General features: G+C 59.9%; 49 protein-coding genes (1 of these 49 running past the window's edge). 24 read left to right on the top strand and 25 right to left on the bottom strand.

The window, feature by feature from the left end:
* The 4 genes in view from sufD to VL547_RS01240 are tightly spaced (at most 9 nt apart) and all read right to left on the bottom strand, a layout consistent with a single transcriptional unit that may run on beyond the window.
* On the bottom strand, positions 1–93 hold the 5' portion of the coding sequence (sufD, locus tag VL547_RS01255; RefSeq protein ID WP_325574318.1) for a Fe-S cluster assembly protein SufD. It extends 1,197 nt beyond the left edge of the window; 93 of the gene's 1,290 nt are visible here — the first part of the coding sequence; its start codon is at positions 91–93; the stop codon falls past the left edge of the window.
* A complete protein-coding gene (gene sufC, locus VL547_RS01250; RefSeq protein ID WP_325574317.1) occupies positions 90–842 on the bottom strand; it encodes a Fe-S cluster assembly ATPase SufC in 753 nt (250 codons plus the stop codon). The genes sufD and sufC overlap by 4 nt, the downstream gene beginning before the upstream one ends.
* A 9-nt stretch (positions 843–851) precedes the next feature.
* Positions 852–2,300: a Fe-S cluster assembly protein SufB gene (gene sufB, locus VL547_RS01245; protein ID WP_325574315.1), complete on the bottom strand. Its 1,449-nt coding sequence runs from the start codon at positions 2,298–2,300 to the stop codon at positions 852–854.
* A 2-nt stretch (positions 2,301–2,302) separates the two neighbouring features.
* The gene (locus VL547_RS01240) at positions 2,303–2,629 is read right to left on the bottom strand and encodes an iron-sulfur cluster assembly accessory protein (RefSeq protein ID WP_325574313.1); all 327 of its coding nucleotides are present in this window, start codon (positions 2,627–2,629) and stop codon (positions 2,303–2,305) included.
* A 233-nt stretch (positions 2,630–2,862) separates the two neighbouring features.
* On the opposite strand from VL547_RS01240, the gene VL547_RS01235 reads away from it, so the two are divergent.
* From VL547_RS01235 to VL547_RS01160, 16 genes are all read left to right on the top strand, one after another.
* Positions 2,863–3,252 (top strand): BlaI/MecI/CopY family transcriptional regulator, encoded by a 390-nt coding sequence (locus tag VL547_RS01235; protein WP_325574311.1) that lies wholly within the window; start codon positions 2,863–2,865, stop codon positions 3,250–3,252.
* 2 nt (positions 3,253–3,254) lie between these two features.
* On the top strand, positions 3,255–5,300 hold the full coding sequence (locus tag VL547_RS01230; protein WP_325574309.1) for a M56 family metallopeptidase: 2,046 nt from the start codon (positions 3,255–3,257) through the stop codon (positions 5,298–5,300).
* Positions 5,301–5,417: 117 nt separating this feature from the next.
* Complete coding sequence (locus VL547_RS01225; RefSeq protein WP_325574307.1) at positions 5,418–7,286, top strand: M1 family metallopeptidase; 1,869 nt, start codon at positions 5,418–5,420, stop codon at positions 7,284–7,286.
* 18 nt (positions 7,287–7,304) lie between these two features.
* Complete coding sequence (locus VL547_RS01220) at positions 7,305–8,690, top strand: Xaa-Pro aminopeptidase (protein ID WP_325574305.1); 1,386 nt, start codon at positions 7,305–7,307, stop codon at positions 8,688–8,690.
* Positions 8,691–8,734: 44 nt separating this feature from the next.
* Complete coding sequence (moaA, locus tag VL547_RS01215; RefSeq protein ID WP_325574303.1) at positions 8,735–9,715, top strand: GTP 3',8-cyclase MoaA; 981 nt, start codon at positions 8,735–8,737, stop codon at positions 9,713–9,715.
* The gene (glp, locus tag VL547_RS01210) at positions 9,705–10,895 is read left to right on the top strand and encodes a gephyrin-like molybdotransferase Glp (protein ID WP_325574301.1); all 1,191 of its coding nucleotides are present in this window, start codon (positions 9,705–9,707) and stop codon (positions 10,893–10,895) included. Before moaA ends, glp begins: the two co-directional genes overlap by 11 nt.
* A 9-nt stretch (positions 10,896–10,904) precedes the next feature.
* The gene (locus VL547_RS01205; protein WP_325574299.1) at positions 10,905–11,132 is read left to right on the top strand and encodes a MoaD/ThiS family protein; all 228 of its coding nucleotides are present in this window, start codon (positions 10,905–10,907) and stop codon (positions 11,130–11,132) included.
* Position 11,133: 1 nt separating this feature from the next.
* A complete protein-coding gene (moeB, locus tag VL547_RS01200; protein WP_325574296.1) occupies positions 11,134–12,216 on the top strand; it encodes a molybdopterin-synthase adenylyltransferase MoeB in 1,083 nt (360 codons plus the stop codon).
* On the top strand, positions 12,204–12,641 hold the full coding sequence (locus VL547_RS01195) for a molybdenum cofactor biosynthesis protein MoaE (RefSeq protein ID WP_325574294.1): 438 nt from the start codon (positions 12,204–12,206) through the stop codon (positions 12,639–12,641). The genes moeB and VL547_RS01195 overlap by 13 nt, the downstream gene beginning before the upstream one ends.
* Before the next feature lies 1 nt (position 12,642).
* Entirely contained in the window at positions 12,643–13,554 is a 912-nt protein-coding gene (gene moaCB / locus VL547_RS01190; RefSeq protein ID WP_325574292.1) for a bifunctional molybdenum cofactor biosynthesis protein MoaC/MoaB, read from the top strand.
* Positions 13,555–13,567: 13 nt separating this feature from the next.
* Positions 13,568–14,449 carry an AraC family transcriptional regulator gene (locus VL547_RS01185; RefSeq protein WP_325574290.1) on the top strand — a complete coding sequence of 294 codons (882 nt, stop codon included), beginning with the start codon at positions 13,568–13,570 and terminating at the stop codon, positions 14,447–14,449.
* Between the two features lie 123 nt (positions 14,450–14,572).
* The gene (locus VL547_RS01180; RefSeq protein WP_325574288.1) at positions 14,573–14,827 is read left to right on the top strand and encodes a hypothetical protein; all 255 of its coding nucleotides are present in this window, start codon (positions 14,573–14,575) and stop codon (positions 14,825–14,827) included.
* A 120-nt stretch (positions 14,828–14,947) separates the two neighbouring features.
* On the top strand, positions 14,948–15,853 hold the full coding sequence (locus tag VL547_RS01175) for a dihydrodipicolinate synthase family protein (RefSeq protein ID WP_325574286.1): 906 nt from the start codon (positions 14,948–14,950) through the stop codon (positions 15,851–15,853).
* 3 nt (positions 15,854–15,856) lie between these two features.
* A complete protein-coding gene (locus VL547_RS01170) occupies positions 15,857–16,858 on the top strand; it encodes a 4-hydroxyproline epimerase (protein ID WP_325574284.1) in 1,002 nt (333 codons plus the stop codon).
* Between the two features lie 3 nt (positions 16,859–16,861).
* A complete protein-coding gene (locus VL547_RS01165) occupies positions 16,862–18,094 on the top strand; it encodes an NAD(P)/FAD-dependent oxidoreductase (protein ID WP_325574282.1) in 1,233 nt (410 codons plus the stop codon).
* A 9-nt stretch (positions 18,095–18,103) separates the two neighbouring features.
* On the top strand, positions 18,104–19,807 hold the full coding sequence (locus VL547_RS01160; protein WP_325574281.1) for a DUF885 family protein: 1,704 nt from the start codon (positions 18,104–18,106) through the stop codon (positions 19,805–19,807).
* 218 nt (positions 19,808–20,025) lie between these two features.
* On the opposite strand, the gene VL547_RS01155 is transcribed toward VL547_RS01160, so the two are convergent.
* The 3 genes from VL547_RS01155 to VL547_RS01145 form a co-directional block, all read right to left on the bottom strand.
* Positions 20,026–20,496: a helix-turn-helix domain-containing protein gene (locus VL547_RS01155; protein WP_325574278.1), complete on the bottom strand. Its 471-nt coding sequence runs from the start codon at positions 20,494–20,496 to the stop codon at positions 20,026–20,028.
* Between the two features lie 59 nt (positions 20,497–20,555).
* Positions 20,556–21,128, bottom strand: coding sequence for a Crp/Fnr family transcriptional regulator (locus tag VL547_RS01150; RefSeq protein ID WP_325574276.1), 573 nt, complete (start codon positions 21,126–21,128; stop codon positions 20,556–20,558).
* A gap of 69 nt (positions 21,129–21,197) precedes the next feature.
* Complete coding sequence (locus VL547_RS01145; protein ID WP_325574274.1) at positions 21,198–21,989, bottom strand: response regulator transcription factor; 792 nt, start codon at positions 21,987–21,989, stop codon at positions 21,198–21,200.
* A 79-nt stretch (positions 21,990–22,068) separates the two neighbouring features.
* Here VL547_RS01145 and VL547_RS01140 point away from each other — a divergent pair, with 79 nt between their 5' ends.
* Entirely contained in the window at positions 22,069–22,890 is an 822-nt protein-coding gene (locus VL547_RS01140; protein WP_325574272.1) for a HAMP domain-containing sensor histidine kinase, read from the top strand.
* Between the two features lie 125 nt (positions 22,891–23,015).
* Here the strand turns inward: VL547_RS01140 and VL547_RS01135 are convergent, their stop codons facing one another.
* The 5 genes from VL547_RS01135 to VL547_RS01115 all read right to left on the bottom strand — a co-directional run bounded on the left by VL547_RS01135 (position 23,016) and on the right by VL547_RS01115 (position 27,443).
* Positions 23,016–23,300: a hypothetical protein gene (locus VL547_RS01135; RefSeq protein WP_325574270.1), complete on the bottom strand. Its 285-nt coding sequence runs from the start codon at positions 23,298–23,300 to the stop codon at positions 23,016–23,018.
* A 178-nt stretch (positions 23,301–23,478) separates the two neighbouring features.
* Positions 23,479–23,703, bottom strand: a complete 225-nt coding sequence (locus VL547_RS01130) for a hypothetical protein (RefSeq protein WP_325574268.1) — start codon at positions 23,701–23,703, stop codon at positions 23,479–23,481.
* 63 nt (positions 23,704–23,766) lie between these two features.
* Positions 23,767–24,039, bottom strand: coding sequence for a helix-turn-helix transcriptional regulator (locus VL547_RS01125; RefSeq protein ID WP_325574266.1), 273 nt, complete (start codon positions 24,037–24,039; stop codon positions 23,767–23,769).
* 82 nt (positions 24,040–24,121) lie between these two features.
* Positions 24,122–26,305, bottom strand: coding sequence for a peptidase domain-containing ABC transporter (locus tag VL547_RS01120; protein ID WP_325574264.1), 2,184 nt, complete (start codon positions 26,303–26,305; stop codon positions 24,122–24,124).
* A 4-nt stretch (positions 26,306–26,309) separates the two neighbouring features.
* Positions 26,310–27,443, bottom strand: a complete 1,134-nt coding sequence (locus VL547_RS01115; protein ID WP_325574262.1) for an HlyD family secretion protein — start codon at positions 27,441–27,443, stop codon at positions 26,310–26,312.
* Between the two features lie 99 nt (positions 27,444–27,542).
* Here VL547_RS01115 and VL547_RS01110 point away from each other — a divergent pair, with 99 nt between their 5' ends.
* Together VL547_RS01110 and VL547_RS01105 are read left to right on the top strand one after the other, a co-directional pair.
* Positions 27,543–28,319, top strand: coding sequence for a class I SAM-dependent methyltransferase (locus VL547_RS01110; RefSeq protein ID WP_325574260.1), 777 nt, complete (start codon positions 27,543–27,545; stop codon positions 28,317–28,319).
* Between the two features lie 79 nt (positions 28,320–28,398).
* Entirely contained in the window at positions 28,399–30,441 is a 2,043-nt protein-coding gene (locus VL547_RS01105; protein WP_325574258.1) for a sensor histidine kinase, read from the top strand.
* Here the strand turns inward: VL547_RS01105 and VL547_RS01100 are convergent.
* From VL547_RS01100 to VL547_RS01090, 3 genes are all read right to left on the bottom strand, one after another.
* Positions 30,416–31,099, bottom strand: a complete 684-nt coding sequence (locus VL547_RS01100) for a hypothetical protein (RefSeq protein ID WP_325574256.1) — start codon at positions 31,097–31,099, stop codon at positions 30,416–30,418. The genes VL547_RS01105 and VL547_RS01100 overlap by 26 nt on opposite strands.
* 96 nt (positions 31,100–31,195) lie before the next feature.
* Positions 31,196–33,187: a transketolase gene (tkt, locus tag VL547_RS01095; RefSeq protein ID WP_325574254.1), complete on the bottom strand. Its 1,992-nt coding sequence runs from the start codon at positions 33,185–33,187 to the stop codon at positions 31,196–31,198.
* 12 nt (positions 33,188–33,199) lie between these two features.
* Entirely contained in the window at positions 33,200–34,774 is a 1,575-nt protein-coding gene (locus tag VL547_RS01090; protein WP_325574252.1) for a chloride channel protein, read from the bottom strand.
* Between the two features lie 75 nt (positions 34,775–34,849).
* On the opposite strand from VL547_RS01090, the gene VL547_RS01085 reads away from it, so the two are divergent.
* Complete coding sequence (locus VL547_RS01085) at positions 34,850–35,518, top strand: Crp/Fnr family transcriptional regulator (RefSeq protein WP_325574249.1); 669 nt, start codon at positions 34,850–34,852, stop codon at positions 35,516–35,518.
* Here the strand turns inward: VL547_RS01085 and VL547_RS01080 are convergent.
* Positions 35,505–37,877 carry a glycoside hydrolase family 2 TIM barrel-domain containing protein gene (locus VL547_RS01080; protein WP_325574247.1) on the bottom strand — a complete coding sequence of 791 codons (2,373 nt, stop codon included), beginning with the start codon at positions 37,875–37,877 and terminating at the stop codon, positions 35,505–35,507. The genes VL547_RS01085 and VL547_RS01080 overlap by 14 nt on opposite strands.
* Positions 37,878–38,268: 391 nt before the next feature.
* Here VL547_RS01080 and VL547_RS01075 point away from each other — a divergent pair, with 391 nt between their 5' ends.
* From VL547_RS01075 to VL547_RS01065, 3 genes are all read left to right on the top strand, one after another.
* Positions 38,269–41,361: a SusC/RagA family TonB-linked outer membrane protein gene (locus VL547_RS01075; RefSeq protein WP_325574245.1), complete on the top strand. Its 3,093-nt coding sequence runs from the start codon at positions 38,269–38,271 to the stop codon at positions 41,359–41,361.
* A gap of 16 nt (positions 41,362–41,377) precedes the next feature.
* Entirely contained in the window at positions 41,378–42,988 is a 1,611-nt protein-coding gene (locus tag VL547_RS01070; RefSeq protein ID WP_325574243.1) for a RagB/SusD family nutrient uptake outer membrane protein, read from the top strand.
* Positions 42,989–43,335: 347 nt separating this feature from the next.
* Positions 43,336–43,962, top strand: a complete 627-nt coding sequence (locus VL547_RS01065) for an NUDIX hydrolase (RefSeq protein WP_325574241.1) — start codon at positions 43,336–43,338, stop codon at positions 43,960–43,962.
* Here the strand turns inward: VL547_RS01065 and mgrA are convergent.
* From mgrA to VL547_RS01025, 8 genes are all read right to left on the bottom strand, one after another.
* Positions 43,959–44,954, bottom strand: a complete 996-nt coding sequence (gene mgrA, locus VL547_RS01060) for an L-glyceraldehyde 3-phosphate reductase (RefSeq protein ID WP_325574239.1) — start codon at positions 44,952–44,954, stop codon at positions 43,959–43,961. The genes VL547_RS01065 and mgrA overlap by 4 nt on opposite strands.
* Positions 44,955–44,956: 2 nt before the next feature.
* On the bottom strand, positions 44,957–46,042 hold the full coding sequence (locus VL547_RS01055) for a glycoside hydrolase family 18 protein (protein WP_325574237.1): 1,086 nt from the start codon (positions 46,040–46,042) through the stop codon (positions 44,957–44,959).
* A 109-nt stretch (positions 46,043–46,151) separates the two neighbouring features.
* Complete coding sequence (locus VL547_RS01050) at positions 46,152–48,605, bottom strand: ATP-binding protein (protein WP_325574235.1); 2,454 nt, start codon at positions 48,603–48,605, stop codon at positions 46,152–46,154.
* A gap of 90 nt (positions 48,606–48,695) precedes the next feature.
* Positions 48,696–50,048 carry a TolC family protein gene (locus VL547_RS01045; protein WP_325574234.1) on the bottom strand — a complete coding sequence of 451 codons (1,353 nt, stop codon included), beginning with the start codon at positions 50,046–50,048 and terminating at the stop codon, positions 48,696–48,698.
* Entirely contained in the window at positions 50,045–51,160 is a 1,116-nt protein-coding gene (locus VL547_RS01040; protein WP_325574231.1) for an efflux RND transporter periplasmic adaptor subunit, read from the bottom strand. The genes VL547_RS01045 and VL547_RS01040 overlap by 4 nt, the downstream gene beginning before the upstream one ends.
* 3 nt (positions 51,161–51,163) lie before the next feature.
* Positions 51,164–54,436 (bottom strand): efflux RND transporter permease subunit, encoded by a 3,273-nt coding sequence (locus VL547_RS01035; protein ID WP_325574229.1) that lies wholly within the window; start codon positions 54,434–54,436, stop codon positions 51,164–51,166.
* Positions 54,437–54,529: 93 nt separating this feature from the next.
* A complete protein-coding gene (locus VL547_RS01030) occupies positions 54,530–55,108 on the bottom strand; it encodes a TetR/AcrR family transcriptional regulator (protein ID WP_325574227.1) in 579 nt (192 codons plus the stop codon).
* Positions 55,109–55,185: 77 nt separating this feature from the next.
* Positions 55,186–56,046 carry an aldo/keto reductase gene (locus VL547_RS01025; protein ID WP_325574225.1) on the bottom strand — a complete coding sequence of 287 codons (861 nt, stop codon included), beginning with the start codon at positions 56,044–56,046 and terminating at the stop codon, positions 55,186–55,188.
* A gap of 119 nt (positions 56,047–56,165) precedes the next feature.
* Here VL547_RS01025 and VL547_RS01020 point away from each other — a divergent pair, with 119 nt between their 5' ends.
* A complete protein-coding gene (locus VL547_RS01020; RefSeq protein ID WP_325574223.1) occupies positions 56,166–57,209 on the top strand; it encodes a nucleoid-associated protein in 1,044 nt (347 codons plus the stop codon).
* Positions 57,210–57,500: 291 nt separating this feature from the next.
* On the opposite strand, the gene VL547_RS24090 is transcribed toward VL547_RS01020, so the two are convergent.
* On the bottom strand, positions 57,501–57,671 hold a 171-nt coding region (locus tag VL547_RS24090; protein WP_414648326.1), incomplete at its 5' end, for a DUF4251 domain-containing protein.

Here is a 57,671-nt window from a genome sequence, read left to right as displayed (position 1 = left end):
GGCCTTGAAGGCTGCGAAAGCCTTGTCACGCGCCGCGCTTCCCCCCCGGTACTGCCGGATCAACTGTTCGTATAATCCTATCCCTGCACTCATACAACGACCTCCTCCTTCAACCAGTCATAGCCCTTTTCCTCCAGCTCGAGGGCGAGCTCCTTGGTGCCCGAACGGACGATCCGGCCGTCGTAAAGGACGTGCACGAAGTCCGGGACGATATAATCCAGCAGACGCTGATAGTGCGTGATGATCAGAAAGGCGTTGTCGGCCGAGCGCAGCTTGTTGACTCCCGCGCTCACGATCCTCAGGGCGTCGATATCGAGCCCGGAATCGGTTTCGTCGAGGATAGCCAGCTTGGGTTCGAGCATCGCCAGCTGGAAGATTTCGTTGCGCTTCTTTTCTCCCCCGCTGAACCCTTCGTTCAATGAACGGTTCACCAGCTTGGCGTCGAACTCCACGAGCGCCTGGCGCTCCTTGGAAAGCTTCAGGAACTCCCGGGCTTCCAAGGGCGGAAGACCCCGGTAGGCGCGTACCTCAGCCAGCGCGGTCTTCAGGAAGTTGATATTGGAAACGCCGGGTATTTCCACCGGGTATTGAAATGCCAGGAAAACACCCTCGCGGGCGCGGACCTCGGGAGCCATATCGAGCAGGTCTTTCCCGTCGAGGATCACTTCCCCTTCGGTGACGTGATAATTTTCCCGACCCGCCAGTACGGAGGCCAGGGAGCTCTTACCGGAACCGTTAGGTCCCATGATGGCGTGCACTTCCCCGGCTTTTACCTCGAGGTTGATGCCCTTTAAAATCTTCTTCTCTTCTACTTCAGCGTGTAAGTTCTTGATACTAAGCATGACTCTGTTTTAACCCACACTTCCTTCCAGTGTGATCGATAATAATTTCTGCGCTTCGACGGCAAACTCCATCGGGAGCTGGTTGAGTACTTCCTTGGCGTAGCCGTTGATGATCAGGGCTACGGCTTTTTCCGTATCGATACCCCTTTGGTTCAGGTAGAACAGCTGGTCCTCGCCGATCTTGGAGGTGGTGGCCTCGTGCTCCACCATCGCCGACGGGTTCCGGGATTCTATATAAGGAAATGTATGGGCTCCGCAGCGGTCCCCGATCAACAGGGAGTCGCATTGCGTAAAGTTGCGCGCGTTGTCCGCCTTCCCGCCCACCTGGACGAGCCCGCGGTAGCTGTTCTGGCCTTCCCCGGCGGAAATGCCTTTAGAAATGATCCGGCTCTTGGTATTGCGCCCGATGTGGTGCATCTTGGTCCCGGTGTCCGCGATCTGTTTCCCCTTGGTCACCGCCACGGAGTAGAACTCCCCGGTGCTTTGGTCGCCTTGCAGGATGACGCTGGGATACTTCCAGGTGATGGCGCTCCCGGTCTCGACCTGCGTCCAGGATATTTTCGAGCGGGCGCCCTTGCAGATGCCGCGCTTGGTGACGAAGTTATAGATGCCGCCCTTCCCGTCCTTGTCGCCCGGGTACCAGTTCTGGACCGTGGAGTACTTGATCTCCGCCCCTTCGAGCGCAATCAGCTCCACTACCGCAGCGTGTAGCTGGCTGGTGTCGCGACGCGGCGCCGTACAGCCTTCCAGGTAGCTGACATAGCTGCCCTCGTCGGCAATGATCAGGGTACGTTCGAACTGCCCGGTATTTTCGGCGTTGATCCGGAAATAGGTGGACAGCTCCATCGGGCAGCGTACACCCTTGGGGATATACACAAACGACCCGTCGGAGAAAACGCCTCCGTTGAGGGCCGCAAAAACGTTGTCGGAATGGGGTACCACCGTCCCCAGGTATTGTCGTACCAGGTCAGGATGCTCCTGGACGGCCTCGCCCAGGGAACAAAAGACGATACCCAGGTCGGCCAGCTGTTTTTTATAGGTCGTCGCCACGGACACGCTGTCAAAGATGGCGTCCACGGCCACGCCGGCCAGCATTTTCTGCTCGGTCAGCGGTATGCCCAGTTTTTCAAAGGTGGCCAGCAGCTCCGGGTCCACTTCCTCCAGGCTTTGGTACTTGGCCTTTTGACGGGGCGCCGCGTAATAAGAGGCCTCTTGGAAATCGATCTCGGGCAGGGTGAAGTTCTGCCAGGTGGGCATCGGCGACCGGAGGAAGGCGTTGTAGGCTTTGAGCCTCCAGTCCAGCAGCCAGTCAGGCTCGCCCTTCTTGGCCGAAATAAACCGAACGGTTTCCTCACTTAGGCCCAGGGGGGCCACCTCCATATCGATATCCGTGACGAAGCCGAACTCATATTCCCGGTTAGCCAGCTCTTCTAATAATATCTCGTTCTCGTTACTCATGTTTACACCGCAAAACTTTCCCCGCAGCTACACGTGCGCGTAGCATTGGGATTATTGAACACGAACCCCTTCCCGTTCAACCCGCCGGCGTAGTCCAGCTCCGTCCCGTACAGGTAGAGGAGGCTTTTCATATCCACCACCACTTTTACCCCCTTATCCTCGAAGATCTGGTCGCCCTCTTTTTCGACCGTATCAAAGGCCAGCTGGTATTCCAGACCGGAACACCCTCCCCCTTTCACCCCTACCCGGACAAAGGCGTCCGGGCCCTTATGCTCAGCGACCATCAGGTCGTGGATATATTCTTTTGCCGTCGGCGATACCGTAATCATAACCCACTTATTTATCCCGCAAAATTAGGTCATTTAGACCTTATTCCCTTGCGACAGAAGTCTATAAGGACAAATCTATGACAGACGGCGCCCCGGGCGGTGGCTTCGCGGCGCGCACGGCGGCCGGCCGGGCGCGGGATTCGTGGCGCGCATGTCGCCACGCGGGCGGCGTGCGCCGGCGCGATTTTGAAGGTAAAATTTGTTTCGTACGAAAAAAATCCTACCTTGGGGGTATGAAAGAAAAAAACACCCCGGAGCCCACCAAGGCCGAGTTGGAAATCCTTCAGGTCTTGTGGCAGCACGGCCCCTCGACCGTCCGGTTCGTCAACGATACCCTGAACGAGCAAAAACGGACCGTCCAGTATACGTCCACGCTCAAACAGATGCAGATCATGGTGGAAAAAGGGCTGCTGGCGCGGGACGAGAGCAGCATGAAGCACGTCTACCGCCCGATCGAGGAGGAGCAAAAGACCAAGGCCGCCCTGCTGGAGCGTTTTGTCGACTCCATGTATAACGGGTCCGCGTCGAGCCTGCTGATCCAGCTGCTGGGCAACAAAAAAGCCTCCAAACGCGAGATCGACACCATAAAGGAATTTATCAACCGTCTTGACAAAGAAATCTGATCATGAACTTTCCCATACACGCCCTTTGCTGGACCCTCATCCACTCCCTATGGGAGGGCTTGATCGCCGCCGTATTGGCTGGCGCCGTCCTACTTACGACCCGCCGGTCGAGCGCCGCCCTGCGTTACCAGTTGCTTACGCTGATCTTTTTCGGCCTGGTGGCCGCCGTGGGGGTCACCTTCGTATGGCTGTTGCCACATGAGTCGACCGAGGTCGCAACGGCCGGTCGCAACGTAGTGCTGCACTTCGGAGGCGCTACCCCTGTGCAGCACGCCGCCGTCGCTGTCCCTGCGCCACTGTGGCAAAGGGTATCGGGATTCTTTGACCGGCACGCGACGGCGATCGTTTGGATATGGCTGCTGGTCCTGGCCGCCAAACTTACCCAAACGGGTTTGTCGCTCGCCCACGTACGCCGGTTGAAACGCCGCCGCGTACACGCGGCGGGTGCGGAATGGTCGGAACGGGTGCGCGCGCTCGGTTCGTCGCTCGGTTTACGCCGGACGATCACCCTCCTGGAATCCGGTCTGATCCGCGTTCCGATGGTCATCGGCTACCTGAAGCCCGTGATCCTGGTACCCGTGGGCATCCTGGCGCAGCTGCCCCAGGACCAGCTGGAGGCGGTGCTCCTCCACGAGCTGGCGCATATCCGCCGCCGCGACTACATGGTGAACCTGATCCAGGGGATCGTGGAGGCCGCGCTTTTCTTCAATCCCGCGGTGTGGTGGATATCTTCGCTGATCCGGGAAGAACGGGAGAACTGCTGTGACGACATCGCCATCCGCGCCACCGCCAGCAAGGCGCAGCTGATCCATGCCCTGGTCGCCTTCCAGGAGTACAGCCTCGCGGCCCCGGCCTTTGCCGTCGCCTTCCCCGGCCGCCGCAACCCGCTCCTGGACCGCGTCAAACGCATTGTTTACAATCGCAATAAAACGTTAAATGCCATGGAAAAACTTTTTTTGACGGGCTGCCTCGTCGTCGCGACCTGCCTTACCCTCGCGTTCACGCCCTTCGGCCAGCGCCACCTGCTTACCAGGGACACCATCCCCCCCGCGCCGCCGGTCGCGCCCGTCCCACCGGTTGCGGTAGCTACAACGCCCGCCCCGCCCGCTGCCCTGCCGGGCGCTCCTGCCGGCGCGGCCGCGGCCATAGCGCCGCCGACACCTCCCGCGGCCGGGGCGCCGACCGTGGATGCGCCCGCGATCCCCGCAATGGCGCCGGCGCTCACGGCCACCACGCCCGTCTCTCCCATCGCGCCTGCCACGGCGCCGGCGCCCCCCGTGCCCCCAATTCCGGACACGAGCACGATCCCTGACAACGAGTTCGAACACGGAACCTTCAGGGGCACGCTGGACATGCAAAATCACAAAATCACCTATGCCCGCGGTATCTGGAGAAGCGAAAACGGCAATACCGTCCGTTACTACCTCGACAACAAAAAGGTTGTCCAGGAGAATGGCGTCACCACCGCCTATTACGTCGAGGGCCGGTCCGAGGATATCTCCAGCCATGCCGGCGAGATTGACGACGTCATCTCGACCCTGAAGGCCTCCGAGAAAAAGAGCTCCACGGTCACCCTCGACAGCTCACCCGGCGCGTCCTATACGGAGAGTGGGAGTCAGGTCAGCGGCTCCGGGTACACCATGAGCAGCGGTGGTAGCGGTAGCAGCAGTGTTAGCGGGTCGGGGACCGTAGGCAGCGGTAGCTTTGACATCCATACCGGCAAAAACGGCAGCGCCACCGTAGGCCCGGAACGCGTCACGGTCAACGGCAGCAACACATCGGCGACGCTCCTTCACTATACCGGCAAGACCGACGACGCCAACAGCCCCATACTCGAGGATATCTTTAGCCAGAAGCTGGCGGACAATCCCGACAACGTCTCTTTCGCCCTTGACGCCCATCATATGACGATCAACGGCAAACGGCAGCCGAACGAGGTCTTCCAGGCGTTCAAGGCAAAATACATCCACCACAACGGGGACGGCTACACGTATAAACGTGAGAACGGCGACACGTCCAGTATCGTGAGCCAGCGCTCGTCCAACTAGCGGCCCGCGGGGTGGCGCGGCGCCCGCAGAGGTGGCGTGGCGCCCGCAGGGGTGGCGCGGCGCAAAAAGGGTCGAACGGTAAACGGCAAAATGCCAAAGGCGGTAAATTGCCACCCTATGTACCGTTCGATCCTTTGCCTTGTCCTTGCGGCCGTTACGTTGCAAGCTGGCGCGCAAACCTTGTACGTCCCCCGGGACATCAAACCAGCCTATAAAAAAGGCACCCGCTCCCCCGACGGACGACCCGGTCCCCACTACTGGCAGAACACCGGCAAATACGACATCACCGTCACCGCCATGCCCCCCGGCAGGACGGTGCGCGGCAGCGAAGACATCGCCTATACCAACAACAGCCCGGACACCCTCAAGTCCCTGGTGATCCGCCTGGTGCTCAATGTCCATAAACCGGGGGCGGCCCGGTATGGCGACGCGGGGAAGGATTACCTGACCGACGGCGTCCACATCGATAAATATGCCGAGAACGGCGAGGCCCGCACCTGGAAGGAACCCGATGGACACGCCACGTGGGCGGCGATGCCCCTGGCGACGCCGTTGCTCCCGCACGCCACCGTCAGGCTGTCGATCGACTGGCACTACGAAATCTCCCTGGAAAGCGGCCGCGAAGGCATGCTCGATTCGACCACCTACTACTTGGCCTACTTCTATCCGCGGGTATCGGTGTACGACGACTACAATGGATGGGACCGCCTGAGCTTCACCGACGGTCAGGAATTCTACAATGACTTCAACGACTATACCCTGCACGTCAGGACACCCGCGAACTATGTCGTCTGGGCGACCGGGACGTTGCAGAACCCGGGCGAGGTCCTTCAACCCGCCATCGCCCAAAGGCTCCAGCAATCCATGACGTCGGACCAGGTCAGCCACATCGCCACGCTCGACGACATGCAGGGCAACCGGGTCACCGCGCAGGCGGCGCAGAATACCTGGACGTGGACCGCGGATCATATTACCGATATGACCGTTTGCCTGAGCAACCACTATGTCTGGGATGGCACCTCGGTCGTGGTGGACGACAAAACCGGCCGCCGCGTAAGCGTCCAGTCGGCCTTTAACGACAAGGCTGAAGACTTTCACCACGCCGCCGAGATCGGCAGCCATGCCATCGGCTGGCTGTCGCACAACTGGCCGGGAGTCCCCTACCCCTTCCCGAAAATGACGCTGGTACAGGGTTTTGCGGACATGGAATACCCGATGATGATCAACGACAACACCGAGGAAGACGTGAATTTCGCCCGCCTGGTCGCGGACCACGAGATTGCGCATACCTATTTCCCGTTCTACATGGGCATCAACGAAAGCCGCTATGCTTACATGGACGAAGGCTGGGCCACCACCTTCGAGCTCCTGATCGGGCGGACCGAAGTGGGCGATGAAAAAGCGGAGAACTTCTACAAGGCCTTCCGCGTCCGCGGCTGGATCAACGACCCGTCTTCCAACGAGGACCTGCCCGTCATCACGCCCTCCAACAACCTGAATGGCGTGGCCTATGGCAACAACTCCTATGGGAAGCCGTCCCTGGGCTACCTGGCCGTCAAGGACATGCTGGGCGACGACGTGTTCAAAAAATGTCTCCATACATATATGGACCGCTGGCATGGCAAACATCCCATTCCCTGGGACTTCTTTTATTCGTTCAACGACGCCTCCGGTCAGAACCTGAACTGGTTTTGGAGCAACTGGTATTTTTCCAACGGGTACATCGACTACGCGCTCCGCGACGTGAAGGACGGTACCGTAACCGTTGAAAACGTCGGCGGCTTCGACGCCCCCTTCGACGTGATCGTGCGCTACGCTGACGGGACCACCACGACCGAGCACGAGAAGTCGTCCATATGGCAGAACGGCGACAGGACACTGCAGCTCAAAGTGCCGATGAAACCGCACGTGGCGTCGGTGACGCTGGACGGCGGCATCTGGATGGACGCCACGCCCGCGGACAATACCTGGAAGGCTGTACCTTAGACCCAAAATCCCCCCGTTATGTTCCAGCCGTCTACCTATACCGAAAGAAGACACCGACTCCGCACCCTCGTGGGCAAAGGCCTCATCCTCCTGCCGGGGAACGTCGATAGCAGCATGGGCTACAAAGCCAACGTCTACCCCTTCCGCCAGGACAGCTCGTTCCTGTACTTCTTTGGGTTGGACCGGCCCGGGCTGGTGGGCATCCTGGATATAGACAAGGAGCAGGAGACCCTCTTCGGGGACGACATCGACATCGAGGACCTGGTCTGGACGGGGCCCGTGGAGGCCTTGTCGAGCCAGGCGGAGCGGGTAGGGATACGCCGCGTCCGGCCGCTGAAGGAGCTGCGCGCCGTGCTGGACAAGGCGCGCGCGGAAAACCAACCCATCCACTACCTGCCGCCCTACCGGCCGGAACACAGCCTGCAGCTGCACACCTGGCTCGACATACCGCTGGAGACGGTGGAGGCTACGGCCTCCCTGCCGCTGATCCGCGCCATCGTGGCGCTCCGGTCGGTCAAAAGCCCGGAAGAGGTACTCGAGATAGAAAAGGGCGTCAACACCACCAACGCCATGCAGCTGGCCGCCATCCAGCACGCCCGCGAGGGCATGACGGAAGCGCGGCTGGCCGGTCTCCTACAGGGTATCGCGATCGGCGACGGGGGCAACCTGGCCTTTCCGACGATCCTTACGGTCAACGGCCAGATCCTGCACAACCACTATGGTCCGCACCTGCTCGAAAAGGGCAAGATGGTGCTCTGCGACTGCGGGGCGGAAACCGCGCTCCATTACGGGGGCGACCTGACGCGCACCTTCCCCGTGGACAAACAATTCACATCGCTCCAACGCGAGGTATACCAGATCGTCCTCGATGCGCACCAGGCCGCCGTGGCCGCGCTCCGTCCGGGAATTCCATACCGCGACGTATACTACCTGGCCTGCGGCATATTGGTCAGGGGGCTGCAACAACTGGGCCTGATGCAGGGCGACGTACAGGAAGCCGTGGCGGAAGGCGCGCACGCGTTGTTCTTCCAATGCGGGCTGGGGCATATGCTCGGGCTCGACACCCACGACATGGAAAACCTCGGCGAAGCCTATGTCGGCTATACCGACGTCCTGACAAAAAGCACCCAGTTCGGGATCAAATACCTCCGGCTGGGCAAACCCTTGGAAGAGGGTTACGTCCTCACGGTCGAACCCGGTCTGTACTTCATACCGGAACTGATCGACGCCTGGGCCGCGGAGAAGAAGCTGTCGCAGTTCATCCGCTACGACAAGCTGGAGGCATTCCGGCACTTCGGCGGGATCCGCATCGAGGAGGACTTCCTGATCACCGCCACCGGCGGGAGGCTGCTCGGCGATCCGTTGCCCAAGACGATCGCGGAGATCGAGGCGCTCCGGGGATAAGCGGCGGCGCCGCGGACGGACGGAGAAGTCGTACCTTTGGCCCGATGTTGACCGACTCTTTTGGACGCGCACACGACTATCTGAGGATCTCGCTGACGGATAACTGCAACCTCCGTTGCTTTTACTGTATGCCCGAAGAAGAGTACGCCTTTACCCCACCCTCCCGGCTGATGCAACCCGATGAAATCTTCGGGCTGGCGAAGCTGTTCACCGACATGGGCGTGCGGAAGATCCGGCTTACCGGCGGCGAGCCGCTGGTCCGCAAGGACGCCGGCGAGATCATACGGTCGCTCGCCACGTTGCCCGTCAAGCTCACGATGACCACCAACGGCACGCGGCTCCACCACTTCATCGACCTCCTGGAGGACGCGGGCGTACGGAACCTGAACATCAGCCTGGACACCCTTCGTCCCGAGCGTTTTCACCTGATTACCCGTCGGGATCAATTCAAACAGGTCATGGACAACATCGCGCAGCTGCTGACGCGGAACATCACGGTGAAGGTCAACGCCGTCATCATGCGCGGCCTCAACGACGCCGAGGTCGTCGATTTCGTCGCCTGGACGAGGGAAAGCCCCGTCCATGTCCGCTTTATCGAGTTCATGCCGTTCGAGGGGAACCACTGGACGAGCAACCAGGTCGTGCCCTGGTCGGAAATGCTCGACGCCATCGGCGCGCACTATCCCTATGAACGGACCGGTGACGATCCAAACGATACCGCCCGGCACTACCGGGCCTCCGGACACGCGGGCACCTTTGCCTTTATCTCCACGATGAGCGCTCCCTTCTGCACTACCTGCAACCGGCTCCGGCTGACGGCCGACGGGAAGATGAAGAACTGTCTTTTTTCCGGGGAAGAGACCGACCTGTTGACCGCGTGGCGGAATGGCCTTGACGTCCGGCCGCTGATCGAGGCGTCGGTCCGCGCCAAGGCGGAGCGCCTGGGCGGGCAAATGCCGGTTTCCTACCAGCAGTTGGAAGCGGAAACCATCCATAACCGAAGCATGATCACCATTGGCGGCTAAATCACTCATATCCGTTGACGAGGCGCTGGCGCTCATCCGCGATCTCGTGACGCCCCTTTCGCCCGTGTGGCAGGCGCCGGCGGTCGGGCGCGTACTCGCCGACGACGTGTATGCGCCCATCGACCTGCCCGGCTGGCCGCAGGCGTCGATGGATGGGTACGCCTTTGCGTGGGAAAGCCACGCGGTCAGCGGCCCTGACGTTGCGAGGCGCCCGCTGCGCATCATCGGCGAGGTACCCGCTGGCGCGGCTCCGGACTTTACCCTGGGGCCCGGCGAAGCCGCCCGGATTTTTACCGGCGCCATGATGCCCTCGGGCGCGGACACCCTTGTGATCCAGGAAAGGGTAACGGTCATGGGTAACCGCCTGACCATCGAAGACGCCGCCCTGCAACCGGGCGCGAACGTCCGGCCGGCCGGTTCGGAGATCCCCCGGGGAGCCCTGGCGTTGCCAAGGGGCCATGTCCTCAACCCCGCATCCATCGGCTTCCTTGCCAGCCTCGGCCTTGAAAAGGCGATGATCCATCCCGCCCCCAGGGTGGGCCTCATTACCACCGGCAACGAGCTGACGCCTCCGGGCGAGCCGCTACAACCCGGACGGGTTTACGAATCCAACTCCTTTGCCCTCAAAGCCGCCCTGGAACAAACCGGCACGCCGCTGACCGTCCACCGATTGGCGCCCGACGAGCCCGCAGCCCTGGAAGCCATCATCCGACAGGCCCTCGGGGCGACAGACGTGCTGCTGCTCACCGGCGGCGTCAGCGTCGGCGACTATGACTTCGTCGCCCGGGCGCTGGACGCCTGCAAGGTGCAATCTATTTTTCATGGCGTCCGTCAGCGGCCGGGGAAGCCGTTTTATTTCGGGGTATGGGAAAAGATGCCGGTATTTGGGTTGCCAGGGAACCCGTCGAGCGTGCTCACGTGTTTCTATGTGTATGTCCTGGAGGCGCTGGGGAAGGGGCTGCGGACGGAGCGGTTGGCGCTCGCGAAGCCTTATCGGAAGGCGGGGGGGCTCACGCACTTCCTGAAAGGCGCCGCCGAAGGCGGCGCCGTAGAACCCCTGGGCGCTCAGGAATCCTACCGAATGAGCACGTATGCCCGGGCCAACTGCCTGATCCGTCTCCCGGAGGAAGGGAGCGACTTCGCCGAAGGGACATTGGTGGATGTGTACCCGTTACCGTAACTTTGGGGTATGACAGTATTAACCTTCGGCCGGATCGTCGACATATGCGGCGCGGGCGTCCTGGACGTGGCGCCCCAACCCGACACCGATTCCCTGGAAGCGCACCTGCACGGTCGCTACCCGGAGCTGAAAGGCCTGACCTATGTGCTCGCCGTGGACCAGAAAACCATCACCGGGAACACCCCCCTTCACCCCTCATCCGTGGTGGCCGTACTGCCGCCCTTTTCCGGAGGCTGATATGAATGCCCGCTACCAACGACAGCTGTTGTTGCCCGGCTGGGGCCCCGATACCCAGCGGCGACTGTCACAGGCGGCCGTCCTCGTCATCGGGGCCGGAGGGTTGGGCTGTCCCGCCCTCCAGTATCTTACTGCCGCGGGCATCGGCCACATTGGCCTGGTCGACGACGACCGCGTCTCGGTCACCGACCTGCACCGCCAGATTCTGTATACCGACGCCGACCTGGGCGTCCTCAAAACCGAGGCCGCCGCGGCGGCCCTGTCGCGGCTGAACCCGGAGGTCCAGGTACGTACCTATCCCTTCCGGCTCACGAAGGAGCGGGCGTTGGAGGTCATCGGCGGATACGACGTCGTGCTCGATGCATCGGATAATTTTGCCACCCGGTACCTGGTCGGGGATGCTTGCGCGCTTTTGCAGAAGCCGCTGGTCTACGGGAGCGTTATGCGCTATGAAGGGCAGGTTTCCGTTTTTCATAAAAAAAACCAACCCGGCGGGGCTCATTCGTTTGGCTATCGCGACCTCTTCCCGACGCCACCGGCCCCGGGTGAAGTCCCGTCCTGCGACGAAGGCGGCGTCCTCGGCGTGGTCGCCGGCATCATCGGCAACCTGCAGGCGCTGGAAGCGATCAAGCTCCTCACCGGCCTGGGCGAACCGCTGATCGGGCGACTATTGACCTACGATGCGCTGGGGCAGCGTTTCTACGAGGTCGCCCTGACGCCCCGGGATGTAAATGGGCCCCGGAACGTACACGGACCACAGACGGCGGGGGAATTCGCGGCGTGGCCCTATCCCGATGACGAGTGCCGGTACGCCACCGTCGACAACGCGACCTTCAATGCCCTCCGCGCCCGGGAAAACGTGCTGGTCCTGGACGTACGCGAGCCCGGCGAGCTCCCCATGGCACCGTTCCCGCACGAGCGATGGCCGCTGAGCCGGCTGAGGCAGTCGCCCGATGTGTATCAGGACCGGACCATTGTCGTATTTTGCCAGTCGGGCATCCGGAGCCGGGAAGCCGCCGCGCTGCTGGCCGGGCGCAACATCGTCTTTCAACTAAAAAATGGCATGGCAGGATGGACAAGATAAAAAACATCTTCACCCAGGGACCGATCTCCCCCGCCTTTATAGCGGACAGCATCGCCAGGCACGCCAGCAAAACCGGGATCGGCGCCCACAGCATTTTCCTGGGCCAGGTCCGTGCCGACATACAGGGCGGGCAACGGGTCGCGGGGATCGAGTATACCGCTTACGAGCCCATGGCGCTGGAACGGATGCACGAGATCCGGGAGGATATCTTTACCCGGTACGACCTCACCTGTATGCACGTCCACCACAGCCTTGGGTTGGTAAAAACCGGGGAGGTGTCTCTGTTCGTCTTTACCTCCGCCCCCCACCGCCGGGCGGCCATCGACGCCTGTAACGAAGTGGTGGAATCGATAAAGGCCAGCCTGCCTGTCTGGGGCAAAGAGATATTCGACAACCAGGATACGCGCTGGAAAGAAAACCGATGACATGAACGACATCACCCAAAAAGTAAGCACCCTCCGTAAGGCCGTGGCCATAGCTACGCTCTCCGTTTCCAGTCCCGACACCATCGCCGCCGTGGAACATGGGCGCGTCCCCAAGGGCGACGTGTTCGAGTTCTCCCGCGCCGCGGGTCTGCTGGCCATCAAACGGACCAGCGACGTCATCCCCGACTGTCATCCCCTCCCTATTGAATACGCGTCCATCACGCACGCCATACAAGGGTTGGACATCCTGGTCACCGTGGAGGTGCATACCGTCTACCGGACGGGGGTGGAGGTCGAGGCCATGCACGGGGCGGCCATCACCGCCCTGACGATGTACGACATGCTCAAGCCGCTCGACAAGGGCATCCGTGTATCTGACATCCGTCTCGACGCCAAGAAGGGCGGGAAGTCCGATTTTGCCGACCGTCCTGGTGACCTCCGCACGGCGGTCATCGTTTGCTCGGACAGCGTCGCCCAGGGCAAAAAAACGGACAGCGCGGGCAAGGCCGTGATCAAGACCCTTCAGGCGCAGGGACTGTCCGTCGCGCACTACGCCATCATCCCCGACGAGCTGGAAGGCATCCGCGTCAAGACGCGGGCGCTCGCGGCCGACGGATACGACCTCGTCCTTTTTACCGGGGGAACCGGTCTTTCCCCCAGGGACGTCACCCCGGAAGCCATCGCCCCGTTGTTGGACCGTCCGATCCCGGGGATCATGGAGGCTGCCCGCGCCTATGGCCAGGAACGGACGCCCTACGCCATGCTGTCCCGCGGGGTTTCGGGCTTTATCGGGAAAACGCTGGTCCTCACCCTACCCGGCTCGACCCGGGGCGCAGAGGAGACCATGCACGCCCTTTTCCCCCACATCTTGCATATTTTCGCCGTCGCAGGCGGAAGTAGACACGAAATGTGATAATTTTGGTTAAATGAAGGTTGTCCAGTTTACGATCCCCGTTGCCGGCGAATATTCCGTGATCGTCCAGGAAGACGTACAGCACTGGTTTTACGAGCATCTTCACCGGCATCCCGAGACCCAGATCACCTGGATCATAAAAGGTGAAGGAACGCTGATCGCGGGCAACTATATGCAGCGGTTCAAACCCGGCGACATCTACGTCCTCGGCGCCAACCAGCCCCATGTTTTCAAAAGCGACCCCAGCTACTTCGACAAGCGCAAAAAAAAGGACGTCCATTCCATATCCATTTTTTTCAACCCCAAGGGGTTTTTCAAATCCATCCTGGAGCTGCCCGAGATGAAAACCGTCGCCAAGTTCGTAGACTCGACCAATTACGGCATCCAGGCCCACTACCTCCACCAGGACATCCTCAGCGAGGCCATCCAGGACGTCAAGACCAAGACCGGGGCCGGACGGCTTTCGGCCTTTATCGACATGCTCCAGTTCATGGCCGGTCTCAAAAAGTGGAAAACCCTCTCCACCGAAATCACCGAGCACGCCATCTCCGATACCGAGGGGCTCCGGATGAACGACATCTATCAGTATACGATGTCCAACTATACCGAAAACATCACCCTCAAAAGGATCTCCGACGTCGCCCACCTCACCCCCCAGGCCTTTTGCCGCTACTTCAAAAAACACACCCTCAAGACCTACGTCAACTTCCTGAACGAGGTCCGGGTCAGCGAGGCTTGTAAAAAACTCATGGCCCGCGACTACGAAAGCGTCTCCGCCGTCGCCTACCAAACCGGCTTTAGCAATGCCGTCACCTTCAACCGGGTTTTCAAAAAGGTCACCGGCAAGTCCCCCCGCCAGTACGGTAAGGAATACGCCCAAAACGTAGAGTACTAGTAATCAAGCGATTATTCTTTTGGGCTTTAAATTTTTAAAAAATTTCTATGCCCGGATGGGTTAATACGTTTCGGTAATTGTTTTATTTATATTTTTAACTAGTATTATCCAAAAACAGTTATCATGAAGAAACCGAGTTATTATTCAATCGTCAAGACCGCCATCGAAGAAGACAGCCTTCCGTCCATCCGCAGCATCCAGGACATCATCCCCATCACCGTGCTGACGCAGGACATGCGGATCAATTACAACACCCTGTCCAAACGGTTACTGGACCCCGCCCAATTTACAATGGAGGACATCAACCGGCTGTCGCGGCTGATCGGCGTGGATTCCACGATGTTGTTCAGGAAGATCGAGAGGGAAGTGCGGCGATGAGCGCGAGAGGAGCGAACGCAAGTCGCGACGCTCAGGCGACAAAATCGGTAAAGAAATGACCAATCAGGGGGTGTATCCAAAGCCAGTCGTAGCCTACCTTCGCACAAATTCGACAAGGCAATGGCTATTGTACATTGGACCGGAGTATACCCCGCGTTGCTGACACCTTTTACGGAAAATGATCAGCTGGACATCCCTCTTTTTTTGAAGAACCTCGAGGCGCAAGTGGAGGCGGGAGTGGACGGGATCATCCTGGGGGGCTCACTGGGCGAAGCCAGCAGCCTGGCAAACGAGGAAAAAGCGGAGCTCCTGCGGCATGCGCGTGAATTCCTGCACGGACGCATTCCCATCGTCGTCAATATCGCGGAGCAAACCACCAGGGCCGCCGTCCGGTTGGCGCAGGAGGCGGCCGACGGTGGGGCGGATGGGCTGATGCTCCTGCCCCCCATGCGTTACAAGTCGGATGACCGTGAGACCCTGGAGTACTTCAAGGCGGTGGCGACGGCCACGGCCCTGCCGGTCATGATCTACAACAACCCGGTCGACTATAAGATCATGGTGACCCTGGACATGTTCGAGACGCTGAGCGCCCTCCCCACGATCCAGGCGGTGAAGGAATCGACCCGGGACGTGTCCAACGTAACCCGGATGATCAACCGTTTTGGGGACCGTTTCAAGGTCCTCTGCGGCGTCGACACGCTGGCGTTGGAGAGCCTCTGCCTGGGCGCCGACGGATGGGTAGCGGGTCTGGTGGACGCGTTCCCCCGCGAAACCGTAGCGATCTATCGCCTGGTGAAGGCCGGGCGGGTAGCCGAGGCAGTGTCGATTTACCGCTGGTTCCTACCCGTGCTCGAGCTTGACATCCATCCCAAGCTGGTGCAATACATCAAGCTGGCCGCGTCGCGGACGGGTCTCGGTTCGGAGGTCGTCCGACCCCCCCGGCTCGTACCCGATGGCGCTGAAAAACAACAAATATTGGCTATCATTGACCAGGCGCTGGCGACCCGGCCGGTGCTGCCGGAATAGACTATGAAGAAAACGTTTTTTTGCATCGACGCCCATACCTGCGGGAATCCCGTACGCCTGGTCGCCGGCGGCGGACCGCCGCTCCAGGGGGAATCGATGAGCGAACGTCGCCAGCACTTCCTCCGGGAGTACGACTGGATCCGCAAGGGGCTGATGTTCGAGCCCAGGGGCCACGACATGATGAGCGGCAGCATCCTCTATACGCCGCTGGACCCGGACAACGACGTGGCGGTGCTCTTCATCGAAACCAGCGGTTGCCTGCCCATGTGCGGGCACGGCACCATCGGTACCATTACCATCGCCATCGAAGAAGGTCTCGTCGTTCCCCGGACCCCCGGCATCGTCCGGATGGAAGCGCCCGCGGGCCTGGTACTCATCGAATACCGGCAGGAGGGCAAAAAGGTACGCAGCGTCAAACTGACCAACGTGCCTTCCTATCTGGCCGCGACAGACATCCCCGTGGACTGCCCGGACCTGGGGCGGCTATACGTGGACGTGAGCTATGGCGGGAACTTCTATGCCATCGTCGATCCCCAGGAAAACTTCCGGGGTCTCCAGGACTATCACGCGGATCAGCTGATCGCGTGGTCCCGGGTGCTGCGCGACCGGATCAACGCCGCTCATACCTTTGTCCACCCCAATAACCCGACCATCCGCGGTTGTTCGCACATCCTTTGGGCGGGGTCGGTCCTCGACCCGTCTTCTACCGCGCGGAACGCCGTTTTCTATGGAGACAAAGCGATCGACCGCAGTCCCTGCGGCACCGGTACGTCGGCCCGGATGGCGCAGTGGTTCGCCAAGGGGAAGCTCGGCGTCGGCGAGCCCTTTGTGCACGAGAGCATCATCGGTTCGCGGTTTACGGGACGCATCGAGGGCACGGCGTCGGTCGGCGGCCGGCCCGCCATCATCCCCAGCATCGAAGGCTGGGCCAGGATTTATGGATATAATACGATCACGATAGACCCGGAGGACGATCCGTATGCGTTCGGGTTTCAAGTTATATAACGTATGAGGGCTGTTGTTATCGGTGGCGGCATTATTGGTCTTTGTTCCGCGTGGTACTTGCGGGAATCCGGCTGGGACGTGACCGTCGTCGACCGTTCGGACCTGGAGGACAACTGCTCCTACGGCAACCTGGGTATGATCGTGCCCAGTCACTTCGTGCCGCTCGCGGCTCCGGGTATCGTGCTCCAGGGGCTGAAATGGATGTTCGATTCGGGCAGCCCGTTCTATGTACAGCCTTCGCTGAATCCGGCGTTGTTGTCCTGGGGATGGAAGTTTACGCGCTCGGCCACGCGGGCCCACGTGGACCATGCGGCGCCGTTCCTGCGCGACCTGAACCTATACAGCAAAGGGTTGTACGAGGCGATGGCCTTTGACATGGATCTAACGCACAAGGGTATCCTGATGTACTTCAAGACGTCGCGTACCGGCGATGAAGAGATACACCTGGCGGGCAAGGCGCGCGGGCTCGGTCTCGACGCGGAAGCCCTGTCGCCGGAGGGCCTCCGCGTGTTGGAGCCCGGTCTCGGGATGGACGTCCTCGGGGCGGTCCACTACCGCTGTGACGCGCACCTGTCGCCGCACAAGCTGATGCCGCAACTCATCGGGGGGCTGCGGGCGGGCGGCGTGGAGTTTGCGCTCGGGTCGGCGGTGGAACGGATTGAGACGGCTCACAGCCGCGTCATGGCGGTACACACGTCGGCGGGCTCCTATACGGCCGACCGGTTTGTCCTCGCGGGCGGTTCCTGGTTGCCTTCGCTGGCGCGCATGGCGGGTCTGACGATCCCCCTGATGCCGGGCAAGGGCTACTCCTTTACCCTCGACAAACCCGCCGTGCGGCTAAACATCCCCGCGATCCTTTGCGAGGCGCGGGTGGCGATCACACCCATGGGCGGTTCCATGCGCTATGGGGGCACCATGGAAATCGCGCCGGTGAACGAAAGGATACGGATGAACCGCGTCCAGGCCATCGTCGAGGCGGTGCCGCGGTACTTTCCCGGCATACGGCTCCAAACGCCCACCGAAAACGAAGTCTGGTACGGCTTCCGGCCCTGCTCGCCCGACGGGCTGCCGTACATCGGGCCGGCCAAAGGGCTGGAGAACCTGCTCGTCGCGGGCGGCCATTCGATGATGGGGTTGAGCCTCGGGCCAGCCACGGGGAAGGTGATCGCGGACATGGCGGCGGGACGTAAGCCGGAAGTGCCGGTAGAAGCGTTCCGGGCGGACAGGTTTTCGTAATTTTCCCATATGATACGCATTTTGACCGTCGCGATCTGCCTCTACGCGACCTCCGCTGTCGCGCAGGCGAACGTTTTCCTTCCATGCACCCAGATGCCCGAGATCATCCAGCTCTTCAAGGCCGATCATGACGCCCTGGACCGGTTTTATTTTGTGGAGTACTCCCCCGAACGCGGGGCGCGCTACCAGGAACTTTGCCGCGGGTACCTCGACCGGCTGTCGGCTATCGACTATAATACCCTGAGCACCGGTTGCAAGGTGGACTATATCCTTTTCCGCCGGGACCTGCGGGAAGAAATCCACCGGTACGACGAAGAGGAGCGGAACTATACCGCCCTGCACGCCTCCTGGTTCCCCTTTGCCGACACCCTCTACGCGATGGAAAAGGCGCGACGCCGGGGTAAAAAGCCCGATGCCCGGCTTGTAGCGTATGATTTCGACCAGATCACCCGGCAGATACGGCAACTGCAGGGTAAGCTGGCCGCGGCCCCGGAAATCGGCGTGACCCAGGTGCGCTCGGCGCGCCGGATCATCGAGGGGCTCAAGTACGCCGCGGGCAGCGTGTTTAAATTCTACAACGGGTACGACCCGGACTTCAGCTGGTGGGTCCCCATGCCCTACGCCGCGCTGGACAGCATCCTCGGTGTTTATGCGTCCGCCTGGGACCAAAAGCTCAAAGGGCTGAGGACGGACAGCTCCGGGATCGTCGGCCAACCCATCGGCAAGGACGAGATCGTCCGCCAGCTCGGTTACGAAATGATCCCTTACAGCCCGGGGGAGCTGATCGCCATCGCGAACAAGGAATTCGCCTGGTGCGACCGCGAAATGCTCAAGGCTTCCCGCGAGATGGGTTTCGGGGACGACTGGAAGGCCGCGCTGGAGAAGGTGAAGAACACCTACGTTCCGCCGGGCGACCAGCCCGGGGCCATGATGGACCTGTACGATCAGTCCATCGCTTTTCTAAAGGCCAAAGACCTGGTCACTATCCCGCCGCTGGCCGACGAAACCTGGCGCATGGCGATGATGAGCCCCCAGCTGCAACAAATCCTGCCGTTTTTTTACGGAGGCGAGGAATTCAGCATCGCCTACCCTACCAATACGATGTCCTACGAAGACCGGATGATGAGCATGCGGGGCAACAACCCGCACTTCAGCCGGGCCACCGTCCACCACGAGCTCATCGCCGGTCACTACCTCGAGCAGTTCAGCTGCGAACACTATAAGACCTATCGTCACTTCGAAACCCCGTTCTGGACCGAAGGCTGGTCGCTCTACTGGGAACGCCTCCTTTGGAGCCTCGATTTTCCCCGCGACGCCGAAGACCGCGTCGGCATGCTGTTCTGGCGGATGCACCGCTGCGCGCGGATCATCTTCTCCCTCAACTACCACCTCGGCAACTGGACCCCGCAGCAATGCATCGACTTCCTCGTGGACCGCGTCGGCTTTGAGCGCGCCAATGCCACCGGCGAAGTCCGCCGCTCTTTCCAGGGAGGCTATAGCCCGCTCTACCAGGTCGCCTATATGATCGGCGGGCTCCAGTTCGAGGCGCTGAAACACGAGCTCGTCGACAGCGGCCGGCTCAGCTATAAAGAGTATCACGACGCCGTGATGCACGAGAACAATATTCCGATCGAGATGCTGCGGTGTATCTTGTTAAATGCGCCGCCGGCGAAGGACTTCACGACGCACTGGAGGTTTTATCCGTTGCCGTAGGTCGGTGCGGCCGCGTGGCGCAATGGCACGTCCGTAAAAAAAATGGGGGGCTTCGGTAGATACCGGAGCCCCCAACCTGCTACAAAACTCACATTGCAAACCTGCCCATGAAAAGAGCGTTAACCAGATTTGTAAAACAAAGATAGAAGCAAGCAAGGCCGGCGGCTTGCCGGATTTATTCAAAATGTTGTAATCTTTCGTCACGGCGTGCAGCGCGGTCAGGCTACCTGCCCCGAAAGCACCATGCGCGGCGGCACGCCATAGCGCTCCTTGTAGCACTTGCTGAAATATGAGAGCGAGCTAAAACCGGTTTCATACGCCACGTCCTTGACGCGACCGTAATTCTGGGCCAGCAGGAGCGCGGCGCGCTCGAGCCGGAGGTTGAAGACGTATTTCATCGGTGAGAGTCCGTATGCGCGGTAGCAAAGACGGCCCAGGGTGGAGACGCTCAGGTTCATGCGGTCGGCCAGGTGCCCCACGGTGAGGGCGGGATTGGATGTCTCTTCCAACGCCACCTGTTCAAACTGCTGCCGCCATTCGACGTCGTAGCCCTGGGGTATGCGCAACAACAATTCCACTTTGCGCAACAATTGGTGGACTTGGGTGTCGGTGCGTTTTCCGGCTAGCAGAATATTGGTTATTATCAGGTCGTCACCCACGATCCTGACCTCGCTGTTCTTGCATTGCATGGCAACTCCTCTATTGTATACAATGTAATTTTTTTCGGACTCCAATCCGTTAAACTTGTTTAAGATTTCGACAGACGGCGCCGGACTTTGCTCAGGCCCACTGGTGTGATGCCGAGATAGGAAGCGATCAGGTATTGGGGAACGCGCTGGAAGAGTTGTGGGCGGCTGGCGAGCAGCTTACGGTAACGAACCTCCGCACTGTCGTTCTTATGCGATGCCAGGTAGTACATCAGACGCACGCAGGTGCGCTCCGTCAGCAACCTGCTGATCCGTTCGAGACCGGGGATATCTTCGTAAAGACCCTCGATGTCGTCGTAGGAGAGGCTCTCCAGGGTGGTTTCTTCAAGGGCGCGGACATATTGGTTCGACCGCCGGCCCGTCAGGTAGCTGTAGTGGTCGCACATCAATTCCCCTTCGAAAAAAAATTGGGAGACCACTTCTTTCCCCCCCTCCAGGGTATAAAGGAAACAGCCTCCCTTCTGTACATAGTACATATCACGGAACACGCTGCCTGCCCGGAACAGGACCTCATTCTTCTGCACGGTCCTGCTTTTGATATAAGGCCTCAACCGTTCCAGGGATAAGGTGTAGTCGGGCGCTACTTGCGCCAGGTATTCAATAAAGTCAGCCATAGAGGAAGCAAAACGCCATTACTCGGCGCAAGCTACCGACAGCCCGCCGGAAGGAGTTGTACTTTTTAGTCAAAAAGTTGACCGGTGCCCGGCGCCCGTGGCGCGGGGCGGTTTGCCGAACTTCGCCTTGTAGCATTTCGAGAAGTAGGAAAGGGAGCTGAAACCGGTTTCATAGGCGATATCCTTCACCCGCCCGTAGTTCTGTTCCAGGAGCACCGAGGCTTTGAGCAACCGGAGGTGCAGGATGTACTTCATCGGGGTCATAGAATAGGTCTTGTCGCACCAGCGTTCCAGGGTGCTGACGCTGCAGTTCAGCACCGCGGCGATGTCGCTCACCTTTACCGAGGAATTATAGGCCAGCTCCTCGACCACTTGCTCGAAGCGCGCGCGGAATTTGAGGTCGAAGTTGCCTTGTGCGACGTCGGGCGCCTTTTTGTCGAAGACCAGCTTGTTGGCCCGCCGGATCGAAATATGGTTCCTGAGTGCCAGGAGGTTCTCCACCTTGAAGCGGAGGGTCTGCAGGCTTACGGGCTTGGTGATGAAATCATTGGCGCCAAAACGGAGGGCGTCGAGCGCCTTGTCCTCGTCCTGGAGACCCGAGATGGTCAGGATGGGAACATGCAGGTATTGCGCGTGGCGCCTCAGGAACCGTATGATGTCGAACCCGCTCTGGCCGCCTGGCAGCATGACGTCGGTGATGACAAGGTCCGGGATCTCCTGCTCCAGCAGGAGTATGCCCTCCCGGACCGAGGTGACCAGCGATACCGTATATGCATTCCCAAAAAAAATCTCGAGCTGCTCCCCCAGGACAAAATCATCTTCAATAATGATTATACGCGTCTCTTTCTCTTTATCGCCCATATCCCCCCGGGTTTTGTTTCCTTTTTAAATTTAGGAAACATTGTGTAATTGTGCATGTCTGACGAAAAAATGCAACAAGATGCCCAAATTCTGCAAACCTATCAACGCGCCTAGTCGTTCCTTTGTGCGGTCAACGTATGAAGAAGCCCCTATTTCCGGCGCCTGGAATACTCCGGGCGCCCTTTTTTTATTGTACATTGGGGCGCCTCCGCTGGCGCATTATGACATGATAATTACGGATGATTTCATCGACATGCTCCTCCACGACCTCGGGAACCACCTCTCCGCCACGCAATCTTTTCTGGAACTGCAGCTTTCCGGATCGCTGGCGCCCGAGCAAAGCAGGCAATTGTCCCGCAACCTCTATGACCTCACCAAGAACACGTCCACCAGCGTCACCAATTTGTTGTTGTGGTCCCGACTTACGGGCGGCAACCTTCCGACAAATATCGTAAGAACTTCGCTGTCGCTGGCTTTTGAGCACGTGCTCGACCATGAACAATCGATTGCGCAAAATAAACGGGTATCGCTCGTGGTGCCGGCGTCGCCGCCCTACCCCATCCTGGCCGACCCGCTGCGGTTACAGCTGATCCTCCGCAACCTCGTCAACAACGCCCTCAAGTTCACCGCCGCGGGCGGGGAGGTGTCCTTGTCCACCTATGCTTCCCCCGGTGAAGCCATCGTTTGCGTCCGGGACACGGGGACGGGTATCGCCCCCTCTCGATTGCCCGGTCTTTTCACCCTGGCCTCCGACCCCACGCCCGGCACCCGCAACGAAAAGGGTCTCGGTCTCGGGTTGCGCCTCTGCGCCCGCCTCACCGCCCTCCAGCACGGCCGCCTTTGGTGCGAAAGCACCCCCGGCGAAGGGAGTCGGTTTTTCCTGGCGCTGCCGCTGGCATAGGCACTGCCGCTGGCATAGGCGCTGCGTCGGGCGAAGCGCATTAAACGCGAGAACCCCGGCAGACGCCGGGGCTCTTGACAAATGAAAATTCACGGCTTGTTCCTACATATAGAGGGCTTAATCTCTTACAGATTGATCCCGCCACCCAGGAGGCCGTTGCCGGAACCGCCCAGCAAACCGCCGCCCAGCAAGCTGCCGCCGCCCAGGCCATTCAGCGCGGAGTCGGCGTTGGTAGCGGCGTCGGTGACCGTCTTGCTCGTGGCTGCCAGGAGGGCGGCCAGGGTTACGGTCAGGTCGGAAAGTAGCCCGGAGATCAGCGGATTGAGGCTGCTGACCCCTGCGCCCCCTTGTACCGAAATGAGTTCTTCAGAGGAGAGCGACTCGAAACTGTCGATGTACAGCGTTTTCATACAACGTTTGATTTTTGAAAAGGTTATTATATAGATTTCCTTACTAAATTATTCATAAGGTTTATAATAGCCCAAAACGCGCGGCTATACAAAATAGCGCCGGGGGTTAAAGCGCGGAGGCGCTGCGCAAAAAAAAGTGCGCCAGCTTTCGCCGGCGCACCGAGACATTGCATGATCTTTAGAGCCCTCCGAGACCGAGGCCGCCGAGACCCAGGCCGCCCAGTCCGAGGCTGCCAAGACCGAGACCGGACACCACGTCATTGACGGTGGTCATAACGTCGCCCAGCGCGTCGGACGCGGTCTTGGTAACATCGGCCACGATGGTGCCCAGCAACTGGCTGGGGTCGGGAAGACCTGCTCCGCCATTGACGGAGATCATGTCTTGAAGCGAAAGTTCCTTCATAAAAGAGAGATTAGGTGTGTCGCAAATCTATACTTCGGATTCCTGTCACACAAACCCATACGGCTATATCGCATAGCCGGTAGCGCTGACATCAGGCAGGCTCGGGCGCGTCTCTCCCTCCATGAGATCCACGGGCGAAACCTGCAGCAATTCAGCGATCTTGAAGAAGCGCTCCATGGTTAGCGGCGTCTTGCCGGATTCCAGCTTGCTAAAGGCGTTTTGGGAAATACCCAGCTTGTAGGCCATGAAGTCCTGCGAATACTCGCGGATGCGCCGGAGGCTGTGGATGCTTTCCAACACGGTTTTTGTGCAAGGGGTGTTTTGTTTCATATACATAGTCAAAAAAATTCACTCTCAAAAGCGGGGGCAAAGGCCGCCAGGCAAAAGCCCGGCTCAAAGGCCGCCAGGCAAAAGCACCTCAGGTCGCCGCCCCCTGGTGCCGCCGCCACAAGTGCGCATACACCTCGCTGGATACCAGCAGCTCCCCGTGCGTCCCCTGATCGACCAGGCGCCCCTCGTGGAGCACGACGATCGAATCGGCGTGCATCACCGTGCTGAGCCGGTGGGCGATCACGAGCACGGTCTTGCCCGCGGTCCGCAAGGTGCGCACGGCGTCCTGGACCAGTTGATCGCTGATCGGGTCCAGCGCGGAGGTGGCCTCGTCCAGGACGAGGATGTCGGGGTCCCGGTACAGCGCGCGGGCGATGGCCAGGCGCTGGCGCTGGCCGCCGGAGAGGTTGACGCCGTGTTCCCCGAGCAGGGTCTGGAATCCCAGGGGGAGCTTTTCGATAAAGTCAGTGATACCCAGCAAGCGCGTGATCCGCAGGACTTCGCGCAGGTCCGGCTCGTATTCCCCCACCGCGATGTTCTCCAGGATCGTGCCCGCGAAGAGGTCGATCTGCTGAGGCACCACGCCCACGCGCCGGCGCAGCGAAGCGGGGCTCGCATACCGCACGTCCATATCCCCGATCGTTACGTGGCCCGATTGCAGCGGGTAAAGGTTTTGCAGGATGGCAGCCAGCGTGGACTTACCCGAGCCGCTCTCCCCCACCACCGCGGTGATCTGGCCGCGACGGACCACGAGGTTGAAGTCCCGGAATACCTCGACCCGCGTACCGTAACGGAAGCACACGTCCCGGAACTGGATGTCCCCGATCATATCGGGCGTAAGGGTAAAGGACTCGCCCTGCTGCTCCTGCTCCACATCGAGTATTTCAAAAAGCCGGTCGGCGGCGATCAACGCGTTCTGGATGCTGGTGTTGGCGCCGATGAGGCTTAGCGCGGGACCCGTAAAGTAACCGAGCAGGGCATAGAAGGACAAGAGCTCGCCCGGGCTGAGCGCGTGGTCCAGGACGAACAGCGATCCGGTCCACAACAGCGCCACGGTAACGGCCCCGGTACAAAACGACGCGGCCGTCCCGATATAGATGTTCCCCGACGACGCCTGGAAGACGGTGCGGAGCAGCTGTACAAAACGTGTCTCCGTCCGCTCGTTGGAAAAACCCTCGAGCCCGAACGCCTTGATCGTGGACACCGCGTTCAGGGACTCCACGACGTGGCTGTTCAGGTCGGCGCTGTTTTCCATGAGACGGCGCTGGAGCTTTTTGTTGAGGAGGTCGCTCGCTTTATACACCAGCGCATATACCGGCAGGATGACCAGCATCAGCAACGCCAGCCGCCAATAGTAGAGGAACATCAGCGAAAACGAGAAGGCCACCACAAAAACGTTTACGACCATTGTGATCGCCACCTCGTTGATAAAGGTCCGGATTTTGACCGCGTCGTTGATCCGCGAGATGATCTCGCCCACGCGCATGGTGTCGAAAAAGCGCTGGGGCAGGCTGAGCACGTGTTTGTAATAGCCGAGGATCAGACGGGCGTCGATCTGCTGACCGGTTTTTAGCGCAAACATGCTTTTGACGTTGCCGATCACCGCCTGGAGGACGAGGACGGCCAGCATCCCTAAGCTGAGGGTGGTTAGGAGCCCCTTGTTGCCCTCCACGAGCACATTGTCGACGATTTTCTGGACATAGATCGAAGTCGAGAGCCCGAGCACGGTGTAAGCCATAGCGCCCACCAGCGCCTGGAGACAGACCGAACGGTGCGGCGCCAGCAGCCGCCAGAAACGCTGGAAATGCGAGCCCTTGAAGTTCCCCGGACGGAAATCCGCGCCGGGCAGCAGCAGCAACGCGACCCCGGTCCAGCGCGCGCGAAAATCGTCGAGGGAAAAGCGATGGAATTGCCCGTCCGCCGGGTCCATGACCCGGACGTACCGGCGGCCAACGGCGAAAAGAACATAATAGTGCGCCAGACCGCCGGGCAAGACGACATGCACGATCGCGGGCAACGGTATGCGCGCCAGCCCCTCCAGCGGCCCCTTCACGCCCTTGGCCTGAAAGCCCAGCCGCTCGGCGGCTTCGACGAGCCCCAGCACGTTGGTGCCCCGGGTGTCGGTGGAGGCGTACTGGCGAACGCGCGCCACGGGCAGCGACAAGCGGTAGAACGCGGCCACGGACACCAGGCAGGCGGCGCCGCAGTCGGTAACGTCCCGTTGACGGACCCGGGTGCGCGATGTATGCCAAAAAAATTTCGGATGGGGCATGGGCTCAGGATTTTAACCAGTCGCTGGTTCGGTCATACAAAAGCTGGTAGAGCGTCCGGCGCGTCAGCAGGAAACGGGCCTGGAGCGTCATACCTTTTTTCAACGAACCCCTCGGACCGCCGCGCATCTCCAGGTAGGTTTTGGCAAAACTGCAACGGACCTTGAAGACGGGTTTGGCGTCCTGTATGATAAAGTCGTTCCCGATGGATACGACTTTTCCCTGGACGACGCCCCAATCGTTGTAGTTGAAGGCGTCCACCTGGCAACGCACGGTCATGCCGGGGTGGAGATACCCGATGTCCCTGGGGGATACGTAACATTCGGCGACGATGTTGGAATCGGGCGACACGATACCGAGTATCTCGCCGGCCTGGACGTACCCTCCGGCGGATCGTCCGTCAAACTGCTGGAGCGTGCCGGACAGGGGAGCGCGGATCAGCGAGGCCGACTCTTCCTGTTTCAGGGCGCTGGCGTCGGCGCCCAAGCCGCCGGCCTCCATGCGCATCCGCCCCAGCTGTTCCTCCCAGTCGCTCCGCTGCTGGTCTATCGTGGACTGATAGGCGGCCAGCGCCTTGTCATATTCGTATTGCTTGTCCTGGAATTCTTTGGGGGCGATGACTTTCTCGTTGAGGAGCGTCCGGTCGGTGGTCACCTCCGTCCGCAGCTTGGACAGCGTGGTGCGTTGCTCCGCCAGTTGGGACTGATAGCGGGCATACTGACCGCGGTATTGGGCGGAAGCCAGTTCTCCCGGGCCGCCGCCGCGCGTCAGCACGGAAAGATCGTGTATGTATTTTTCGTGCTCGCCGAGGTCGTAGTCGGTTTGCGCGAGCTTGCTGCCCGTCACCTCCTGGCGAAGCCGTAGCAGCACCTGGCCCTGACGGACGGCGCTACCGTCGGTAACGAGCACCTCGGCGATCGTGCCCGCGGAAGGACTGCGCACCTCCGTTTTTTCAGCAACGGGACGCACCAGACCGGGCGCATTAAGCGAAACGTCTACCTTGATGTAAAAAAGGGATACGATGCCCGCGCACACCGCCGTAAGCAGCAAGGCGTACATCAACTGTCCCCTGACCGTCACTCTGGGCAGCCAGGAAAAGGTGGAATTCTCAAGGATAGCCGCTGGAAACAACTGAGCCATAACCAACACTTAGCGGGAAATTAGCGCTTTATCTACTCCGGTAGTAAAGCCCCGCTTAAACTGAATGAAATGAACCGAAAAGACTACCTTTAGGACACTATGGACACCTCCTCCCTTCACCCTACGCAGCGGTTTTCCGACCGGGTGGATAACTACGTGAAGTACCGCCCTAGTTACCCGCAGGCCATTGTTGCCTATCTGCGGGAGACCATACACCTCAACCGCAAAAGCGGCATTGCCGACATCGGTTCGGGCACCGGAATTTTTACGGAGATACTCCTCAAGCACGGCTTTACCGTCACCGGCGTGGAGCCCAACGAAGCCATGCGGCAGGCGGGCGAAAACTACCTGTCGCACTTCCACCACTTCACGAGCAGGGACGGTCGGGCAGAAGCCACCGGGTTACCCGACCATTCGATCGACCTGGTGACAGCCGCGCAGGCCTTTCACTGGATGGAACCCGCCGCGACACGGAAGGAGTTCTTCCGCATCCTCAAACCCGGGGGGCACGTCCTGCTGGTTTGGAATGTGCGTCTCCTGGACACCCCTTTCCTGAAAGCCGTCGATGACCTCAAACGGCAGCGCGGCAAAAACTACGACGCCATCCACGGCAGCCACGCCGACGAGCCCTCGATCCAGTCGTTCTTCGCCCCTGCCGACATTCGTCAGAAGTCCTTCCGACACGACCAGATCATGGATTACGACGCGCTGCTCGGACAGATGCTGTCTTCGTCCTATATGCCGCAGGAAGGACAGCCCGGCTACGAAGACATGATCGCCGACCTGGGGGAAATCTTCCAGCGCTACAATGAAAATGGCGCCGTGCACATGGAGTACGAGACAAAGCTGTTCCTGGGGCAACTGCCGACGCCCTGACGAGGCACGGCGGCCGCGCAAAATGAACGAACCTATTACCGGGCATTTCGCTATCTTTCCTGACACCTGATAGCCTGCTATGCCCAGACCGGCCCTCATAACACTCCTATTGCCGCTAACCATCCTTTCCTGCCGGAGAACGGAGAAAGACTTGCCCGGTCATACGGCCATGCTCAACCGTGCCTTTTACAAGGGCGACTCCATTTCCGTTATGACCCATTCCGCGAAGGCGGCGGACTATATCGACTCCGTTTATGCGACGCTCCCCTGGAAAGACGCACACGACTTATACCGGCTTTATACCTTCAAGCGCTACGTCTACTTTAACGCCAACGACATCGCCCGGCAATTGCTCTATGCGGACAGCGCATTGGATGCCGTGAACGGGGAACCAGCCGATAAACAGCACTCGCTGGACTTTATCGGCGCACTTTGCATTAAAGGTGACGTGCTCGCCGCGACCCGGAACTACCGGGAGGCATTCGGTTATTATTTCCGCGCAAGACAACTAGGGGATAAAGACGGCGATAGCTGCAGCGGCGCCGGCTACTGTTCCTCCCTGGGCGTGACCTGTTACCGGCAAGGTCGCTATGTGGATGCCGCCCGTTATTTCCTGGAAGCCTATCGCAGGACCCTGAGCTGTCCCAGCCCCGACGCCTACGATCGCTTCGGTTTCCTCCAGGGCAGGCTGGACGATGTCGCCTTGGGCTACGCCGGCGCGGGCATGCTGGACAGCGCCATTTTCTTCTATGACAGCGCGCGCGATTTCATCCTGCACCGGCAAGGACCGTTTCTATCCAACCCAGCGCTGCGACAATTCATTGCCGCAGCGCTGGGGGTGATCGACGGGAACGAGGGTACGGCCCGGTACCGGCAAGGGGATACGGCCAGGGCCGAAGCCTTATTCCGGAAGAGCATGTCGCTGACGAGGGGACCGGAAACCGGGGACGCCCAATTTACCGGTATCAAGCTCGCACAGCTGTACCTGGATCAAAACCGCCTGCCCGAAGCGGAGAAGCAGCTTGCGTGGCTACGGCTCAGCCTGGACAGCCTGCCGCATCCGGATGCCGAGCTGCGCTACCTGCAAACATCCCGGCGGCTCAACGACCGGTTGGGCAGGTCAGACCTGGCCTACCGGGACCTCCAGGCATACATCCACCTCAAGGACTCACTGGCAAACGCCAGCCCCATCAATGCCCTCGACATCGACGAACAGCTCAAATATGTCCGCGCGGATTTCAACCTCCAGCTGCTACAGAAACGCGATGAGCTGAAAAACGTGTTGCTCATCGTAGCCACCCTCTTTACCGCCATGGCGCTGACGATCATATTGCTCGTCATCCAGAACGCCCGCCGCTCGAAGGCGCACGTTCGGACGCTGACCACCCGGAATCAGCAAATGCACAATGCCCTGAGCGCCCTGGAGCAAAGCCACAAGGAAAACGACCGCCTCCTCAAAATCATGGCCCACGACCTTCGCAACCCCATCGGCGCTACCGGCAGCATCGCGGCCGTGATCCTGGAAGAAACGGAGCTGGACGAAGAGCACCGGCGACTCCTGGAGCTCGTTCAGAAATCCGCGGAAAGCTCCCTCGAAATGATCACCGATCTCCTTCACGCCACCGGCGCACCGGGCAACCTCCAATTGGCGCCCGTGTACATGAAGGACCTGTTGCAATATTGTATCGAGCAACTGCGGTTTAAAGCCGAGGAAAAACGCCAGACCCTCCTGCTCCGGGCCGAGCCGCTGGTCCTGTCGCTGGACCGGGAAAAAATATGGAGGGTCGTCAGCAACCTCGTCACCAATGCCATCAAGTTTTCCCCCTCCGGCACCACTATCACCGTGGAGTTGTACCGCATGGACGACGAAGTACGGGTCTCCGTTACGGACGAAGGCATCGGCATACCAAAGGATATACAGGAAAAATTGTTCGACCTGCCGGGCCAGGGCAGGACGGGCACCTCGGGCGAAGAGTCCTTCGGGTTAGGGTTGGGCATCTCCAAGCAGATCGCGGAGGCCCACGGGGGAAGGCTTTGGTGCGAAACGCCGGCGACCGGTGGCACGACATTCATCATGGCGCTACCGGGAAAAACGCTCAGCTCCAGAATCCCTGACTCCTGATGCGGGCCGGCTCGACCCCCCATTCACCCAGCTGAAAGCGCATCCTGCGCACCATACCCGCGCCACCCACGACATAAAAGATACCGTCCTCGACCAGGTCGGGACGCTCGCGTACCCAATGGGGTAACGCGTCGACCGACGCAACGGAATCCATCGGCAACCGGAAGAAATCGGGGAAACAGGAACGGTGGGCCGCATCCTGCAATACCATCGCTCCATACAACGTGGAAGACCGCGGCAACAGCTGGCGGAACGCCAGGATATGACCCAGGCTGCTTTCGTCGCCCAGGCAAACGACCCTCGACCAGGGCGCGGGAGGATGTGGTGTCCGGCTGACGCCCGCGTAGTAGAGGAAGTCTCCTTCGCGCAAGTGTCGGGCCCACCGGCTGCCCGGCCCGTCATGAGCGGTATCGATATAAAGGGTGCAGGTCCGGGTGTGTCCATCCCATCCCGCGGCCGTGTAGTCACGAAAAGTATAAGAGGCGACCCTGCACTTGATGTGTTGGGCCTCATCCCAGCCCGACATATCCGTACCGGGCAAATGGAGGTCGACTTCGATCAGGGTGTCCGGCTCCCAGGCGCGTAGCCCGATGACGCGCCCACGGCGGAGTACCGTCCTTTCCAGGAGCCCGATAGTAGTGTTTGCAGCAGCGGTCATGTGATAAAATTAACGCTGCCACAAAACAACGCAATACCGCCGGACGGAGAATGAGACGAAACGCGGGAATCCTTGGATTATCCGCGGAAAAGTTGCCTACCGATTTAGTAACGCCTGCGCCATCGCCGCGACCTTTTCCACGGTGAACCCGTATTCTTTCATGACCGCGTCCCCCGGCGCCGACTCCCCGAAGGTATCGATCCCCAGCACGGCGCCGTCCTCGGTGACATACTTCAGCCAGCCCTGCGGCGAACCCGCTTCCACGGCAAGCCGGCGACGCAGACCGCGGGGGAGGACCTGGTCCTGGTAGGCCTTATCCTGGGCGTCGAAGAGCTCCCACGAGGGCATGCTAACGACCCTGACAGGGATGCCGCCCTGGAGGAGTCGTTCCTGGGCCTCGAGCAGGAGGTGGACTTCCGAGCCCGTGCCGATGAGGATAACCTTGGGCTCGCCCTGGGCTTCGGACAGGATATAAGCGCCCTTCATAGCGCCCTCCGCGGAGGCGTATTTACTTTGATCGATCACCGGGAGCCCCTGCCGCGTCAGCACCAGCAGGACGGGTCCGCCGGTATGTTCGAGCGCGGACCGCCAGGCATACGCGGTCTCGTTGGCGTCGGCCGGCCGGATGACGGTGATGCGTGGGATGGCGCGGAGCGCGGCCAGCTGCTCGACGGGTTGGTGCGTCGTACCGTCTTCCCCCAATCCTATACTGTCGTGCGTATACACGATGATGGGCCGGATCTTCATGATGGCCGCCAGACGGATCGGCGGCCGCATATAATCGGAGAAGATCAGGAAGGTCGCGCCATAGGGAATGATCCCTTTGGTCAGCACCATCCCGTTCAGGATCGCGCCCATCGCGTGCTCCCTGACGCCGAAGTGAAAATTCCGGCCGCCCCGGTCGGTGGCGCTGAAGGAAGTATACTTGTCGAGCTTCGTTTCCGTGGAGGGCGCCAGATCGGCCGCTCCGCCCATCAACAGGGGCAGGTCCTCCGCGATCGCGTTCAGCACCGAGCCGGATGCCTTCCGGGTGGCGATCTTTTTGTCTCCTGCCGGAAAAACGGGTAGCTTCTTCACCCACTCCCCGCCCAGGTTCCCTGCAGCCAGCCGTTCATACTCCGCCGCCTCGATGCCATACAGACGTTTATAGTCCGAATACAGTTTTCGCCAGACGTCCGCCTTTTTGGTGCCGTCCTCCCCTACCTTCCGGTAGTAATCGCGGACGTCGTCCGGGACGACGAAGTACCGGTTCGGGTCGAACCCGAAGCGTTCCTTGACCAGCTTCACCTCTTCCTCCCCCAGGGGGCTGCCGTGGGCTTCGGCGGTGTCCATCTTGTGGGGGCTGCCGTAGGCGATGTGCGTGCGGACCTTGATGAGCGACGGCCGGCGGGTCTCTTCCTTCGCATTCCTGACGGCCCCGGCTATCGCCTCCACGTCGTTGCCGTCGGCGATCTCCTGGACGTGCCAGCCATACGCCTGGAAACGGATCCCGGTGTCATCCCGGAACGTGATGTTCGTGTCGCCTTCTATGGAGATGTGGTTGTCGTCGTAGAGATAGATCAGGTTCCCCAGCTGGAGCGCCCCCGCGATCGAAGCGGCTTCGTGGCTGATGCCCTCCATCATGTCCCCGTCGCTGCAGATCGCATAGATGTGGTAGTCGAACAGCGGGAAGCCTTCGCGGTTGTAGCGGGCCGCCAGCGACTGTTGGGCGATCGCCATGCCGACGCCGTTGGCAAAACCCTGACCCAACGGCCCCGTGGTGACTTCTATACCCGGCAGCAGCCCGTATTCCGGGTGACCCGCGGCCCGGCTGTGTAGCTGACGGAAGCTCTTGAGGTCCTCCATCGTGACGTCGTATCCCGTCAGGTACAAATAGGCGTATTGCAGCATACACGCGTGCCCGGCCGAGAGGATGAACCGGTCCCTGCCTGGCCACCCGGGATCCTTGGGGTCATAGCGCATGGCCAGGGCCCAGAGAACGTGTCCCATGGGCGCGATACCCATCGGTGTGCCGGGGTGTCCGGAATTGGCTTTTTGAACGGCGTCCGCGGCGAGGACGCGCACGGTGTCGATGCAGCGTTGTATCATGGTCGGCGGTGGTTATTTCCACCTGTCCCCCAAAATACGCGCCAAGCCGCGGCGGGTTTCGACCATCAGCCGTCGTGTCGCCAGGGGCGAATGATAGGTCTCGTCCCTGTCCCTTTGACTGGCATAGTAGTGCAGCAGGTCGCCCGCGGTCAGCGTGCCGATCTGCCGCTCGTCCGCCGAGCTGTCGAGTACCCGGAGCGCGGACGCTCCCGTGTTGCCTAGCAACTTGGCCGCGTCCGCCGCCGTGGCGGTTCCGTAGATCGCGGGTCCCTGGACCGGTGACGCCGGTCCACAAATGGCGCGCACCAGGACGCCCTGCAGGCGGTCTGGCTCGTAAGACTCCGGCGCTACCACACCCCGGCGCAGGATTTTTTCGGTCATGATGCTGCCCTTCATAAAGAAAAAGGAAACGAAATAGGCCGCGGTGCAGGCGCCTAACAGGGGAAGCAACCCGTGCATCTGTCCCGTCGTTTCGAGGGAAAATACGATCGCCGTCAGGAGCGCCCGCGAAGCCCCGGCAAAAAGGGCGGCCATACCGATCAGGGTGAAGGTCGGCAGATCGAGCCCCAGCTGCGGGAACCAACGGATGAGGTATACGCCCATGAGCAGCCCCAGTGCGCCCCCGATCGTGAACAGGGGCGCCAGCGTACCGCCGGAGGTGCCGGAACCGAGCGCGATCACCCAGGACAGGTATTTGAGGAAACACAACCCCAGGATCAACAATAAGGGGACATTCCCGGTCAGCAGCCGGCGGATGTTGTCATACCCCACCCCCATCGTATAGGGGGCGAAATAGCCGATCAACCCCACGGCGACGGCGCCGATGGCCGGCCACCACATCCAGTGTACGGGCAATTTTTCAAACCCGTCCTCCATCGCGTACACGGACCACGTCACCGCGGTGGCGATCAGGCCGATGATGACGCCGGCCCCGGTATAGATCGCCAGCGCCGACGGGGACGGCAGGGGTATGGCCGGCATCTGGAAAACCGGGACTTGTCCGAAAAGCAGGATATGCATCGCGTCGCCCGTCACACACCCGATGGCGACCGGGATGATCGAGCGAGCCGAGAACTCGAACAACAACAGCTCGATGGCCAGCAGGACCGCCGCCAGCGGGCTGCCGAAAATGGCAGCCATACCGGCGCAGGCGCCCGCCGCCAGGAGGACCTTGCGTTCCTCCGCGGAAATATGCGCCACCTGTCCCGTTACCGAGCCAAAAGCGCCGCCCGTGGCGATGATGGGGCCTTCCGCCCCAAAGGGACCGCCGGTCCCGATCGAAATCGCGGCCGATATGGGTTTTAAGAAAATAATGGGCCAGGGTATCTTACTGTCCTCCAGGATGATTTTCTCCATGGCCTCCGGAATGCCGTGACCCCGGATGGCCGTGGAACCCCAACGCGCCATGACCCCCACGATCAGACCGCCGATGACGGGCACCGCCACGACCCACCAGCCGAGGTGGGGCGGAAAAGCCAGTTTTGTGATCGATTCGATCAGCCAAACGAGGGCCTTTGCTACAAAACCGATCAGGATCGCGTTGACAAAGGCCTGGGTGCTAAGTAAGAATATCCTTCTATGCTTCATTTTTCAAAATTATTGCATAAACTGTGTTTTACCGTCATTTTTTACGAAATTTGTCATTAAAATATGATATAGGCAATGTTATGTGACCTCCAAAGATGTTTCCTTTGTACCCACTGCCAACCCGAATGGAAAGAGCTCATTGCCTTACGTAAACAAACCCAGTCCTTTAAAAAAGGACAGGCCATATTTTCCGAAGGAGACCCTGTGGAAGGCATTTATTTTATGTATGCAGGCGCGGTAAAGGTTCACCACCGCTGGGGCGCGGACAAGGAGCTCATCCTCCACTTCGCCCTGCCCGGTGACGTGCTGGGGTATCGGGGCCGGGACGGGGAAACATACCCCGTCTCTGCCACGGCCCTGGAACCCACGGTCGCCTGTTTTATACCCATGGCTTTCCTGGAGGCGAGCTTCCAGTCGAATTCCAGGTTCCTGTACCGGATGATGCAGCTGTATGCGGACGCGCTCCAACAGGCCGAACGCCGGATGCGCCACCTGGCGCTGACGGAGGTCCGCGGCCGGACGGCCGACGCGCTTTTTGCCATTCGGGACGCCTTTGGCGTGAACGCCGGTGGTTTTATCGCGCTGGCGATCACCCGCCAGGACATCGCCAGTTATGCGGGCACCACTTACGAGACGGTGTTTAAGCTGTTCACCGAATGGGCAGCCCAGGGATGGATCGAGACCTCCGGGAAGTTCATCCGCATCCTGAACGAAACCGGGCTGCGGGCGTTTATTCCACGGTGACCCCGATCGTCTTTGCCACGAGGCCTTCGGCGATGGCGGTGAGCTGTATCGTCCCCGCGCTTTTGCCCGTTGTCCCCGCGTTCGCCCCCGACTTCAGGATGACCAGGCACCGACCCTCCCAGCAATGGCGTTGCGGCTCCGTATAACTTTCGGTGGACGTGGGGTCTCCGTTGCCGACGCCCGCTATCGAGCCGGGGCCTTCCATCTTGAAGTGTATCAGGTTGGCGGCGGTGGGAACGCGGCGTCCCTGAGCATCCACGACCTCCACCGTGACATAGCTCAGGTCTTCGTGTCCTTTCAGGTGCGTCCGGTCGGCCCTGAGCCGGATCGCGACGGGCGTGCCGGTGGTTTCGAGTACCGCGCTTTTTGAGGTCGCACCGTTACGGTACCCGACGACCTTGAGCGTACCCCTCGCGTACGGCACGGTCCAGGTCGCGACGCATTTGTCCACCGGTTTTTTGCCCTGCGATACACCATTCAGGAACAACTCGGCCTCGGGGCAGGTCGAATACACGTCGACCTTAAGGGGCTTGCCTTCCTGACCGGGCCAGTTCCAGCTGGAGACCACGTCGAACCAGTTCCACATGCTCCAATCGGCTTTTTTCGGGTTCACCGGAAACGAAGGCGATGGCGGCTCCACAAAGACCGAAATGTTCTCGCCGTTGTGCCAAAGGGCGTCGCGGAAATAGGAGGCTGGACGTTTCCACCCGCATATATCGATGTCTCCGCACCAGGCGAGGTTCCAGGGATAGAAGTTTTTGTCCTGCGGGTAACCCCGCCAGCCGATGCTGGCTTCGCCGATATAATCCCAGGCGGTCCAGACGAAGTCACCGACGACATAGGGGTGGTCTTGCACCGCTTTCCAATATTTGCAGGCCTCCAGCGGAAAGGATTCGGTGGCCAGCATCACGCGATCGGGGTGACGCCCGTGGTCTTCTTCGTACCAGTTCGACCAGGAAATGCCATAATTATAACCGGCTACGTCGAGCGCGTCGATAAAACGCTCGCGTTGTACCGAGGGCCCGTTGACCGCGGCAATGACGCCGCGGGTGGAATCGAGCCCGTGCACGAAGGTGGCGAGCTCGTGCGCTTTTTGCTGCACCCGGGCGCTGTCCATATTGGGGATCTCGTTCCCGATGCTCCACAGGATGATCGAGGGATGGTTGCGGTCGCGGTCGATCATGCTCCTCAGATCGCTCCGCCAGTTGGCGTCGAAGTACAGATGGTAGTCCTGGGGGTTCTTTCCGTCGTCCCAGCAGTCGAAAGCCTCGTCGATCACCAGCAACCCCAGCCGGTCGCAGGCGTCGAGGAAGGCCGGGGCCGGCGGGTTGTGCGAGCACCGGATGGCGTTGTAGCCGCTGGCCAGCAACAGCTGCACCCGCCGCTCCTCCGCCCGGTCGTAGGATTTGCTCCCCAGCGGGCCGTGGTCGTCGTGGAAGCAGCCGCCTTTTAGCTTTATGGATTCGCCGTTGAGGCGGAAGCCGTGCGTGGCATCAAAGCTTATTGTACGGATTCCGAATATGATAGTCTTATTATCGATGCGCTTGCCGTCCTGGAGCAACTCGGTCACGGCTTTGTAGAGCGCGGGGCGCCGGGTCGACCACAGTATGGGGTGCGCCACCGACAGCCGCTGTTCGGTCGCGGCCGGCACCGCCGAAGACGCGACATTCGTTTCCTGCCTGGCAACGACCTTGCCATCCGGGTCCAGCAGCGTGGTGCGCAGGACGACCAGTGAGGCCTCACCCTCCACGCTCGTTTGCACGCGCACTTTCGCCGCGCCGCCGGCCATGTCCGTTCGGATGGACACTCCCCATGGCGCTACGTGGACATAGGGCGCGCCCTCCAACCACACATGCCGGTAAATCCCCGAACCGGGATACCAGCGGCTGGTCGCGCCTTCGTTCCGCACCCGCACCGCCAGGACGTTGGTCCCCGACCGGAGCGCCCGGGTTATATCATATTGAAAGGAAGTGTACCCGTAGGGATGGTTTCCGAGATGTACCCCATTCAGCCAGACGTCCGCGTCCATATAGACCCCGTCAAAACGGAGCGACCAATCCGCCGAAGCCGGCGCCTGGAAGGTCTTCCGGTACCACCCCGTGCCGCCGGTGGTAAATCCCTGCGAGACCCCGTTCACCACGTCGGGGCTAAAGGGTGAATGCGTCCCCGGCAGGTCTTCTATGCTCCAGTCGTGCGGGAGGTCGACGCTTCTCCAGCCGGCGTCCGCCAGGTCGGGTCTTTCCCCCCCGGCCACGTCCCCACGATGGAACTTCCACCCCTCGTCGAACAACACCAGCTTACGTTGGGCGAATATCGGGCAACCGGACAGCAGCAGCAGGCAGCAAACAATCGTACGCATCGATCAATTTTTATTGTCTAATATACACTTATTAACAAAAGCGGGGAAATGCACCCTTTACTACTAGATAATTTTGCTTTTTTATTACCGTTTATGTAATTTCATTTTCGAGTTCCACCCCATCATAGATAGCCTGAAAACAGTTGTCCCAACGGGACGCGCCGCTTCTTTGCCGACACCTTTGCAAGGAAGAAGAGAGACCCTTTTTTCCCCAACATGAGCCCGATTGCTTCTTTTTAGTACGTCGCCCCGCGCGCTTCGATGCCGTGTCGGGGAGGGCACTTCTTTTCGCGCGCTATCGACGCCCCGCGGAGAACACACTTCTCCACAGGCGTACACCGGCGCCCGGAGGGGAGCAGGATAAGCATTAGTCCTAACTAAATATAATGACATGAGAAACTTGCTTAAGCCAAAGCTTCTGCTGCTGGCGGGTCTTTTATTGGCCATACCCGCCTGGGCGCAAACCAGGATCAGCGGGCATGTTATAGACCCCTCCGGCCAGCCGATCCCCAACGCCACGATCCGGGAAAGAGGAACCCGGCACGGCACTTCCGCCAACGAACAAGGTTATTTCACGATGACCGTCACGTCGTCAAAACCCGTACTGATTATTTCAGCGGTCGGCTATGTTACCATGGAAGAATCGGTCAGGGGGCGCCCGGAGCTCAACCTCCAGCTAGATCTGGATTCCCACACGATGACGGACGTGGTCGTGACCGGCGTCGGGGTGGCCACGAGTAAAAAGAAGGTCGCCATCGACGTGGCCACCGTGTCTTCCCAGGATTTTGCCAAAAGCGCCACCACGGACGTGGGGCAGGCGTTGATCGGCCAGGTCGCGGGGGCGCAGATCACCCAGCAGTCCGGTTCGCCGAACTCCGGTGTGAACATCATACTCCGTGGCATCAACACCATCAACAACGGCACCGGCCCGATCATCCTGCTTGACGGGATCAAGGTGGACGACATCAACGGCATCGACCCCGCCACTGTCGACCGCGTCGAAGTGGTCAAAGGCGCCGCCGCGGGCATGCTCTACGGTTCCGAAGGCGCGAACGGCGCCATCCAGATCTTTACCAAGCGCGGGGCGCGGAACAACCGTATGGCCATCACCGTCAGCTCGAAACTCAGCCTCGACAACGTACTGACGGGGAAACGGCCGTTGAACGCGGGTTTCCACCACTACGTCACCGACAACCAGGGATATGTTCTGGACGCCAACGGCAACCGCCTGACGCACGACGCGGTGGGTTACTGGCCCGATCCGGTGGAAGAAGACTACAACAGCGACCCGACGGTCACCAACGACAAGCCATTTGTCGGGCTGCCTCTCTACAACCACCTCAAACAAGCCTACCAGCAAGCCAGCACCTACACGAATTCGGTAAACATCATGGGTGGCGGCGACAAGACCGACTACAGCTTCACCGCCTCCCGTATGGACCAGCAAAGTATTTTCGGCAACAAATACAACCGCACCAACGTCACGGTCAACCTCGGTATGCAGCTCGCCAAGGGTCTTACCTTCCGGACGAACACCCAGGGCGTCTATGGATACGACGACCTGCTCGGCGGCAACCGGTTCGGGCTGATCAATACGTATCCGTGGATCGACTTCACCTGGCGCGACTCCATCGGGAACCTGGTGCTCAAACCCAAAAACGAAAACCAGCTCAACTCCCTGTCCGAACGGCAGTGGCACCAGCACTTCAACAAGACCTACCGCCTGATCCAGGACATCGACCTGAACTATAAGTTCTGGCGCTTCCTGGAAATCGATTATAAGGTAGGCGTCGACTTCAACATCGCCGATGCATACGACTACTACCTCAACCAGGACAACACCCTCCAGTCGGACCTGTTCTGGGGGCCCAGCCGCGAAGGCTCCGTGACCGACCAGTATACCCTCTGGACCAAGGTCAATTCGCTGGCGACCGCATACTGGCGGATGGATTTCGACAAGGACTTCCACCTCCACGTGCCCCTGAAGTCGACCACGCAATTCGCGTATGACTACTGGTCGAACAACGAGCGGTATTATTATGGAGAAGGTACCAGTCTCCCGCCCTTTCAGCCGGCCAACATCAACCTGGCGACAAACAAGACATCCGGCGACTATAGTTATGCGACGACCTCTTATGGTATCCTCCTGAACGAAACCCTGGACTACGCGAACCTGTTCGGGGTGTCGGGCGGTTTCCGGTCCGACTATTCCTCGGTGTTCGGGGACGCGCACACACCGTTTACCTTCCCGCGGGGGACCGTCTATTTCCGGCCGTCCGAGCTGATGCACAGCATGGAGCTGCCGGACTGGAAGCTGCGCGCGGCCTATGGCTCGGCGGGCACCCCTCCGGCGGGCGCCTACGACCGGCAGGTCACCCTGAATACCGCGACGCTGGGCGGCGGAGTTTCGCTGACGTTGCCGACAAACGCCTCCAACCCCAACCTCCGGGTACAAAAAACATACGAGCTGGAAGTCGGCACCGATCTAACGGTTACGCCCAGCCGCGGCCCCTGGCTGGGCAGCCTCACCTTTTCGGGCAGCTACTGGCACCACAAGAGCCAGGACGTGATCCAGATCGCGCAGGTGGCGCCGTCCTCGGGTTACGGGGGGACGGATGACAACCTCGTAGACCTATCGTCAAAAGGAGTGGACCTGTCCCTGGACGTTTTTGTCGCCAACCTCAGGAATTTCACCTGGAACCTAGGGGTGCGTTTTGGCAAGGCCACCACGACCCTGGACAAAGTATCCAACGGCAAGGACGTGATCTCCGGCGAGTTCATCAGCCGCCAGGGCCAGGAGCTCGGCACCTTTTATGGACAGGAGCCGCTGCACAGCATCGGCCAGCTGGAGGCGGACGGGAAGACGCCCTATATCGACCCGTCCCAGGCCGGCAGCTATACGCTGGTGAACGGGAACGTCGTCAATACCACCAGCTACCAGGGTATGGTGACGAACGCCGCCGACCTCAAGATCATGGGGCACGCACTTCCGAAATACACCGCTTCGCTGATCAACCGTTTTACAGTGCTACGGAACTTCGCCGTATCTGTCCAGTTCGACATGGTGCACGGCAACAGCATCTATAATATAACCCGTCAGTGGCTATACCGCGACCGTTTGTCAAAGGACTTCGACGGGCCTGTGACCATCGCCGGCAAAACCGGGGCTTTCGTCGCCTACTACAACAGCTACTACAATAGTACGAGCCCGATCTCCTGGTTTATCGAAGACGGTTCCTTTATCCGGCTGCGCGACCTCTCCCTGACGTATAACCTGGATTCGCGCTGGCTGGGGCATACCCATGTCATCCGCTCCCTGGCCCTGACGGTGGGCGGCCGGAATTTGCTGACGTTTACCAAATACCACGGCCTGGACCCGGAAAACACCGGGAGCGATGGCAATAACAATTTCAACATCGGCGTGGACGACTTTGGTATCCCCAACATGAGGTCCTACCAGTTCGGTCTGACGGCCGGTTTCTAACCCCAAATTATCTACGATGAAAAGACTATCCATATTACTGTTGTCCATAATTATGGCGACCGGCTGCCAGAAAAAGGTCCTGCAGCTGAACAACCCGAACAACCCCACCCCGGCTTCGCTGACCAGTGAATCGGGCATCCTGGACTTCGCCCTGGGCATCTACGAGAAGTCCAATACCAGCGATGGGAACATCTGGGTGATCATGATGACCATGCACTCGATCGTCGGGGACGAGATCTGGTCTCCCTGGGGCAACTGGGGCTGGCGCTGGGCCGAACAGTGTTATACGGTCACCCTCCCCAACGGGACGGTGGTCCAGAACCCCATCGGGCCTACCCAAAAGGACCAGCTGCAAAGCACCAATACCCGCCAGGCGGGAGAATTGAACGTGTTCATGTATGAATGGGAGTTGAGCTATTACGAGATCGGCCAGTGCAACCTGCTGCTCCAGGCCCTGGACAACCCGGCCCTGACCATGAGCGGCGATACCGCTACCAAAAAAGGCGCCCTGCGGGCGTGGGCGTATTGGTGGAAGGGCTACTTCTACTCGAGGGTCGGATCGTTGTACGTGGCCGGCGTCATCAATGACGCCACCGACGGCACGACGTCCGATGGATATGTCTCCAATACCGATATACTGGCGGAAGCCGACAAGAACTTCAACGCCTGTCTGTCCGTGCTGGGGACGCTCTCCAACACGGCGGACTACCAGACAGTATTGGAAGCGGTCATCCCGGATTTCTGCGACAACACCAACATCATCGATCCACAGATGTGGGCGCGGCATATCTATTCCATGCAGGCGCGCAACTACCTGGTCAACCACAAGGTGAAGTCCATGACGGCCACCGACTGGAACGCCGTGCTGGCACTGGCCCAAAAGGGGTTGCAGGCGGACGACTATTCTTTCGAGTACGGCCAGCGGCAAGACGGGACCAACGACCTGTCCGGGGGATTTTACCACCCCTATGACCTGATCGGCGACAACGTGGGTTTCACCTATGTCAGCGAACGCCTGATCCAGGACTTTCAGCCGGGCGACCAGCGCTTTACCAGGAATTTCGCCCAGTTCGATCCCGCCGACGTCCAGGTCAATGTGCGTAACCGGGGACTCCAGTTCGGGACGCGGTACTATGCGGTGACCATCGAAAACGGGGGCAGTTTTGCCACCACCAACAACCTGGGCGAGGTACCGGTTTCGTGTACCCCGGAAGAAAATGAGCTGATGATCGCGGAGTCCCTGATGTATACCGGTGACATCGACGGCGGGCTGACCGCACTCGATAACGTGAGGAACGCCGAGGGCGCCGGTCTGCCGGCCACCGCGCACACCGGCCTGACGCTGGACCCGGCGGTCGCCCAGCTCCACAGCGAACGGCGGGTGGGGTTGTTTATGCGGGGGGTGGCCTTTTACGATATGCGTCGCTGGAGCGTCAACGAACCCGTGGCCTCGGGCGGCGGCCGGAAGAACGCCGTGGTAGTAGTTCCGGGTACCTATCTGGGAACCACTTCTTTCCAGGCGCTCCCCTGTACCATGGACTACCAATACCTCGATTATTGGGACGTCCCCGCGGAAGAATTGGACTTCAATGCCCCCAGCTCTACGTCGGTGCCAATCAAGAATTAGTCAACCTAGATAATTTTGTTTTTTAACACCGCTTTATGTAATTTCATTTTACGTATTGAAGTAGACATGAGAAAATGCTGTGTAGTCTGGGTTCTCCGGGCGTACCGACCATTTCCTCCGCATATTGACCAAAAAAAATTGAACCTTGCAATGGTATGGATGTATCATTGTAGTGTTTCTATCTCTTGAAGAGCGCCTAAAGTTCGCCTAACATTCTTACACCATATTTAAGTCGGTTTTTTTCTATTTTTTAATCTCTGATGTACGAGGCCGCCATTCCTGGTGGCCTCCTTGCATTGTGTAGGGTCCTTTGGCGCCCTTTGGGCTCGCGGCCGTATCTTCGCGGCATGCACACCCCCACCTTGTTAGACCACGCCAAGCGTATCCAGGCCCTCGCACAGATCGGACTTACGTACTCGCCCAACCCTTACGACATCGAACGCTACGAGGAGCTCCATGAGATCGCGCTGGAGCTGATGGCGATGGCCACCGGGGAAACCAAACAAAAGCTCGGGACATACTTCCTGGGAGAAAAGGAATACGTAACGCCCAAGGTGGACGTGCGCGGCGTCGTTTTTGACAAAGAAGGACGCATCCTCCTGGTGCGGGAACGGGCCGACGGACTGTGGTCCCTGCCGGGAGGATGGGCGGACGTGGGGTATACGCCCACGGAAGTCGCGCAGAAAGAAGTGAAGGAGGAAACGGGGCTCGACACCACACCGGGGCGGCTGCTGGCGGTGCTGGATAAGAAGATGCACGCGCACCCTCCGGCGCTGGACTATACGTACAAGTTATTTATCGAGTGTCTGCCAGTGGCGGATGGAACTTTGAAGACATCGCACGATATACTTGGCGCGGGGTTCTTCGCGGCGGACGAATTGCCGGACCTGTCCGTCGAGCGCGTGACCGGGGAACAGATCCGGCTGATGTTCGAATACCGGGAGCATCCGGAAAAAGCGCCGGCGCTGGATTAGGCGCGACTCAGGATTTTATCGATCGTCGCCAGCTCCTCCCCATCGAACGTCACATTCTCCAAACACTTCAGTGAATCGAGCAGCTGCTCGGGCTTGCTGGCGCCCACCAGCACCGAGGTGACGCGGGGGTCCCTGAGGATCCAGGACAGCGCCATCTGGGCCAGCGTCTGACCGCGGGCGCCGGCGAGCGTGTTGAGGTCGCGGACGGCGGCGAGCTTCTGGTCGGTGAGCTGGTGCTCCTTGAGGAAGCCGTGGGGCTTGGCGACCCTGGAATCGGCGGGGATACCGCCCAGGTATTTGTCGGTGAGCAGCCCCTGCGCCAGCGGGCTGAAGGGGATACAACCGACGCCTTCCTTACCGAGCAAGTCCAGCAGGCCGTCCTCTACCCAGCGCTCCATCATGGAGTATTTCGGCTGGTGGATGAGACAGGGGGTGCCGAGCGAACGCAATATCGTAAAGGCGCGCGCGGCTTCGGGAGGCCTGTAGTTAGACAGACCGATATAGAGGGCCTTTCCCTGGCGGACGATGTGATCCAGCGCGCCCATGGTCTCTTCCAGCGGCGTCTCCGGGTCGGGTCGATGATGATAAAAGATATCTACATAGTCCAGACCCATGCGCCGGAGGCTCTGGTCCAGGCTGGCGACGAGGTACTTGCGCGAGCCCCAGTCGCCGTAGGGGCCGTCCCACATGGTATAACCGGCCTTGGTGGAGACAATCATCTCGTCCCGGTAGCCGCGGAAATCGTCGCGCAGGATCTTACCGAAATTTTCCTCCGCGGAACCGGGAGGCGGCCCATAGTTGTTGGCCAGGTCAAAGTGGGTAATCCCGCTGTCGAAGGCGGTGTGCAGGATGCGCCTGGAGTTTTCAAGGACGTCTACATGGCCGAAATTGTGCCACAGTCCCAGCGAAACGGCGGGCAGGCGTAGCCCGCTTTTGCCGCAGCGGCGGTAGGACATATGGCTGTACCGGCCGGATGGGGGTAGGTAATGCATATTCAGTGATGGTCTTCGTTGTAAAGGGTCTCGAGGAGGCCGCCCTCGAACGCGTCTTCGGCCAGCTCCCAGAACATCAGGCCGCCCAGCCCGTGGTCGATCGCGTACCGTGTTTTCAACCGGACGGAGGCGGCGTCGTCAAAGGTGACGAACCAGCGCCGCGAGGGGCTGTACGCAAAGGGCGCCTGGGCCGTGGGGTCCCAGTGGTATACAAATCCGCTGTCGGGTGACAGGAGGGCGGGTATGTTGCGGTAGCTGATGCCCGAACGGAAATGACCGGGGCGGAAAAGACCGTTGGAAACGCTGTCCACGTTATCGAAGATGCGACCATAAAATGCCAGGCCGATCGCGATCTTCGAAGGCGGCACGCCCAACGAATCGAGCATCCGGACCGCGTTGTCGATGGATTCGATGTGGCCCGGGCTGGAGTACAGCGGCGTATGGTGACCCGTCACCGTGTCGTAGCCGTTGACGAGGTCGTAGGTCATCAGGTTGATGCGGTCCACGAAGGGCGTCACCTTTTTCCAGTCGATGCTCTGCCGGATGTAATGGGTAAAGCCGCCGGCGGCAAAACTGATCTCGTAGCGGGGCCCCAGCTTCCGGCGCAACCGGCGCACCAGGTCGGTGAAGTTGTCACGGTCGGCGTCGGCATAGGGATAGCCGGGTACGTTGGCCAGGGCGGGGTATTCCCAGTCGAGGTCGATGCCGTCGCAGTGAAAGTCCTCCAGCGTTTTCTTAGTGGTCTGTACAAACTTCTTACGCGCCTTTTTGGACATGAATACCGGCGAACAGGTCCGGCAGCCGCCCCAACCGCCCAGGCTGAGGATCACCTTCATGGACGGGTTGCGCGCCTTGAGCGCCACGAGATGGCGGATGCGCAGGGTATCGTTTGCGTTCATCACCGCCAGCGAGTCGGTCCGCAAATGCACAAACGAGAAAATGACGTGGGAAACCTGTTCGATACGAAAGCTGTCCACCATGGTGGCACGTCCGGAGTAATAGGCGATGATGGGGAGCGCGCGCGCGGTTTGCGCGTCCGCCGCGGCGGCGCACAACAACATACAGGCGGCGAGACAGAGTGAGCGCATACTGCGACAAGATACGGAATTTCCGCGGGCGCAAGCCGGGCGGAGCGACTCATAAAGCGATGCGCGGTGCGGGAGCGGGTGATGCGGCGCGGAAGCGGGCGGCGGCGCACTAATTCTCCTGCGCCAGGCACTTCAGGATGGCGCGCAGCAGCTGATCCGGGTGAAACGGCTTTGTCACGACCTCGTCGATGTAAAAATTGTACAACGCCTTGTGCTCCTCTTTGGCGACGCTGGCGGTGAGGGCGATGATCGGCAGCGTGAGACCCATTTCCCGGATGCGCATGGTGGCGGAATAGCCGTCCATGACGGGCATGTGCATGTCCATGAGGATAAGGCGGTGGACCAGGGGGTTGAGCTTTTCCAGGGCCTCTTTACCGTTGCCCGCGTGTTCGACCTGGGCGCCCCAGCGATGCAGGACCTTTGTCGTCACCAGGACATTGAGGGGGTTGTCCTCGACCAGCAGGATGCAGACGTCGGCCAGCGGCGCGCCGTCGTCGCCCGACGTGCCGTTGGAGGAAAGCTCCGTCGGGCCGGTCAGCTGCGCGTGCACCGCCGCGGGCGGCACCGAGGTTTCGCCCGGGTGCGGCCGTTGGGTCCTGACCGGCGCCGCGGCCGTTGCTTCGGCCGTCACTACGGGGAAAGTGAGCGAAAAATAAAAGGTGGACCCCTTTCCCAATTCGCTCTTCAGGTGGAGCTCGCTGCCGCGCATCCGGAGCAGTTTCTGCGAGATCGTCAGCCCCAACCCGGTGCCCCCGTAGCTGCGGGATGTCGAGGAATCGGCCTGGGCGAATTCATCAAAGACCTGGCGCTGTTTGTCCACGGAGATGCCGATGCCGGTATCCTCCACCGAAAAAAGCACCCGGAGCGAGCCGGATTCCCGGGTCTCCGCCTTGACGCGGAACCAGACCGAACCGCGGTTGGTAAATTTGATGGCGTTGTGGACGAGGTTGTTGATGACCTGGCAAAGACGGGTGGGGTCGCCCGTGACGGTTTCGGTAAGGCCCGGGTCCACGTCCAGGTGGAGCGCGATGTTCTTTTCCTTGGCGAACGACTGGAACCCGGCGACGATGTTGGCGGCCAGGTCGCGGAGGTCGATGGGGATGGATTCGAATTCGATCTTGCCCGCTTCTATCTTATGGTAGTCGAGGATGTCGTTGACGATGGAGAGGAGGTTGTTGGCTGAGAACAACAGCACTTCCAGCTGCTCTTTTTGGTCGGGCCTGGTTTCGTTCATCAGCAGCAGGTGCGTCATCCCGATCACCGAATTGAGGGGCGTTCGGATTTCGTGGGACATGGAGGACAGGAACTCCGACTTGGCGCGGGCGCCCTGTTCCGCCTGGACCTTGGCGGTCTTGAGGTCGTGCGAAAAACGGAAGGACAGGATGAGCGATTGCAGGAAAAAGAACGCGATGTACCCGATCGCCTGCACCCCTTGCGTGCGGCCGACCCAACCCAGGTATTCCAGGTTCAGGACCGTGAACGTCACCATCAGCACCCCCATGCTCAGCAAGGCATAGACGGAACCGATCCGTCTGCGCCGGGCCGCCATGATGTATACGTACACGGTATACGCGATATAGGCGAACATCACGATCAGGAAAGGGTTGATCAGACGCGTGAAGACGGAGGGCGGCGTGATGACCGACAGCACGGCAAAAGTGAGACAGAACCACTCCATCGCGTTGATCGCTTTGTGGTTCACGTCCTCCGGATACAACCGGCGCACGTATTCCACCAGGAAGGTGATGCTCAGGAAGAGCGTCAGGTATTCCAGGTGGATCGTCAGGAACCAGCTGAGCCTGGGGAAGACCGTATGCAGCGCATAAAAGGAAGCGCCCACCAGCCTATAGCTATAGGTTACACAAAACAGGGAAAAGAAAAGGATCGCCTTGTCGTGCCGGCCGAACAGGTAAAGACCCAGGAAAAACAACCCGCCCATGAACAAACAGCCGCACAACAGGAAGTCGACCGCCATGTTGCGGTTGCGTTGCAAAAAGAGCGCGCTTCTCTTGCCGATCCGCATTTGTTTGTAGGGACCGCCTTTCGAGTGCCAGAAATTGGCGATCTGGAGCGTCAGCCGGAGGGTGTCAAGCCCATCGGGCATGTCGACGGTCTGATTGACCCAGTGCGGCACCGCCCGTTCTGCCGTGGTATCCGGCGAACCACTGTTACACAAGGGCTGACCATTGAGGAAGAGCCGGAAACTGGTATAGCAGTCCGGCACATCCATCGCCAGGTTGCTCGTCGGTTTGTCCAGCAATACCGTAAGCGTATAGGTGGCGTAACCCTTGGAGGGAAGATCGAGCTTGTTCCAGAGACGGGGAAATTCCACGTAGGCCGGCCGGCCCTGGGGCGTAAGGGACAACTGGCGCCAGTACAACGCCCAGGCGCCATCGAGCGTCAGCGGTTGTTCCGCCAGGTTTACGCCTCTCAGGTCCAACACTCCATTAACGGCAACCGGCGCCTCTCTCCCCGACCCAGCCAGGGCCGCGGCAGCGAAAAGCGCCATCCAGATGGTCAGCAAAAGCTTGTGGCAAGTAGAACCCGAGAGACGTCCCATCATATAGACCGAAACCTCCGGGCACGAGGTATCCGGAGGTTTCGCAATATACCGTTATTTGGGGCGCGTAATAGTTACCTGTTAGTTATTGGTTTATTTTAATTCGTGTCCCGTATAAAAGTCGATCACCCGCTTCTGGAGCATGATCGACAGCGACGCCTGGACCGCCGTCTGCTTGGCCTGGAGCAGAACTAATTGCGCGTTGGACAGGTCGATGAAATCCGACACGCCTTGTTGATAGCGCCCGGTGAGGTTGTCAAAAGCAGCCTGGGCCGCGACCAAACCCTTGGCCGCCGTGGCCACCTGCTGTATGGCCGTCGTGTAGTCGCCGTATGCCTGGCGGACCTGGGAAACGATGGCTACCTGGTTGTCCTGGAGGTCTATCCGGGTGTTGTCCGCCTGGATACGGGCCGCCTGAACGTTCGATTTCGTGTAGTACTTGTCGAAGATATTCCAGGTGGCGTTGATCCCGAAAACCCCGTTAATCTGCTTGTACAGCTGGTTGTAGAAGGGCGACTGGCTGGCCGGCATCGCGTCGGCGTGGTTGACATAGAGGGTATTAAAATACGCGCCCGCGTCATACAAACCGGCCCCGAAGCTGACCCGGGGCAGGTAACCGCCCTTGTAGCGTTTGATCTCCCAGTCCGCCGCCTCCGTATTTATACGGAGGGCTTCCTGGTCTACGCGGTCGGTCAAGGCCTTCTGGACAAGCGTGGACTCGTTCCCGTACGAATCCGCCCGGGGGTCGTCGTCGATGGGCATATCCGCGAATTCATATTTCTCCAGGGAATCCAGCCGCAGTTTTTTGAGCAGGAGGATCTTGTCGCTGCGCAACTGGTTCCGGGCGTTGATCAGCGTCAGCTGGTCGCGGCTCGTTTGCGCCTGTTGCTGGTAGAGGTCGGTTTTGGCGCGCTGACCGACGTCGGTCAGGGCGGTGAGCTGGTCTTCGCGCCCCTTCGAAATCCGGAGGTTATCGCTGTCCAGGTCCACAAACTTACGGTCGAGGATGACCTGCAAATAGGACTGGGTAATGTCCTGGGCTATCTCCTCCTTGGCCCACTCCAGGCTCAGCTCGGCGCTCTGGTGCCCCAGCTTGGCCGCCTTCCAGGCGGAGAGGTTGGTATACCCGCTGAAGATGTTGATGCTGCTGGTGAGCTGGTAGTCAAACGCACTCCGGTTGGTCCTGACCAGCTCCGGGCCGACCGTGCTGTAGAAATTGTTCCCTACGCTGTAGTTATAACCTGCCCCGGCGGTGAGGTCGGGCAGAAAAAGTTGTCCGTACGATTCGAGCACCTGTGTAGCCGACAGGGCCACGGCGTTGTTGCCCTGCAGGACGGGCGTGGACCGGGTTACGCCGATCTCGACGCAGTCCTGTAAACTGAGTGTGGTGACCTGTGCGCGGGCTACGCCGCTCAAGGCCAACGCCATTATAAGAATCCTCCTCATTGCGCTATCCTTACTTTTTGTCCATTGTTATACCCTGCCCCGACGTTGACGCCGATGACGTCACCGTTCTGAATCCCATCGAGGATGGTGGCGTGCACGCCATCGTTGTCGCCGACCTTCACCGGCTTGTACACCAGGGTGCTGTCGGGCTGGATCACGGGGACGGTCGTCATTTTGTCCTTTATCACCAGGGCTTCCGAAGGCACCTGCGGGTGACCGTTGCTGGCCGTGGGCATCTTCAGGAGCACGTTCACATAGCTCCCGGGGATGATGATGTCGTCCTGGTTGGACAAGTCGACCTCGACCAGCTCCATCCGCGTCTTGGGGTCGAGCTCACCGGAAATCCGGGTGATCGACGCCTTGATATTGACGTCGGGCCGTTCGGTGAGCGTGATGCGCACCGGATACCCTTCCTTCAGATAGGTCGCCACGGCCTGCTCCACGTAGACATAGACGCGGATACGGCCGAGTTCGGAGACGGTAACGACCGGCTGGGCGCTGGTTTGGGAATTGGTGGCGTTCTGCACCAGGGCGCCGGGGTCGGCATAACGCGCCGTGACGGTCCCGGAGAACGGCGCGGTGATATTCTTATAGTCCTGTTGTTGTTTGAGCGACTCAACCTGGGCCGTGGCGACGCGGACGTCGGTCTCCACCTGCTCCTTGTCCTGGGGGGCGATGTATTCCTTTTGGAGGAGCTGCTCGTCCCGGGCCAGGATCTTCTTTTTATTCTCGAGGTCGGCCACTGCCGCCAGGTACGCCTGGTCGGTCTCGGGCGAAACGATGGTGGCCATGAGCTGCCCCTGGCGGACCTTGTCGCCCTTGTCGACGAAGATCTTGTCCATGTACCCGCTGGTCTTCGCGTACAGGGTGACGCTTTGGAAGGGCCGGGCTTCCCCGATCAGGGACAGGTCCTGCCCGGAGGCGGCGTCACCGACCTTGACGGCCTTGACGATGGGTCCGGCCTTTACCCCGGCCAGGCGGCTCTTGGTCTCGTCCGCGTAGGTCTTGTTCTGCCGGGCCATGAGCAACAGGATGCTGATCACCGCCGCCGCGGCCAGTAAGCCTCCGCCGATCCAAATGCGCAGGCTCGATTTTGTGGAGGTTTGACTCATAACTTATAGGTTTTCGTTTTTAGAAGTATACATATCCATATCCGCGATCTCCGCCTGGAAGTCGGCGTCCATGCTGTGGCGGTTGGGCGGCGCTTTGCGGAGCACCGAGTAGATCACCGGGACGATAAACAAGGTCACGATCGTGGCGACCAGCAACCCGCCGATCACCGCCCGGCCCAGGGGGGCGTTTTGTTCCCCGCCCGCGCCCGTACCCAGGGACATCGGGATCATCCCCAGGATCATCGCGATGGCGGTCATCAGCACCGGGCGGAGCCGGGTCCGGCCCGCTTCCAGGGCCGCTTCCAGCGGACCCAGGTTCTTCTGGATGCGGACTTCGTTGGCAAAGCTGACCATCAGGATGGAGTTGGACACCGCGATCCCCACCGCCACGATCGAGCCCATGAGGGACACGACGTTGATAGTGGTATGCGTGATCGTGAGCATCCAGAGGATACCCAGGAAGGCGCCCGGTACCGCAAACAGGATGATAAAGGGGTCCAGCCAGGACTGGAAGAGCACCACCATCAGGAGGTACACCAGGACGATCGACAGGATCAGCCCCAGCCCGAGCGTGCTAAAGGAGTTGTGCATCACTTCGGGCTGCCCCCTCACGACGATGTGTACACCCGTCGGCAGCTTGCCCAGGGCGGCGATCTTTTGGTCGATGGCATTGGAGACCGTACCGAGGTCGCTCCCCTCCACGTTGGCGGTGATGTCCATCACCCGTTGCACCGTATAGTGGCTGATGAGGTTGTATTGGTTCTCCATGCTGACCGTGGCCAAGTTGCGGAGGGTTTGGGCCGGCGCCGTCGGGAGGTCGGTAGGTGTAATGCCGGCTGTCTGGGCGATGGGTGCGTTCCCATTGGTGATGGGCGTATTGAGCAACCCGCCCATATTGTCGAACATCTGGTAGGGCACCTTTACCGCTACCACATAGTTAACGCTGTTGGTGGGGTTGATGTAATAAGAGGGGTCGACCAGCGAACTGCTCGACAGCGCGACCAGCATGTTGTTGGCGACGTCCCGTTGCGTAAGTCCCAGTTCACCCGCGCGAACGCGGTCCACATTGAGCCGGAAGGTAGGATAGTCGAGGATCTGTTTAATCGTGACGTCCTCCGCCCCGGGAATGGTCCGGAGCGAATCCTGGAGCCGGCGGGCTATCGCGAAGGATTGGTCATAATTGCTGTTTTGTATCTGGATGTCGATGGGGGCGGATAACCCGAAGTTCAACACCTGGGTGACGATGTCGGCGGACTGGAAATACGCCGTACAACCCGGGAAGTTGTCCGCCAGGTCCTTGCGGATGCGCTGCTGGTAGTCGGCGGTTTTCGTTTTGTGGTCGGGCTTGAGCGCGATCAGTATCTCCGCGTCCATACTGCTGGTATTGTCCGTCTGTACGAAGGCGAGGTTGTAAAAGGTCGGCACGCCGAGCATGTCATTCACCGTCTGGAGCTCGGAGGGCGGGATGATGTGTTGGATACGCGCCTCGGCCGAGTCGACCAGGCGTTCCGTCTCCTCGATGCGGCTACCCACCGGCGCCCGGAAGTGCAGTTTCATCATCCCCGCATCAGTGGACGGGAAGAAGTCGGTACCCACTACTTTTAGCAAAAGCAAAGAGACGCCCAGGATCACAACTGCCACGCTAAGGACTACCGCTCTATGGTTCAGGAACATCGACAATACTCGTCCATAGGCGTCTCTAAAACGGTCAAAACCCTTATCCCGGGCGTGGTTGAAGCGGTAGGACCAGCGCGCAAAGGCGCTCGCTTCGTCCGGCAACGGCTGGCCGTGCGCGAGCATGCCCGACATGAGCATCCGCGCCAGCACCGGAACCAGCGTACGGGAAAGGATATAGGAAGCCATCATCGACACGACGACGGAGATGGCCATGGGTATAAAGAGGTATTGGGAGGGCCCCGTCAACAGGACCACCGGGAAGAAAACGATACAGATCGCCAAGGTCGCCATCAGGGCGGGGACCGCGATCTCCTGCGCCCCCGTGAGGATGGCGATGGTCAGCGGACGCCCCAGGTTCCGGTTGCGCTCGATGTTCTCCACTTCCACCGTGGCGTCGTCCACGAGCATCCCCACCGCCAGCGACAGACCGCCCAGCGTCATGATGTTGAGCGTATTCCCGGTCAGCTTCAGGTAGATAATGGCCACCAGGATCGACAATGGGATGGAGGTACAGACGATGATGATGCTCCGCCAGTTCCCGAGGAAGAATAGGATCATCAGCGATACCAGGATGGCCGCCGTGACGGCCTCGTGAAGGACGCTTTCGATGGCGGCCGATACGAAGACCGACTGGTCGAAGTCGACGTTCAGCTCGAGCCCGTTAGGCGCGGCTTCCTGGATCTGCGGGATCAGCTTCTTAGCGGCCTCCACCACCATCAGCGTGGAGGCGTCGGCCTTTTTCAGGATCGTCAGGTAGGCCGCGCGTTTCCGGTCGACCCGCACCACGTTGACCTGGTCCGCAAAACCGTCATACACGTGCGACACCTCACCCATGCGCACCACTTCCCCGTTGACGGTTTTGACCGGCATGTCATTGAACTGGCTGACAAGGTCCGGGCTGGAGTTCATCATGATGTTGTATTCCCGGGTCCCCATACGGGCCGTACCTGCGGGCAGGATGATGTTCGAGGTCTGGAGGCTGTTGACCACGTCCATCGTCGACAACCCCTTGGCGTTGGCCGCCTTTGGATCCACGTCCACGACGATTTCGCGGGTCTTACCGCCAAAGGGCGCCGGCGTCGCCAGCCCCGGTACCGTAAACAGCCGGATACGGATAAAGTTCAGCGCGTAGTCGTATATCTTGTCCTCCGACAGGGTTTTCGACTTCATGGTGATCTGCGCGACGGGCAGGTTGGACGCGTTGAACTGGAGGATCGTCGGCGGCGTCATACCCGGCGGCATCAACCGCAGCGACGTGGATGCCGTCGCCGACATCTGCGCGATCGCGGCGCCGATATCGGCGCCCTTCTGGAAATAGATCCGGAGGATAGCCGTACCGGGCTGCGAAACCGACTCGATCCGTTCCACGCCATTCACGGAAGTGGAAATGCCGCGCTCGGCGATAAAGGTCACGCGCTTTTCCAGGTCGGAAGCCGACAGGCCCGGGTAGTTCCATACCTCGGTTACCACCGGGATGTCGATCACCGGGAAGATGTCCACGTTCATGGACTTGATGGACAGGATGCCCATGATCAGGATGAGGAAGGCCATTACCGCTACGGAATAGGGCCTCCTAAGTGCCAATCTTACGATCCACATAATTCTTGAATTACCATTAAATAGGTTGGTTGGCCGGGAGCAGTCCGGGCAAAGCCGGCTGTCTACGACCTGACAGACAATCGCGGAGTGAGACTAAGCTTTGGTATGGCAGCGCAACAGTTCCATGACGGCGTTGCGGGCGTTTTCCATCGGTTGAAGATTCCTATATACCTGGCATTGCAGCGTGCCCCCGTCAAAGAGGAGGAATACCGTGTTTGCCACATCGTTTTTTCTGCCGTCGGGGATAAAATCGAGCTGCCCTACCAAATCCTGGAAATACAACCTCTGCTCTTCCTTGTTAGCTACGGCCTGTTTGTTGAGCTTCGTGCCCTGCTGGGGCAGCTCGGTCAATATCCTCGTGTAACTGCAACCGGCGTAATCACTCTGCTCCAACCACAAACACCGGTACTCGAATACGCGGATCAGCTTCTCCCTGGCATCCTTTCCTTCGTTCACATACCCATCCCTGCCCGCACGCCATTTTTCCGACCGGGTCCGCAGATAGGCGACACCCAGGTCTTCCTTGGAGGGAAAATGATAGTAGAGACTCGCCTTGGCCACCCCAGCTTCTTCGATGATCTGATTAATGCCTGTCTGGTTGTATCCCTGGCTGAGGAAGAGCCGCGTGGCGGTCGAGATGATTGTCTCCCGGACCGATGTATCCGCTTGCATGGTGCAAAGTTACGAGGTATTCAGACAAGTCTGTCTACCATTCATCCCTTTTTTTCGCCCCGGGGCGGCCGGCGGGCCTACTGGATACTCGCGCGGCCGATCGCGTCCAACCGCTCAATGTGCTCGGTACTCAGGTGTACCTGGGTGGAGGCGTAGTTCTCCTCCAGGTGGCCGACACTGGAAGTACCAGGAATCAGGAGAATGTTCGAGGAGTGGTGGTAGAGCCACGCCAGGGCGACCTGGTGGGCGGTGGCGCCGGCCTTCTTACCAATGTCTTCCAATACGTGCATGGCATCCATGTTATTGGCGTTCAGCGGGAACCAGGGGATGAAGGCGATACCCTCCTTCCGGGTATAGTCGAGGACCGACTCCCAGCGGCGGTAGTCGACGCTGTATTTATTCTGTACGGAGGCCACGTCTATGTGTTTGCGCACCTTTTCGATCTCGGCGACGCTAACCTCGGACAAACCGATGTGTTTGATCTTGCCTTCCTTCTGCGCGTTCTTCAGGAACTCGAGGGTATCCTCCAGGCGGACCTTGGGGTCGATGCGGTGGAGCTGATAGAGGTCGATCTGTTTTTGGTGCAACCGTTGCCGGCTGCCCTCCAGGGCTTCGTGAAGGTGCGCGGGACTCGCATCGGGCGCCCACTGGTCGGGGCCGGCGCGGAGCAGACCGCCTTTGGTGGCGATCACCAACCCATCCGCGTAGGGATGCAGGGCCTCATAGATCAGCTCCTCCGACACGTTCGGGCCATAGCTGTCGGCCGTGTCGATAAAGTCGATGCCCAGCTCCACCGCCCGTTTCAGGACCCGGAGCGACTCGGCCTTGTCTTTGGGGGGCCCCCAGATACCCTTGCCGGTGATGCGCATTGCGCCGAATCCCATACGGTTGACCTTCAGGTCGCCACCTATCGTGTAGGTTGCAGAAATGGTGCTCATGGCGCAAAGGTATAAATCCCGCCCGGCGGCCGGCTTGCCCGAATCAACCCAAAAGTTACAAAAATCAAACAGTCGCCCATCCCCGCGACGGCCGGGACGTTTACCTTACATTTGCCGCCATGACCGGTATAGAAGACGTCCACCTTTCGGAGGTGGCGGTACACAAAATTGGCAACCCCACCCGGGGCGAATCCCTCCAGCTCTCGCCTAACGCTTTAACGCTCAATGACCCCATCGTCCGGGGCCTGCTGATAAAGTATTTCCTCTCGCCCTTCAACGACCAGGAATGCTATCACTTCACCCACCTGAGCGACGTAAACCTCAACGAAATATATCAATACGTCGGCGGGATATTCAAGGACCGCGACAGCCTCCTGGCCAAGTCCCACCTCATCGCTCAGTTCCTGTATGGGAAGTCGACCCACGTCAAGGTAAAGGAGGGGGAATTGTACGTGGCCCGCTTTGAGAACGTTCCCTTCAACGGCCAGGAGGTGTCCGCGGTCGGTATCTTCAAATCCGAAACCAAGGAGACCTTTTTAAAGGTGTTCCCCCATGGCAAAAGCTGGGAGGTCATCCACGAAGAGGGCATCGACATCCGGAAACTGGACAAGGGTTGCCTGATCTTCAACACCGACGCAGACCAGGGCTACAAGGTCTGTCTCGTCGATACGGGCGCCAAACAGGACACGCAGTACTGGGTACGCGACTTCCTCCAGGTACAGCCGTACGCGGACAGTTACCACCATACCAACCACTACCTCGACCTTTGTAAGGATTTTATAAAAAACGAATACCCCGAAAAGTTCGAGGTCGCAAAATCCGACCAGATCGATCTTATGGGGCGCTCAATGAACTACTTCAAGTCGAATGACACATTCACCGAAGCCGAGTTCGCCGAGGAGGTGTTGTTCCACCCCGAGGTCCGGGAATCGTTCATGGAATACAAAAAGCACTACGAGGACTCGCGCCAGTACGAATTCGGCGATGGCTTCGACATCCACGGGGCCGCGGTGCAACGCCAGCAAAAGGTGTTCAAAAGCGTCCTGAAGCTCGACAAGAACTTCCACGTGTATATCCACGGCCGCCGGGACCTGATCGAAAAGGGATACGACGAGATGACAGGGAAGAAATACTACAAGCTCTTCTACGACGAGGAAGCCTGAGCGCCCTGCGCAAGAATCAGGGCAGGCCGGAGGGCGTGGCCCTTCATCGTCCGTACGCGCCGGGCGTCGGGAACGTCCGCGAACTTCCCGTTCCCGGAAAACGCCACGTGCAACAACCAGAAATAAACGAGAATAGGAATAGGGTTCGCCTTTGGAACGTCGTGTGAGACCTAAGCCCCAACTAACACTTTTTCCCAGGGAATTTATGTTAGAGAACCGGGGCAAGGAACCCATAACTAGGATAAATCGAGGGCGACAACCCTGTTCTTTTCGTCTAACAATGCCGATGGATCAAGGGCGAGCTTTTCGCCGTTTCACGATTTCCCCGCTGTACGAGATCGCCTGCCGGTTCACCGACGTCACGCGGAGGCTGGCGTAGCCCGCGCTCGAGACGCTCAGGTTGATCTGGTTGACGTCCCGGTTGTCCTTGGGCTTGATGGTGATTTCCCAGCCGCCCTTTTT

This window comes from Dinghuibacter sp., assembly GCF_035492835.1.
Classification (GTDB): Bacteria; Bacteroidota; Bacteroidia; order Chitinophagales; family Chitinophagaceae; genus Dinghuibacter.
Note: the sequence above shows the minus strand (reverse complement) of the source record. Positions and strands in the feature narration are given on the sequence as shown.

Bases quoted from the DNA above. Each gene is read 5' to 3' on its own strand.
- VL547_RS01040 (WP_325574231.1), bottom strand. From the start codon at position 51,160: ATGAGTCAAACCTCCACAAAATCGAGCCTGCGCATTTGGATCGGCGGA.
- tkt (WP_325574254.1), bottom strand. From the start codon at position 33,187: ATGATACAACGCTGCATCGACACCGTGCGCGTCCTCGCCGCGGACGCC.
- VL547_RS01105 (WP_325574258.1), top strand. From the start codon at position 28,399: ATGCCCAGACCGGCCCTCATAACACTCCTATTGCCGCTAACCATCCTT.
- VL547_RS01155 (WP_325574278.1), bottom strand. From the start codon at position 20,496: ATGCAATGCAAGAACAGCGAGGTCAGGATCGTGGGTGACGACCTGATA.
- VL547_RS01130 (WP_325574268.1), bottom strand. From the start codon at position 23,703: ATGAAGGAACTTTCGCTTCAAGACATGATCTCCGTCAATGGCGGAGCA.
- VL547_RS01235 (WP_325574311.1), top strand. From the start codon at position 2,863: ATGAAAGAAAAAAACACCCCGGAGCCCACCAAGGCCGAGTTGGAAATC.
- VL547_RS01025 (WP_325574225.1), bottom strand. From the start codon at position 56,046: ATGAGCACCATTTCTGCAACCTACACGATAGGTGGCGACCTGAAGGTC.
- mgrA (WP_325574239.1), bottom strand. From the start codon at position 44,954: ATGCATTACCTACCCCCATCCGGCCGGTACAGCCATATGTCCTACCGC.
- VL547_RS01205 (WP_325574299.1), top strand. From the start codon at position 10,905: ATGACAGTATTAACCTTCGGCCGGATCGTCGACATATGCGGCGCGGGC.
- VL547_RS01045 (WP_325574234.1), bottom strand. From the start codon at position 50,048: ATGAGGAGGATTCTTATAATGGCGTTGGCCTTGAGCGGCGTAGCCCGC.
- VL547_RS01140 (WP_325574272.1), top strand. From the start codon at position 22,069: ATGCCCAAATTCTGCAAACCTATCAACGCGCCTAGTCGTTCCTTTGTG.
- VL547_RS01220 (WP_325574305.1), top strand. From the start codon at position 7,305: ATGTTCCAGCCGTCTACCTATACCGAAAGAAGACACCGACTCCGCACC.
- VL547_RS01080 (WP_325574247.1), bottom strand. From the start codon at position 37,877: ATGCGTACGATTGTTTGCTGCCTGCTGCTGCTGTCCGGTTGCCCGATA.
- VL547_RS01195 (WP_325574294.1), top strand. From the start codon at position 12,204: ATGGACAAGATAAAAAACATCTTCACCCAGGGACCGATCTCCCCCGCC.
- VL547_RS01230 (WP_325574309.1), top strand. From the start codon at position 3,255: ATGAACTTTCCCATACACGCCCTTTGCTGGACCCTCATCCACTCCCTA.
- VL547_RS01030 (WP_325574227.1), bottom strand. From the start codon at position 55,108: ATGCAAGCGGATACATCGGTCCGGGAGACAATCATCTCGACCGCCACG.
- VL547_RS01035 (WP_325574229.1), bottom strand. From the start codon at position 54,436: ATGTGGATCGTAAGATTGGCACTTAGGAGGCCCTATTCCGTAGCGGTA.
- VL547_RS01175 (WP_325574286.1), top strand. From the start codon at position 14,948: ATGGCTATTGTACATTGGACCGGAGTATACCCCGCGTTGCTGACACCT.
- VL547_RS01070 (WP_325574243.1), top strand. From the start codon at position 41,378: ATGAAAAGACTATCCATATTACTGTTGTCCATAATTATGGCGACCGGC.
- VL547_RS01170 (WP_325574284.1), top strand. From the start codon at position 15,857: ATGAAGAAAACGTTTTTTTGCATCGACGCCCATACCTGCGGGAATCCC.
- moeB (WP_325574296.1), top strand. From the start codon at position 11,134: ATGAATGCCCGCTACCAACGACAGCTGTTGTTGCCCGGCTGGGGCCCC.
- VL547_RS01135 (WP_325574270.1), bottom strand. From the start codon at position 23,300: ATGAAAACGCTGTACATCGACAGTTTCGAGTCGCTCTCCTCTGAAGAA.
- VL547_RS01090 (WP_325574252.1), bottom strand. From the start codon at position 34,774: ATGAAGCATAGAAGGATATTCTTACTTAGCACCCAGGCCTTTGTCAAC.
- VL547_RS01180 (WP_325574288.1), top strand. From the start codon at position 14,573: ATGAAGAAACCGAGTTATTATTCAATCGTCAAGACCGCCATCGAAGAA.
- VL547_RS01150 (WP_325574276.1), bottom strand. From the start codon at position 21,128: ATGGCTGACTTTATTGAATACCTGGCGCAAGTAGCGCCCGACTACACC.
- VL547_RS01075 (WP_325574245.1), top strand. From the start codon at position 38,269: ATGAGAAACTTGCTTAAGCCAAAGCTTCTGCTGCTGGCGGGTCTTTTA.
- VL547_RS01115 (WP_325574262.1), bottom strand. From the start codon at position 27,443: ATGGCTCAGTTGTTTCCAGCGGCTATCCTTGAGAATTCCACCTTTTCC.
- VL547_RS01085 (WP_325574249.1), top strand. From the start codon at position 34,850: ATGTTATGTGACCTCCAAAGATGTTTCCTTTGTACCCACTGCCAACCC.
- VL547_RS01185 (WP_325574290.1), top strand. From the start codon at position 13,568: ATGAAGGTTGTCCAGTTTACGATCCCCGTTGCCGGCGAATATTCCGTG.
- VL547_RS01165 (WP_325574282.1), top strand. From the start codon at position 16,862: ATGAGGGCTGTTGTTATCGGTGGCGGCATTATTGGTCTTTGTTCCGCG.
- VL547_RS01055 (WP_325574237.1), bottom strand. From the start codon at position 46,042: ATGCGCTCACTCTGTCTCGCCGCCTGTATGTTGTTGTGCGCCGCCGCG.
- VL547_RS01225 (WP_325574307.1), top strand. From the start codon at position 5,418: ATGTACCGTTCGATCCTTTGCCTTGTCCTTGCGGCCGTTACGTTGCAA.
- VL547_RS01160 (WP_325574281.1), top strand. From the start codon at position 18,104: ATGATACGCATTTTGACCGTCGCGATCTGCCTCTACGCGACCTCCGCT.
- VL547_RS01110 (WP_325574260.1), top strand. From the start codon at position 27,543: ATGGACACCTCCTCCCTTCACCCTACGCAGCGGTTTTCCGACCGGGTG.
- VL547_RS01240 (WP_325574313.1), bottom strand. From the start codon at position 2,629: ATGATTACGGTATCGCCGACGGCAAAAGAATATATCCACGACCTGATG.
- VL547_RS01145 (WP_325574274.1), bottom strand. From the start codon at position 21,989: ATGGGCGATAAAGAGAAAGAGACGCGTATAATCATTATTGAAGATGAT.
- VL547_RS01065 (WP_325574241.1), top strand. From the start codon at position 43,336: ATGCACACCCCCACCTTGTTAGACCACGCCAAGCGTATCCAGGCCCTC.
- VL547_RS01120 (WP_325574264.1), bottom strand. From the start codon at position 26,305: ATGCCCCATCCGAAATTTTTTTGGCATACATCGCGCACCCGGGTCCGT.
- VL547_RS01125 (WP_325574266.1), bottom strand. From the start codon at position 24,039: ATGTATATGAAACAAAACACCCCTTGCACAAAAACCGTGTTGGAAAGC.
- VL547_RS01100 (WP_325574256.1), bottom strand. From the start codon at position 31,099: ATGACCGCTGCTGCAAACACTACTATCGGGCTCCTGGAAAGGACGGTA.
- moaCB (WP_325574292.1), top strand. From the start codon at position 12,643: ATGAACGACATCACCCAAAAAGTAAGCACCCTCCGTAAGGCCGTGGCC.
- VL547_RS01050 (WP_325574235.1), bottom strand. From the start codon at position 48,605: ATGATGGGACGTCTCTCGGGTTCTACTTGCCACAAGCTTTTGCTGACC.
- VL547_RS01020 (WP_325574223.1), top strand. From the start codon at position 56,166: ATGACCGGTATAGAAGACGTCCACCTTTCGGAGGTGGCGGTACACAAA.
- moaA (WP_325574303.1), top strand. From the start codon at position 8,735: ATGTTGACCGACTCTTTTGGACGCGCACACGACTATCTGAGGATCTCG.
- sufB (WP_325574315.1), bottom strand. From the start codon at position 2,300: ATGAGTAACGAGAACGAGATATTATTAGAAGAGCTGGCTAACCGGGAA.
- sufC (WP_325574317.1), bottom strand. From the start codon at position 842: ATGCTTAGTATCAAGAACTTACACGCTGAAGTAGAAGAGAAGAAGATT.